Source organism: Mycobacterium sp. NGS62, assembly GCF_059812285.1.
This window is the reverse complement of the sequence record NZ_JCALCK010000012.1, coordinates 1-54,788: the sequence shown is the minus strand read 5'-3', so window position 1 is coordinate 54,788 and position 54,788 is coordinate 1. Positions and strand designations below refer to the sequence as shown.

General features: G+C 65.2%; 60 protein-coding genes, 4 tRNA genes and 2 pseudogenes (1 of these 66 running past the window's edge). 33 read left to right on the top strand and 33 right to left on the bottom strand.

Translation table 11 applies throughout. From position 1 onward, the window contains the following. Positions 1–36, bottom strand: the 5' end (the start) of a protein-coding gene (locus AC5Y49_RS21010; RefSeq protein WP_499890892.1) for a TetR/AcrR family transcriptional regulator. The gene continues 483 nt to the left of window position 1, outside the view; the window shows 36 of its 519 coding nt (coding positions 1–36); its start codon is at positions 34–36; the stop codon falls past the left edge of the window. 162 nt (positions 37–198) lie between these two features. Between AC5Y49_RS21010 and AC5Y49_RS21005 the strand changes: the two genes are divergently transcribed. From AC5Y49_RS21005 to AC5Y49_RS20990, 4 genes are read left to right on the top strand one after another with little or no spacing between them, the layout of a single operon-like run. Continuing rightward, positions 199–942 (top strand): hypothetical protein, encoded by a 744-nt coding sequence (locus AC5Y49_RS21005; RefSeq protein ID WP_499890711.1) that lies wholly within the window; start codon positions 199–201, stop codon positions 940–942. Further along, the gene (locus AC5Y49_RS21000) at positions 939–1,703 is read left to right on the top strand and encodes a hypothetical protein (protein WP_499890710.1); all 765 of its coding nucleotides are present in this window, start codon (positions 939–941) and stop codon (positions 1,701–1,703) included. The genes AC5Y49_RS21005 and AC5Y49_RS21000 overlap by 4 nt, the downstream gene beginning before the upstream one ends. A gap of 10 nt (positions 1,704–1,713) precedes the next feature. Next, complete coding sequence (locus AC5Y49_RS20995; RefSeq protein WP_499890708.1) at positions 1,714–2,298, top strand: cytochrome c oxidase subunit 3 family protein; 585 nt, start codon at positions 1,714–1,716, stop codon at positions 2,296–2,298. Positions 2,299–2,302: 4 nt separating this feature from the next. Then, positions 2,303–2,572, top strand: coding sequence for a cytochrome C oxidase subunit IV family protein (locus AC5Y49_RS20990; protein WP_499890705.1), 270 nt, complete (start codon positions 2,303–2,305; stop codon positions 2,570–2,572). A 63-nt stretch (positions 2,573–2,635) separates the two neighbouring features. Here the strand turns inward: AC5Y49_RS20990 and meaB are convergent, their stop codons facing one another. The 6 genes from meaB to AC5Y49_RS20960 all read right to left on the bottom strand — a co-directional run bounded on the left by meaB (position 2,636) and on the right by AC5Y49_RS20960 (position 8,914). Continuing rightward, positions 2,636–3,493 carry a methylmalonyl Co-A mutase-associated GTPase MeaB gene (gene meaB, locus AC5Y49_RS20985; protein WP_499890702.1) on the bottom strand — a complete coding sequence of 286 codons (858 nt, stop codon included), beginning with the start codon at positions 3,491–3,493 and terminating at the stop codon, positions 2,636–2,638. Between the two features lie 10 nt (positions 3,494–3,503). Continuing rightward, positions 3,504–4,643 (bottom strand): thiolase family protein, encoded by a 1,140-nt coding sequence (locus tag AC5Y49_RS20980; RefSeq protein WP_499890700.1) that lies wholly within the window; start codon positions 4,641–4,643, stop codon positions 3,504–3,506. A gap of 27 nt (positions 4,644–4,670) precedes the next feature. Next, on the bottom strand, positions 4,671–5,438 hold the full coding sequence (locus AC5Y49_RS20975) for an enoyl-CoA hydratase/isomerase family protein (protein WP_499890697.1): 768 nt from the start codon (positions 5,436–5,438) through the stop codon (positions 4,671–4,673). A gap of 120 nt (positions 5,439–5,558) precedes the next feature. Further along, positions 5,559–6,641 carry an acyl-CoA dehydrogenase family protein gene (locus AC5Y49_RS20970; RefSeq protein WP_499890694.1) on the bottom strand — a complete coding sequence of 361 codons (1,083 nt, stop codon included), beginning with the start codon at positions 6,639–6,641 and terminating at the stop codon, positions 5,559–5,561. Continuing rightward, the gene (locus AC5Y49_RS20965) at positions 6,628–7,533 is read right to left on the bottom strand and encodes an acyl-CoA dehydrogenase family protein (protein ID WP_499890691.1); all 906 of its coding nucleotides are present in this window, start codon (positions 7,531–7,533) and stop codon (positions 6,628–6,630) included. The genes AC5Y49_RS20970 and AC5Y49_RS20965 overlap by 14 nt, the downstream gene beginning before the upstream one ends. Beyond that, a complete protein-coding gene (locus AC5Y49_RS20960; RefSeq protein ID WP_499890688.1) occupies positions 7,511–8,914 on the bottom strand; it encodes a class I adenylate-forming enzyme family protein in 1,404 nt (467 codons plus the stop codon). Before AC5Y49_RS20960 ends, AC5Y49_RS20965 begins: the two co-directional genes overlap by 23 nt. A 90-nt stretch (positions 8,915–9,004) precedes the next feature. Here AC5Y49_RS20960 and AC5Y49_RS20955 point away from each other — a divergent pair, with 90 nt between their 5' ends. Further along, positions 9,005–10,012 (top strand): 2Fe-2S iron-sulfur cluster-binding protein, encoded by a 1,008-nt coding sequence (locus AC5Y49_RS20955; RefSeq protein WP_499890686.1) that lies wholly within the window; start codon positions 9,005–9,007, stop codon positions 10,010–10,012. Positions 10,013–10,024: 12 nt separating this feature from the next. After that, positions 10,025–10,459 (top strand): TIGR03618 family F420-dependent PPOX class oxidoreductase, encoded by a 435-nt coding sequence (locus AC5Y49_RS20950; protein ID WP_499890683.1) that lies wholly within the window; start codon positions 10,025–10,027, stop codon positions 10,457–10,459. Between the two features lie 9 nt (positions 10,460–10,468). On the opposite strand, the gene AC5Y49_RS20945 is transcribed toward AC5Y49_RS20950, so the two are convergent. Then, the gene (locus AC5Y49_RS20945) at positions 10,469–11,353 is read right to left on the bottom strand and encodes an SDR family oxidoreductase (RefSeq protein ID WP_499890681.1); all 885 of its coding nucleotides are present in this window, start codon (positions 11,351–11,353) and stop codon (positions 10,469–10,471) included. 164 nt (positions 11,354–11,517) lie between these two features. Here AC5Y49_RS20945 and AC5Y49_RS20940 point away from each other — a divergent pair. Next, positions 11,518–12,405, top strand: a pseudogene (locus tag AC5Y49_RS20940) (LysR family transcriptional regulator); the annotation flags it as partial. Here the strand turns inward: AC5Y49_RS20940 and AC5Y49_RS20935 are convergent. From AC5Y49_RS20935 to AC5Y49_RS20920, 4 genes are read right to left on the bottom strand one after another with little or no spacing between them, the layout of a single operon-like run. Then, positions 12,395–13,441 carry a CaiB/BaiF CoA transferase family protein gene (locus AC5Y49_RS20935; protein WP_499890680.1) on the bottom strand — a complete coding sequence of 349 codons (1,047 nt, stop codon included), beginning with the start codon at positions 13,439–13,441 and terminating at the stop codon, positions 12,395–12,397. The pseudogene AC5Y49_RS20940 and the gene AC5Y49_RS20935 sit on opposite strands and share 11 nt — an antisense overlap. Then, entirely contained in the window at positions 13,438–14,394 is a 957-nt protein-coding gene (locus tag AC5Y49_RS20930) for an LLM class F420-dependent oxidoreductase (protein ID WP_499890678.1), read from the bottom strand. The genes AC5Y49_RS20935 and AC5Y49_RS20930 overlap by 4 nt, the downstream gene beginning before the upstream one ends. Next, on the bottom strand, positions 14,379–14,804 hold the full coding sequence (locus AC5Y49_RS20925) for a cobalamin B12-binding domain-containing protein (RefSeq protein WP_499890676.1): 426 nt from the start codon (positions 14,802–14,804) through the stop codon (positions 14,379–14,381). Before AC5Y49_RS20925 ends, AC5Y49_RS20930 begins: the two co-directional genes overlap by 16 nt. Beyond that, positions 14,805–16,382, bottom strand: coding sequence for a methylmalonyl-CoA mutase family protein (locus AC5Y49_RS20920; protein ID WP_499890674.1), 1,578 nt, complete (start codon positions 16,380–16,382; stop codon positions 14,805–14,807). Positions 16,383–16,451: 69 nt separating this feature from the next. Between AC5Y49_RS20920 and AC5Y49_RS20915 the strand changes: the two genes are divergently transcribed. Continuing rightward, positions 16,452–17,261 carry an SDR family oxidoreductase gene (locus tag AC5Y49_RS20915; RefSeq protein WP_499890673.1) on the top strand — a complete coding sequence of 270 codons (810 nt, stop codon included), beginning with the start codon at positions 16,452–16,454 and terminating at the stop codon, positions 17,259–17,261. A 17-nt stretch (positions 17,262–17,278) separates the two neighbouring features. On the opposite strand, the gene AC5Y49_RS20910 is transcribed toward AC5Y49_RS20915, so the two are convergent. Then, positions 17,279–18,076: a methyltransferase domain-containing protein gene (locus tag AC5Y49_RS20910; RefSeq protein WP_499890672.1), complete on the bottom strand. Its 798-nt coding sequence runs from the start codon at positions 18,074–18,076 to the stop codon at positions 17,279–17,281. A gap of 17 nt (positions 18,077–18,093) precedes the next feature. Next, positions 18,094–18,762 carry a M15 family metallopeptidase gene (locus AC5Y49_RS20905; protein WP_499890671.1) on the bottom strand — a complete coding sequence of 223 codons (669 nt, stop codon included), beginning with the start codon at positions 18,760–18,762 and terminating at the stop codon, positions 18,094–18,096. Between the two features lie 162 nt (positions 18,763–18,924). Here AC5Y49_RS20905 and AC5Y49_RS20900 point away from each other — a divergent pair, with 162 nt between their 5' ends. The 4 genes and pseudogenes from AC5Y49_RS20900 (at position 18,925) to AC5Y49_RS20885 (ending at position 21,383) form a co-directional block, all read left to right on the top strand. Next, complete coding sequence (locus AC5Y49_RS20900) at positions 18,925–19,272, top strand: WXG100 family type VII secretion target (protein WP_499890669.1); 348 nt, start codon at positions 18,925–18,927, stop codon at positions 19,270–19,272. Between the two features lie 174 nt (positions 19,273–19,446). Continuing rightward, a pseudogene (locus AC5Y49_RS20895) lies at positions 19,447–19,824 on the top strand (hypothetical protein); the annotation flags it as partial. 241 nt (positions 19,825–20,065) lie between these two features. Further along, entirely contained in the window at positions 20,066–20,992 is a 927-nt protein-coding gene (locus tag AC5Y49_RS20890; protein ID WP_499890667.1) for a TNT domain-containing protein, read from the top strand. Positions 20,993–21,050: 58 nt separating this feature from the next. Next, entirely contained in the window at positions 21,051–21,383 is a 333-nt protein-coding gene (locus AC5Y49_RS20885; protein ID WP_499890888.1) for an Imm63 family immunity protein, read from the top strand. Between the two features lie 115 nt (positions 21,384–21,498). Here the strand turns inward: AC5Y49_RS20885 and AC5Y49_RS20880 are convergent, their stop codons facing one another. The 4 genes from AC5Y49_RS20880 to AC5Y49_RS20865 all read right to left on the bottom strand — a co-directional run bounded on the left by AC5Y49_RS20880 (position 21,499) and on the right by AC5Y49_RS20865 (position 22,465). Then, positions 21,499–21,936 carry an Imm63 family immunity protein gene (locus AC5Y49_RS20880; RefSeq protein ID WP_499890664.1) on the bottom strand — a complete coding sequence of 146 codons (438 nt, stop codon included), beginning with the start codon at positions 21,934–21,936 and terminating at the stop codon, positions 21,499–21,501. A gap of 242 nt (positions 21,937–22,178) precedes the next feature. Further along, positions 22,179–22,252: transfer RNA gene (locus tag AC5Y49_RS20875), tRNA-Phe, on the bottom strand. 27 nt (positions 22,253–22,279) lie between these two features. Next, positions 22,280–22,356, bottom strand: a tRNA-Asp gene (locus AC5Y49_RS20870). Positions 22,357–22,392: 36 nt separating this feature from the next. Continuing rightward, positions 22,393–22,465, bottom strand: a tRNA-Glu gene (locus AC5Y49_RS20865). A gap of 123 nt (positions 22,466–22,588) precedes the next feature. On the opposite strand from AC5Y49_RS20865, the gene AC5Y49_RS20860 reads away from it, so the two are divergent. Both AC5Y49_RS20860 and AC5Y49_RS20855 read left to right on the top strand, forming a co-directional pair. Next, positions 22,589–22,664: transfer RNA gene (locus tag AC5Y49_RS20860), tRNA-Lys, on the top strand. A 118-nt stretch (positions 22,665–22,782) separates the two neighbouring features. Then, entirely contained in the window at positions 22,783–23,868 is a 1,086-nt protein-coding gene (locus AC5Y49_RS20855; protein ID WP_499890661.1) for a F420-dependent hydroxymycolic acid dehydrogenase, read from the top strand. On the opposite strand, the gene AC5Y49_RS20850 is transcribed toward AC5Y49_RS20855, so the two are convergent. Further along, entirely contained in the window at positions 23,865–24,770 is a 906-nt protein-coding gene (locus tag AC5Y49_RS20850) for a class I SAM-dependent methyltransferase (protein WP_499890658.1), read from the bottom strand. The two genes, AC5Y49_RS20855 and AC5Y49_RS20850, sit on opposite strands and share 4 nt — an antisense overlap. 67 nt (positions 24,771–24,837) lie before the next feature. Continuing rightward, on the bottom strand, positions 24,838–25,734 hold the full coding sequence (locus AC5Y49_RS20845; RefSeq protein ID WP_499890656.1) for an SAM-dependent methyltransferase: 897 nt from the start codon (positions 25,732–25,734) through the stop codon (positions 24,838–24,840). A gap of 76 nt (positions 25,735–25,810) precedes the next feature. On the opposite strand from AC5Y49_RS20845, the gene AC5Y49_RS20840 reads away from it, so the two are divergent. From AC5Y49_RS20840 to AC5Y49_RS20830, 3 genes are read left to right on the top strand one after another with little or no spacing between them, the layout of a single operon-like run. After that, a complete protein-coding gene (locus AC5Y49_RS20840; protein WP_499890653.1) occupies positions 25,811–26,290 on the top strand; it encodes a nucleoside deaminase in 480 nt (159 codons plus the stop codon). Positions 26,291–26,323: 33 nt separating this feature from the next. Further along, positions 26,324–26,713 carry an ArsR/SmtB family transcription factor gene (locus AC5Y49_RS20835; protein ID WP_499890649.1) on the top strand — a complete coding sequence of 130 codons (390 nt, stop codon included), beginning with the start codon at positions 26,324–26,326 and terminating at the stop codon, positions 26,711–26,713. Positions 26,714–26,718: 5 nt separating this feature from the next. Then, positions 26,719–26,922, top strand: coding sequence for a zinc transporter Slc39a7 (locus AC5Y49_RS20830; protein WP_499890645.1), 204 nt, complete (start codon positions 26,719–26,721; stop codon positions 26,920–26,922). A gap of 10 nt (positions 26,923–26,932) precedes the next feature. On the opposite strand, the gene AC5Y49_RS20825 is transcribed toward AC5Y49_RS20830, so the two are convergent. After that, positions 26,933–27,946 (bottom strand): oxygenase MpaB family protein, encoded by a 1,014-nt coding sequence (locus AC5Y49_RS20825; RefSeq protein ID WP_499890642.1) that lies wholly within the window; start codon positions 27,944–27,946, stop codon positions 26,933–26,935. Between the two features lie 69 nt (positions 27,947–28,015). On the opposite strand from AC5Y49_RS20825, the gene AC5Y49_RS20820 reads away from it, so the two are divergent. The 5 genes from AC5Y49_RS20820 (at position 28,016) to phoU (ending at position 33,897) form a co-directional block, all read left to right on the top strand. Then, on the top strand, positions 28,016–28,600 hold the full coding sequence (locus tag AC5Y49_RS20820) for a TetR/AcrR family transcriptional regulator (RefSeq protein WP_499890638.1): 585 nt from the start codon (positions 28,016–28,018) through the stop codon (positions 28,598–28,600). Between the two features lie 84 nt (positions 28,601–28,684). Continuing rightward, positions 28,685–29,707: an acyl-ACP desaturase gene (locus AC5Y49_RS20815; RefSeq protein WP_499890636.1), complete on the top strand. Its 1,023-nt coding sequence runs from the start codon at positions 28,685–28,687 to the stop codon at positions 29,705–29,707. Positions 29,708–29,714: 7 nt separating this feature from the next. Beyond that, positions 29,715–30,848, top strand: coding sequence for a tRNA dihydrouridine synthase DusB (dusB, locus tag AC5Y49_RS20810; RefSeq protein ID WP_499890634.1), 1,134 nt, complete (start codon positions 29,715–29,717; stop codon positions 30,846–30,848). A 239-nt stretch (positions 30,849–31,087) separates the two neighbouring features. Next, positions 31,088–33,157 (top strand): LCP family glycopolymer transferase, encoded by a 2,070-nt coding sequence (locus tag AC5Y49_RS20805; RefSeq protein WP_499890630.1) that lies wholly within the window; start codon positions 31,088–31,090, stop codon positions 33,155–33,157. A gap of 71 nt (positions 33,158–33,228) precedes the next feature. Continuing rightward, the gene (gene phoU / locus AC5Y49_RS20800; RefSeq protein WP_065014525.1) at positions 33,229–33,897 is read left to right on the top strand and encodes a phosphate signaling complex protein PhoU; all 669 of its coding nucleotides are present in this window, start codon (positions 33,229–33,231) and stop codon (positions 33,895–33,897) included. On the opposite strand, the gene pstB is transcribed toward phoU, so the two are convergent. The 4 genes from pstB to AC5Y49_RS20780 all read right to left on the bottom strand — a co-directional run bounded on the left by pstB (position 33,894) and on the right by AC5Y49_RS20780 (position 37,766). After that, positions 33,894–34,670, bottom strand: a complete 777-nt coding sequence (gene pstB / locus AC5Y49_RS20795) for a phosphate ABC transporter ATP-binding protein PstB (protein ID WP_065014524.1) — start codon at positions 34,668–34,670, stop codon at positions 33,894–33,896. The two genes, phoU and pstB, sit on opposite strands and share 4 nt — an antisense overlap. Before the next feature lie 192 nt (positions 34,671–34,862). Beyond that, positions 34,863–35,963 (bottom strand): phosphate ABC transporter substrate-binding protein PstS, encoded by a 1,101-nt coding sequence (pstS, locus tag AC5Y49_RS20790; RefSeq protein ID WP_499890624.1) that lies wholly within the window; start codon positions 35,961–35,963, stop codon positions 34,863–34,865. 127 nt (positions 35,964–36,090) lie between these two features. After that, positions 36,091–36,999 (bottom strand): mycothiol synthase, encoded by a 909-nt coding sequence (gene mshD / locus AC5Y49_RS20785; protein ID WP_499890622.1) that lies wholly within the window; start codon positions 36,997–36,999, stop codon positions 36,091–36,093. Further along, positions 36,996–37,766: a winged helix-turn-helix transcriptional regulator gene (locus AC5Y49_RS20780; protein ID WP_499890621.1), complete on the bottom strand. Its 771-nt coding sequence runs from the start codon at positions 37,764–37,766 to the stop codon at positions 36,996–36,998. Before AC5Y49_RS20780 ends, mshD begins: the two co-directional genes overlap by 4 nt. Positions 37,767–37,885: 119 nt before the next feature. Between AC5Y49_RS20780 and lmeA the strand changes: the two genes are divergently transcribed. From lmeA to AC5Y49_RS20740, 8 genes are all read left to right on the top strand, one after another. Next, a complete protein-coding gene (gene lmeA, locus AC5Y49_RS20775) occupies positions 37,886–38,698 on the top strand; it encodes a mannan chain length control protein LmeA (protein WP_499890619.1) in 813 nt (270 codons plus the stop codon). Beyond that, positions 38,695–39,102 (top strand): thioredoxin family protein, encoded by a 408-nt coding sequence (locus tag AC5Y49_RS20770; RefSeq protein WP_499890618.1) that lies wholly within the window; start codon positions 38,695–38,697, stop codon positions 39,100–39,102. The genes lmeA and AC5Y49_RS20770 overlap by 4 nt, the downstream gene beginning before the upstream one ends. A gap of 29 nt (positions 39,103–39,131) precedes the next feature. Continuing rightward, entirely contained in the window at positions 39,132–39,221 is a 90-nt protein-coding gene (locus AC5Y49_RS20765) for an Ms5788A family Cys-rich leader peptide (protein WP_419866417.1), read from the top strand. Positions 39,222–39,299: 78 nt separating this feature from the next. Then, positions 39,300–39,788 (top strand): DUF4395 domain-containing protein, encoded by a 489-nt coding sequence (locus AC5Y49_RS20760; protein ID WP_499890617.1) that lies wholly within the window; start codon positions 39,300–39,302, stop codon positions 39,786–39,788. After that, on the top strand, positions 39,767–40,600 hold the full coding sequence (locus tag AC5Y49_RS20755; protein WP_499890615.1) for a sulfurtransferase: 834 nt from the start codon (positions 39,767–39,769) through the stop codon (positions 40,598–40,600). Before AC5Y49_RS20760 ends, AC5Y49_RS20755 begins: the two co-directional genes overlap by 22 nt. Before the next feature lies 1 nt (position 40,601). Further along, the gene (locus tag AC5Y49_RS20750; protein WP_499890612.1) at positions 40,602–40,904 is read left to right on the top strand and encodes a DUF1416 domain-containing protein; all 303 of its coding nucleotides are present in this window, start codon (positions 40,602–40,604) and stop codon (positions 40,902–40,904) included. A 61-nt stretch (positions 40,905–40,965) separates the two neighbouring features. Continuing rightward, positions 40,966–41,133 carry a hypothetical protein gene (locus tag AC5Y49_RS20745; RefSeq protein WP_499890913.1) on the top strand — a complete coding sequence of 56 codons (168 nt, stop codon included), beginning with the start codon at positions 40,966–40,968 and terminating at the stop codon, positions 41,131–41,133. Continuing rightward, entirely contained in the window at positions 41,130–41,771 is a 642-nt protein-coding gene (locus AC5Y49_RS20740; protein WP_499890609.1) for a heme-binding beta-barrel domain-containing protein, read from the top strand. Before AC5Y49_RS20745 ends, AC5Y49_RS20740 begins: the two co-directional genes overlap by 4 nt. A gap of 278 nt (positions 41,772–42,049) precedes the next feature. On the opposite strand, the gene AC5Y49_RS20735 is transcribed toward AC5Y49_RS20740, so the two are convergent. Next, positions 42,050–42,901: an aminodeoxychorismate lyase gene (locus AC5Y49_RS20735; RefSeq protein WP_499890886.1), complete on the bottom strand. Its 852-nt coding sequence runs from the start codon at positions 42,899–42,901 to the stop codon at positions 42,050–42,052. 138 nt (positions 42,902–43,039) lie between these two features. Here AC5Y49_RS20735 and ygfZ point away from each other — a divergent pair, with 138 nt between their 5' ends. Together ygfZ and AC5Y49_RS20725 are read left to right on the top strand one after the other, a co-directional pair. Further along, positions 43,040–44,134: a CAF17-like 4Fe-4S cluster assembly/insertion protein YgfZ gene (ygfZ, locus tag AC5Y49_RS20730; protein ID WP_499890606.1), complete on the top strand. Its 1,095-nt coding sequence runs from the start codon at positions 43,040–43,042 to the stop codon at positions 44,132–44,134. Between the two features lie 136 nt (positions 44,135–44,270). After that, on the top strand, positions 44,271–44,462 hold the full coding sequence (locus AC5Y49_RS20725) for a DUF3073 domain-containing protein (RefSeq protein ID WP_499890602.1): 192 nt from the start codon (positions 44,271–44,273) through the stop codon (positions 44,460–44,462). Between the two features lie 3 nt (positions 44,463–44,465). On the opposite strand, the gene purM is transcribed toward AC5Y49_RS20725, so the two are convergent. The 3 genes from purM to AC5Y49_RS20710 all read right to left on the bottom strand — a co-directional run bounded on the left by purM (position 44,466) and on the right by AC5Y49_RS20710 (position 48,912). Continuing rightward, positions 44,466–45,560: a phosphoribosylformylglycinamidine cyclo-ligase gene (purM, locus tag AC5Y49_RS20720; protein WP_499890598.1), complete on the bottom strand. Its 1,095-nt coding sequence runs from the start codon at positions 45,558–45,560 to the stop codon at positions 44,466–44,468. A gap of 36 nt (positions 45,561–45,596) precedes the next feature. Continuing rightward, positions 45,597–47,153, bottom strand: coding sequence for an amidophosphoribosyltransferase (gene purF, locus AC5Y49_RS20715; RefSeq protein ID WP_499890883.1), 1,557 nt, complete (start codon positions 47,151–47,153; stop codon positions 45,597–45,599). Positions 47,154–47,328: 175 nt separating this feature from the next. Continuing rightward, entirely contained in the window at positions 47,329–48,912 is a 1,584-nt protein-coding gene (locus tag AC5Y49_RS20710) for a phytoene desaturase family protein (protein WP_499890594.1), read from the bottom strand. A 104-nt stretch (positions 48,913–49,016) separates the two neighbouring features. Between AC5Y49_RS20710 and AC5Y49_RS20705 the strand changes: the two genes are divergently transcribed. Next, positions 49,017–49,619, top strand: a complete 603-nt coding sequence (locus AC5Y49_RS20705) for a TetR/AcrR family transcriptional regulator (protein WP_499890592.1) — start codon at positions 49,017–49,019, stop codon at positions 49,617–49,619. Here AC5Y49_RS20705 and AC5Y49_RS20700 read toward each other — a convergent pair. Genes AC5Y49_RS20700 through purL form a run of 4 tightly spaced genes read right to left on the bottom strand, consistent with a single transcriptional unit; the run spans position 49,616 to position 54,714 of the window. Further along, positions 49,616–50,008, bottom strand: a complete 393-nt coding sequence (locus tag AC5Y49_RS20700) for a sterol carrier family protein (protein ID WP_499890589.1) — start codon at positions 50,006–50,008, stop codon at positions 49,616–49,618. The genes AC5Y49_RS20705 and AC5Y49_RS20700 overlap by 4 nt on opposite strands. Before the next feature lie 2 nt (positions 50,009–50,010). Next, positions 50,011–50,640, bottom strand: coding sequence for an Rv0804 family intramembrane glutamic endopeptidase (locus tag AC5Y49_RS20695; RefSeq protein WP_499890586.1), 630 nt, complete (start codon positions 50,638–50,640; stop codon positions 50,011–50,013). Beyond that, the gene (locus AC5Y49_RS20690; protein ID WP_499890582.1) at positions 50,640–52,406 is read right to left on the bottom strand and encodes an alpha/beta hydrolase; all 1,767 of its coding nucleotides are present in this window, start codon (positions 52,404–52,406) and stop codon (positions 50,640–50,642) included. Before AC5Y49_RS20690 ends, AC5Y49_RS20695 begins: the two co-directional genes overlap by 1 nt. 4 nt (positions 52,407–52,410) lie before the next feature. Then, a complete protein-coding gene (gene purL / locus AC5Y49_RS20685) occupies positions 52,411–54,714 on the bottom strand; it encodes a phosphoribosylformylglycinamidine synthase subunit PurL (protein WP_499890578.1) in 2,304 nt (767 codons plus the stop codon). Positions 54,715–54,788: the final 74 nt, after the last annotated feature.

The window sequence follows — 54,788 nt, the reverse complement described above, 5'->3', positions numbered from 1 at the left end:
CCCGTTTTCGGCGATCAGGCGCAGCGCGGCATCCAGAATGCGGGTCTGTGCGGCGCTGCGCCGGATGGATCGCAGTCGCGTGTCGGCCTCGGTGGACACCACCCGGCCAGCCTAGCCGATCGGCTATTGACCGTGGCCTAGCCGATCGGCTAGGTTCGGCGAGCAGGCGCAAAGTTCCTTCGGATACCGGAAGGTGTGATGTCGACTCTCGCCGAGGAGCAGGATGTCCGACCGTCGGTCAGTGTGCGCGGACAGTTGATCTGTCTGTGGCTGACGCCGGCCGTCGCCGTGGTTTTGTTGATCGCGTTTTTGGCGTTCCCGGGCTTCTTTCCGCCGATGTCGCCGCGAATGACCGCCGACCAGGTGGCCGACTTCTACGCGCACAACACCACGATGATCCGCTTCAGCATGATCACCTACAACCTGTTCGGCATCATGTTGATTCCGCTGTTCGCGCTGATCGTCGTGCAGATGAAACGGATGGCGACACCTAACCACGTGCTCGCCTACTGCTACTTGACCGCGGCCGTCAGCGGCGCAACGTTATTCGCGCTCGCCGACATCTTCTGGCTGGTGGCCGCCTACCGGCCCGAGCGGAATCCGCAGTTGATCCAATTGCTCAACGATTTGGCCTGGATCACGTTCATTGCACCGGTCGGCATGCTGGTGGTCCAGAATCTCTGCCTTGCGGTGGCGGTCTACCTCGACGCGCGGCCCCGGCCGATTTTCCCGCGCTGGGTCGGCGCATTCAGCCTGGCGACGGCCGCGGCGATGACACCGGCCGCGTGTGCAGCCGTAGTTCGAAGCGGACCGTTGGCCTGGGACGGGGTGGTGTCGTTCTGGCTGCGCATCGGTGCCTTCGCGTTGAATGTCGCGGTGATGTTCGTCGTGCTGCGGACGGCGATCAGGCAACAAGCTGACGACGGAGTCGCAGCGGAATGACCCGCAGCGCAACGGCTTCAGCGGGAGCGATGGCCGCCAGAGATGGCGAGCGCCATCGGCCGAAAACCAAAACCGATCTGCTGATCTGCTATTGGGTTGTCCCGGCCTTTTACAGTCTGTTCGGCCTGATCTTCGTCGTGCTAACCCGGGTGATGCCACCGCCGCGCCCCGATGTCGCCGCCGACCAGATGGTCGATTTCGTCCATCAGCATGCGTTGACCATCCAGATCGGCTTTGCGTTGTTGATGGTCATCATCGGCTTCGCCGGCGTGACCAATGGCATTGTGGTGTACGAAATCAAGCGCATGTCGGTGAGCCCGGTGTTCGCGTATGCGTACCTGGGCGCACTGGCCGTCGGCGCGATACCGGGATGCCTGATGGCCGCAATATCGTTTTTGACGGCTGCGTTTCGACCTGACCGCGACTCGGAGATCGTCGCGCTGATGTATGACCTGACATTCTTGTCTTTCGTCGGATCGCTGGGGTGTTTCTCCACCGGATATCTGGTGTTCGCGATTGCCATCTTGTTGGACAAGAACCAGGTTTTTCCCAAATGGCTGGGTTACATATCGATTTGGCAGATCGTCACCGAGTTGCTCGCCGCCCCGGTGTTCATCTTCAGATCCGGACCACTGGCCTGGAATGGTTCGATCAGTTTCTGGATGGGCACCGCGATCTTCGGGTTCTGGCAGGTGTGCGTGATCGTCCTGCTGAAAGTGGCGGTCGACCGCCAGCCCCTCGGTCAGCAGGTACAGGATTAGGGCTGGGCCGATGACAGAAACGCGATCCGATACCGGCCGCAAACCGCAGGCACATGTACCCGGCGATGGCAGCATGTGGGTGTTCGTGCTGGGCGACCTCATCATCTTCGGCGCCTACTTCGTCATCTTCATGGTCTACCGCGCGCAGCAGCGTGCTCTTTTTCTGGAATCCCAAGAGCATCTGAGTCTCAACATCGGGGTCGTCAATACGTTGGTGCTGATCGCCAGTTCGTGGTTCGTCGCGCGTGGCGTGCAGGCGGCCCGTTCGGCTGATCACACCGCGGCGGTGCGGCTGCTGGTGTGCGGCGGCGGCTGCGGTGTGCTGTTCATGGTCATCAAGGCGTACGAGTGGTCGTCGAAAATCAGTCAGGGACTGACCTTTCCACGTAATGACTTCTTCATGTTCTACTACCTGCTCACCGGCGTGCACCTGTTCCATGTGCTGCTCGGGCTGGTGATACTGGGCGTCGTCGTCGCCGATCAGCGCAATCCCACACTGCGGCGGGTGAGCATGGCCGAAGCGGGCGCCACCTATTGGCACATGGTGGACCTGCTGTGGATTGTCATCTTCGCGCTGCTGTACGTGATGAGGTGATGCGATGACCACGACTGCGCGGCTCACCGGCGTGTGGCTGATTCTGTCGGCGATCACCGTCGGCACCTGGTGGCTCGGACCAGCACACGCCCAGGGAACGCCGACGGCCAGCGTCCCGATCACGATCGCCGTCTTGGCCATGGCATTGGTCAAGGCGCACCTGATCATTCAGAACTTCATGGAAGTGCGCACCGCCCCGTGGTGGCTACGGCTGGGCAGCGATGCGTGGCTGCTCATCCTCTGGGGCGCAATCCTGGCGATCTACCTCTGGTGAACAACTGCCCCGTCGCGACTGCGAGCGTGAACCTAACTTCACGCTGGGGCGGGTGACACCACGTCAGGACAGCAGTCCTTCGGCCGCGGAGTAGGGATCGTTGCGGCCATCGGCAACCGACTCCGCGAGCCGGTCGAGATCCGGATGCATGCGCAGCCGGGTTTGCGCCAGCGACAGGATCTGCGCCCGGGCGCGGGCCAACCGGCGAGCGTGGCTGTCGCTGCGGTGATGGGCGTCGATCGCCTCCATCAGTTCCGTCAGGCCTTCACCCTTCGCGGCGACGAAACTGAGGATCGGCGCCTTGGTCTCGGCGCGCAGATCGCGAACCGTCTGCTCGGCGCCCTCCCGATCGGCCTTGTTGACGACCACGATGTCGGCGACTTCCAACAATCCCGCCTTGGCGGCCTGCACGGCGTCGCCGGCTCCTGGGTTGAGGATGACGATCGTGGGGTCGGCGACCGCAGCGATTTCGATCTCGGACTGCCCCACCCCGACGGTTTCCAGGAGCACCACGTCGTAAGCCAGTGCGCCGAGCAACCGGATGGCCGCGGGAACGGCGGCGGCCAGTCCGCCCAGATGGCCGCGGGTGGCCAGCGAACGAATCAACACCTCGGAGTCGTTGATATGGCGGGTCATTCGAATCCGGTCACCGAGTAATGCACCACCGCTGAATGGCGAGGACGGGTCGACGGCCAGCACCGCCACCCGCAACCCCCGCTCGCGATAGCCGCCGACGAGAACCGCGATCGTCGTCGACTTGCCCGCCCCCGGCGGCCCGGTAATCCCGACGACGTGTACCGCCGACGGGTCGAGGCTATCCAGCACCTCGGTCCGGCGCTCACCCTCGACCAGGCTGAGTAGTCGACCGGCCGCGCGGGGAGATCCATTCCGCGCGGCGGCGATCAGCTCGGCGATGTTCATCTCCAAGATTTTATGGCGCCGGCACCTCGATGACCGTGGCGGAACCCATCCCACCGCCCGCGCACATCGCCGCGACCCCGAAACCGCCGCCGCGCCGCCGCAATTCGTGCACCAGCGTGACGAGCATCCGGGCCCCGGTGGCCGCGACCGGATGCCCTAACGAGCAGCCGCTGCCGCTGACGTTGACCCGGTCGGGGTCCAGATCGAGCAGTTTGATGGTGGCCACGCACATCGACGCGAATGCCTCGTTGATTTCGAACAGGTCCACGTCGGATAGCGAAAGGTGTGCGCGGGCAAGAGCTTTGGGGATGGCTTCAACCGGCGCTAGGCCGGTGGCGGCGGGGTCGACGCCGACCGATGCCCAGGCGCGGACGGTCGCGAGCGCAGGCAAACCCAACCGGTCGCTGGCGATGGTCAGCACCGCAGCGCCGTCGTTGGCACCGCAGGCATTGCCGGCTGTGATCGAGAAGCCCTCGATCTCGGGGTGCAGCGGCTTGAGCGCGGCCAGCTTCTCGATCGTGGTGTCCCGACGGGGATGCTCGTCGACGTCGAACAGCCCGTGCGGTGTCTCGATCGGGACGATTTCGTCTTTGAACCGGCCCTCGTCGATTGCGGCGATCGCATTGCGGTGCGACCGTAGCGCCCAGGCGTCCATCTCCTCGCGGCTCACGCCCGCCGTCACCGCGGCATTCCAGCCGACGGTGATCGACATGTCCATGTTCGGCGCGTCCGGCCGGTTCGGGTGCGTCGGTGGGAACCAGTCGACCCATTCGCCGTCAACCTGCAAGCGCGACCGCGGCGACGTCGAGGCGGAGTTCACCCCGCCCGCGATGATCAGCTGGTCCATTCCGGCTCGCACGCTGGCCGCCGCGCTTTGCACCGCGGCCTGGCCGGCCGCGCAATGGCGGTTCTGGGCCAGTCCCGGCACGGAGGGCAACCCTGCGGTCACGGCCGCGTGGCGGGCCAATACCCCTCCGCCGTAGAGACCTTCGCCCAGGATCACGTCGTCGAGCTGGGCGGTGTCCACGTCCGCCGCGGCTTCGGCAACCACGTGGTGTGCCAGCTCGTATGCGGTGGTGTCGCGCAGGGTGCCCTTGCGGGCGGTACCGATGGGCGTCCGCAGCGCGGACACGATGACAGCTTCATGCACAGCTTTTCTCCAATTCGACAAGCGGGGTCAGTTTTTGCCGGTGGTCAGTTTGGTGACGATCGAGCGGAAATCCTCGGTTTGGAAGGACTCTTTTTCGGCGGTCAGCGCGAAGTCCAGGGTGGCCAGCACCGCACGCTCGAGGTGCACGTTGAGCACCCGTTTGGTGCTTTCGACCGCTTGCTGCGGCAGCTCCATGATCTTTTTGGCGGCGGCCACCGCCTCCGCGACCGGATCGTCGGCAATGTGGTTGGCCAGCCCGAGTTCGACGGCACGCGACGCGGAGATGCGAGCGCCGGTCAGCGCGTACTCCTTGGCCAACAGCAGGCTGATGTGCAGGGGCCAGGTCAGCGGTCCCCCATCGGCGGCCACCAGCCCGACCTGTACGTGTGGATCGGCCAGGTAGGCGTCTTCGGCGATATAGACGATGTCGGACAATGCGACCAGGCTGCAGCCGAGGCCGACGGCCGGCCCATTGACCGCCGCTACCACCGGAATTCGGCAGCGCGCCATCCCCAAGACGATGTCACGTCCGTCCGCGATGGTTTTGGCGCGCAAGTCGGCGTCGCCGGCCAATTCAGCTAGGTAGTGGAAGTCCCCGCCGGCCGAAAACGCCCGTCCGGCACCGGTTATCACCGCGGCCCGTGCCGACACATCTTCGCTCATCCGCTGCCACAACTTAGCCAGCCCGTGGTGCAGGTCGTCGTTGACCGAGTTGAGTGAATCGGGCCGATTCAGCGTGATGATCCGCAGCGGGCCCTCTGCGCGGACGTCGATTTCGGTTGGCATGTCGTACACGTCAAACTCCTTCGATGGTCGTGACCCGCTTCACCCGGGCTTCGCCCGCGTTCGCGATCACTCCTACTTCGATGGTCGTGACCCGCTTCACCCGGGCTTCGCCCGCGTTCGCGATCACTCCTACAATCCCAAGATTCGTGAGGCGATGATGTTCTTCTGTATCTGCGAGGTGCCGCCCATCACGCTTTGCGCGCGGCTGTACAGATAGGCGCTGAGCAGGTCGGCGTCCTCGGTCCCGCCGGCCGCCAGTGCGGCGTGGCCGACCGACTGCTCCACCCAGGTCATCAGCAGCTTGTCCAGCGACCCGTCCGATCCGTGCGACACTCCGTCGAGCTGCTCAGACAGCCGCCGTCGAACGTGATGGGTCAGCATCTCGGTTTGCACTGCCGCCCAGGCAAGTTCGTCGCTGGGTGGACCGTCGCTGCGCGCCGCCAGCTGGCGCACCAGCTTGCCGTAGCGGGCCGCATAGCCGAGCGTGGACGGTTCACGTTCGTGTCCGACCACTGTCATGGCGATTGCCCATCCGTCGCCGGGGGCGCCGACCATCTGGTCGGCGGGCACCGTCGCACCGTCGAAGAACACTTGGCCGAACTCGGTGGTGACGCCGTTCATCATCTGGAGCGGACGTTGTTGCACGCCGGGCTGTTTCATCGAGATCACGAACGCCGACAAGCCGCGGTGGCGTTTGGCGGCCGGATCGGTGCGGGCCAACAGCAGACACCAGTCGGCGACGTCGGAGTAGCTGGTCCAAATCTTGTGCCCGTGTATCACGTAGTTGTCGCCGTCGCGGGTGGCGGTCGTGCTCAGCGACGCGAGGTCCGAGCCGGCGCCGGGCTCGCTGAATCCCTGACACCAGCGTTCGGTGCCGTTGATCATGCCGGGCAGGAAGCGCTGCTGCAGTTCCTCGCTGCCGTGATGTCCAAGTCCGACCACCAGGTAGCCCAGGCTGGGCCGTGGCGGAGCCCCGGCGCGGGCCAGCTCCTCGTCGACGATGACGTCGTACACCGGCGGCAGCTCCTGACCGCCGTGTTGCCGCGGCCACGACAACCCGAAAAAGCCACCTTCGTAGAGCGCACGATGCCATTCCCCCTGCCGGCTCCAATACTCGTCGCCGGAGCTCGTAAATTCCTTGGCATGTACCGCAAGCCAACTTCGCAGCCGACCCCGGAACGCGGCTTCGTCCGGCGAATCACGAAAGTCCAATGTCGACCTCCTCGAGCTTTACGGGCCACAGCCCCGCAGATGTCAGTGCGCGCCGCAAGTAGACGTGCGCCAGGCATTCCCAGGTATTGCCGATGCCGCCGTGTACTTGTACCGAAGTCTCACATACCGTTCGCGCGGCGCGTGCGCAGTAGATCTTTGCCACCCGGGCGGCCCGAATCGCCTCGGCGGGCGGAAGTTCGTCGACCGCCCACGCGGCGTGGCGCAGCACGCTCACCGAACCTTCGATCAGCGCCAGGCTTTCGGCTAACAGATGAGCGACCGCCTGATAGGAGCCGATCGGTTTGCCGTACTGCTCACGGATTTTCGCGTAGTCACAGGCCAGCGTGTGCGCGCCGCGGGCCGTTCCGACCAGGTCCGCCGACGTGGTGGCCAGCGCCAGCGCCAGCCAGCGCGCCGCGACGTCTTCGGCAACCTCGCCAATGACATTTGGCATTCCGGAGAATTCGGCGTTGACTCTGGTCAGGTCCGCGCCCACCCGAGCGCCACCCAGATCGACGGCCGACACCGTCGTATCACGCAGAGTCAACGCGCGCTGGTACCCGCGTGCGTCGGTTGCATACTCTCCGAGGGCTATTGTCGCGCCGCGGCTATCTGAATCGACGTGTCGAGCAAGCTCGTCGGCCAGCACCGGCCCCAGAAACGGCGCATCGACCAGTCCGCGGCCGAATTCCTCTGCGACGACGGCGACTTCGACCGCGGTGGCCCCGTCCGACCGCAGCGCGCGCCACCCCGTCGCCGCGATCTGCTTGTCCAGCCGCGTGATCCGGTCTTGGTCGGTCAGGCTTTGCACCGATCCGGGACCGAGGTCGTCGGCCAGTTTGGCGGCGGCATCCCGCAGTTGTTGTTGTTCAGCTGTCAGACGTACATCCATACCGCTCCTTCAGCGTTCGACGCAGCACCTTGCCCGACGGCAGCCGCGGGATATCGTTCACGAACACCACCTTGCTCAGCCGTTTGTAGGACGCCAGCCGCTCATCGACTCGCGCGCTGAGCTCCGTTGCATCAACGGGGATGTGCGTTGCGACGGCGGCGATCACCGCTTCCCCGTCGCGCCCGTCGGGAACGCCGAACACCGCGCAGTCTTTGACCGCGGGATGACCGTGTAGCACAGCTTCGATTTCGGCGGGTGCGACCTGGAAACCACGCACCTTGATCATCTCTTTGGATCGGTCGGTGATCCGCAGCCAGCCCGCGCTGTCGAGACATCCGACGTCTCCGGTGCGATACCAGCCGTCGCAGCATGCCTCTGCGGTAGCGGCGCGCGGCAGGTAGCCGGCCATCAGCGACGCCGAGCGCGCCTGGATCTCACCGACTTCTTCCGGGCCGAGCGGTTCCCCGGTCTGCATCGAGACCACCCGCACGTCGACGCCGGGTACCGGCTTTCCGACCGAATCGAGCTGGGCGCCCTCAATCGGATTGCAGGCGATGACCGGCAATTCGGTGGTGCCGTAGGCAGGAACCCAGCCAATGCCGGTGCGGCGCGTGAGGCCTTCGGCGACACTCTCGCTGACTGGCGTGGCGCCCCACATGATGAACCGCAGCGACGAGAGGTCATAGGACTCCAAGCGCGGGTGCGTGGCCAGCGACAGCGCGATGGGCGCGACCGCCATCTCGATAGTGATGCGGTCGGCCTCGATGTGGGCCAGCATCGCGTCGATGTCGAACCGGCGATGCAACCGCAGCCAGACGCCGGTCTGCAACGCGGTCACGATGTTGAGCAGACCAAGAATGTGCGACGGCGGTGTGGTGACCTGGATTCGATCACGCGCGGTCATCCCGAGCGCATCGCGCCAGTGCCCGACTGCGGCGCGCAGCGATGCATGGGTATGCCGCACGGCTTTGGGCAGACCGGTGGTGCCCGAACTGAACACCAGTAGTGCATCGGTCTCGGCCCGCGGTGACGCCCGCACCGGCGATCCGGGGGTGATCGGTTCGTCGAGGTGCAGCATTGGCATCAGTTCCGACAGCACCGGCTGATCACCCACAGCGTGCCCAGGGCTCGTCAGAGCTAACGCGTGCTCGACCTCGTCGCGCTTCCAGGCCGGGCTGATCAGCACCGGCGTCGCAGCCAACCGCCAGATGGCATGCACCGCGACGACGAATTCGGGTCGGTTGGACGACATCAGAGCGACCCGGCCGCCGGCGGTGACCCCTTGCTTGCTCAGCGTCGCCGCCAGGCCGTCGGCCAGCGCATCCAGTTGCGGCAAGGTGTACTGCCGCTCCTCGAACGCGAGCGCGGTCGGTCCGGTCACCCTTGCCCCTCGACGGATTGAGAAGAAGCTATCGCTTTGAGAGAATAGTATTCTCTATACTGAAGAACGCAAGTACGGAAGGGGGTGGCTATGGCGGAGCTGCACGCGTTTCATCGGGCGACGGTGACCCGGATCGTGAAGGAGACCGCCGATGCCCGCACCTTCGTGCTGGCGCCGAATGACCAGCCCTTTCGTTACCGTGCGGGGCAATTCTGCACGTTTCGGGTGGCTGTCGACGGCGAGGACCTTTATCGGTCCTACTCGATGTCCAGTGCCCCAGAGACCGATGCCGAGCTGATGACCACGGTCAAACGGGTGCCGGGCGGCAAGGTGTCCAACTGGCTGGTGGATAACGTCTCCGAGGGCGACGAGCTGACCATGACCCGAGCCGCGGGAATCTTCTGTCTGGGTAACAGCTCCGTGCCATTGCTGGCTTTCGCCGGCGGTAGCGGCGTCACCCCAATCCTGTCGCTGGCCAAGAGCGCGCTGGCGACCACGGACCGCCCGGTGCGGGTGCTGTGCGCGGACCGGGACCGGGCGTCGGTGATTTTCGACGCGGCGATGGACGAGCTTGTCGAGCGTTACCCCGGTCGGCTGGCGGTTGTGCGGCATCTCGATAACGAGCAAGGGCTGATCGACGCGACCGCGGTCCGGGATTTCATTGCCGACGCCGTCGACGCCGACAACTATGTCTGTGGCCCCGAGGGCTTCATGACCGTAGTGCGCTCCGCCCTGCCCGGCCCGGGACAGCTGTTCGTCGAGGACTTCGACGCGGCACCAACGGTAAAGCCGCCTGCAGCGCCACCGGTCGACGGCGCGGCGGCCGACGGCACGATCACGATTCACCTCGAACGCAAGAAGGTGACGGTGCCGCGAGTCCCCGGCGAAACCCTGCTGGAAAGCGCCCGCCGGGCCGGCCTGGCACCGCCTTTCAGCTGCGAGGCAGGCAACTGCGGAACCTGCATGGCACGACTGAGCGAAGGCAGTGCGACCATGCTGGTCAACGATGCGCTCGAGCCGGACGAGGTGGCCGACGGCTACGTTCTGACGTGCCAGGGCATACCTGACACCCCGTCGGTGACGGTGCATTACGAGTAGCGTCGCAAGCTCATGGCCGAGCTTTCGAATTTCGCGAATCACCTGTCAGGTGATCAGGGGCTGTGTGTGTTCAGCACCGTGCGCCGGGACGGCAGTATTCAGTCCTCGGTGGTGAATGCCGGTGTGTTGCCGCACCCGCTGACCGGCGTGCCGGTCGTCGGGCTGGTGGCCATCGGGGGCTCCCGCAAGCTCGCCAACCTCCGCGCCGATCCGCGCGCCACGGTCGTCGCCAAATCCGGCTGGCAGTGGGCCGCCGTGGAAGGCTCGGCCGAGCTGATCGGCCCGGACGACCCACACCCGGACCTCGACGAGGAGCGGCTGCGACTATTGCTCCGCGAAATATTCACCGCCGCTGGCGGAACGCACGACGACTGGGACACCTACGACCGGGTGATGCGCGAGGAGCGTCGCACCGCTGTTCTGATTGCACCAACCCGGGCCTACTGACGCGCCGGGTCAGTCGTCGGCGAAGTAGTGGCCCTTGTCCAGGTCTGCGATGAGCCCCGGTTGTACCGGGTGCCAATCCAATTGCTGTTGAGTCAGTGTGCTCGAGGCCGGAATATCCATCGCGAAGATGCCACCGACGAAGCCGGAGTGCTCGAAAATCTGCTCTGCGGCAATGGGATTCACCGGAAGCCGCAGATTCCTGCCGATGGCCTGGGCGATATCGCGAACTGGTATGCCCTCTTCTCCAACTCCATGTAGCCGCGCCCCGGCGGGAGCATCCTCCAGCGCGAGCCGGAACAGATGGGCGGCGTCGAGTCGGTGCACGGCCGGCCAGCGGTTGGATCCGTCGCCGGGGTAGGCCGAGAAACCCTTGGCGCGGGCGGTGTCGATGAGCAGCGGGACAAAGCCATGATCGCCCTTGCCGTGTACCGACGGTGGTAGCCGCACCGCCGAAACCCGCACGCCGCGACCGGCAAACGACAGGGCTTCTTCGGAGGCGCGGGGAAAACTCGGGTCAGCGTCGTCGTCTTCGGTCCCAAAACGGCCTGGCGCGGAAACGGCGATTCCGGACGCGACGACGAACGGGCGATCGGATCCGACGAGCGCCTGGCCCATCGTTTCGATGGCGCGCCGATCCGCCTGCGCGCCACCCGCGTAATCGGAGAAGTCGTGAATGAACGCGGTGTGGATTACGCCGTCGGCCGCAGTGGCGCCGGCTCGCAAACTCTCCAAGTCGTCGAGGGCGCCGCGGTGCACCTCGGCGCCGGCTGCCGTCAATGACGTCGCGGCCGTTTCCGAGCGGGCAAGGCCGACAACCTGGTGGCCCGCCTCGATGAGTTCCCGGACGACGGCAGAGCCGATGAATCCCGTCGCGCCGGTGACAAAGACACGCATGATGCACTCCCCTATGGTCACTTCAACTGGTGAGTCCACCCTGCAGCCGCTCGGATCCGGTGTCTAAGATCTGTCTCGTATCGCTCAATGCAATTCTGGTATCACCACAGCTCACCGATGCCTTGACTACCGATGGCCCGGTAAGGCGACGGTACGCTTTGGGTATGTCCGAGTCGCCGACGGCCGACCTCGACCTGCGCCTGGTGCGGTACTTCGTGGCGGTGGCCGACCATCGGCATTTCGGCCGCGCCGCCGCCGCCCTGCGCGTGGCGCAGCCGTCGTTGAGCCGGCAGATCCGGCGTCTGGAACAGCAGATTGGCGCCCGACTGCTGGACCGCACTCCGCAGGGCAGCCGCCTCACTGAAGCCGGCGAGGCTTTTCTGCCGCGGGCCAAAGCGCTGTTGCGGTCGGCCGGGCAGGCCGCGGCGCAGGCCCGGGCCGCTGCCCAGCCCAGCCGCATCACGATCGGCTATACGCCGGGTCTGATCGTTACGCCGGCGACGCGCGAATTGCGCCGCCAGCATCCCGATGCGGATGTGCGTGCCGTACACCTGGATTGGGATCAGCCGCGTGCGGCGTTGCTCGATCATCGGGTGGACGCGGTGGTGGCCCGGCTGCCGTTCCCTACCGACCGGTTGCACGTGACGATCCTCTACGACGAGCCTCGGGTGCTGATGGTCCCGTTGGATCATCGCTTGGCCGGCAAGGAATCCGTCACTCTCGACGATATCGTCGACGAGCCGATGCCGCGGATGCGCGACTCCGACCCGACGTGGAGTGCATTCTGGCGCGCCGAGCCTCGACCGGATGGGCGACGGGCACCCGACGGACCGTTCATTGATGCGCTGGAGGACAAGTTCGAGTTGATCGCGTCCGGGCAAGCTGTGGTTATCTCGGCGGGCGTGTACGCCAACTCCATTCGCCCAGACATCACCACGATTCCGCTGGAGGGTGTCGAACCCAGCCACGTCGTGTTGGCAAGCCGTGCCGGTGACCGCAGCCGCTTGGTGTCAGCCTTCCGCAAGGCAGCCGAGCTCTACCTCACCGCCCCGCGGACCGACCGGAGTCGTCCAGGTCCGGTGGCGGCCGATAGTCCGGCTGATAGCCGTCAATGTGAACCGGGTTACCAACCAGACGGAAATCGCCTGCGGTGACGATGATCTCGGGTGTCGCCTTCAGCGCGTCGGGCAATGTTCGCACCGCTGCGGCCGGCACGCCGAGTGGCCGCAGCCGCGTTTCCCAATTGGCAGCGGTGTCGATCGCCAGAGCTTCGGTGACGATGGCGCGCACCTCCTCGGCGCGCGTCACCCGCTCGGCCATCGCTTCGAAGCCCTCGATGTTCGCTTCACCGGCGAACGCCTTCCAAAAACCATCGTGGGTGATGAACAATGCAAGATAACCGTCGGCGGTCGGAAACATCTGGGCCGGAACATAATACGAGTGTGCGCCGAAGGCTCGCCGCTGAGGCTCGACACCGTCGTTGAGATAGGCGGACGCGTGGTAGTTGAGCTGAGAGAGCATCACGTCACGCAATGACACGTCGACCTGGCCGCCGCGGCCGGAGATGATGTGCGCGAGCAGCCCTAGCGCAGCACTCATTCCCGTGGAGTTGTCCGCCGAAGAGTAGCCGGGCAGCGTGGGCGGGCCATCCGGGTCGCCGGTCAGCGCCGCGACTCCGGTGGCTGCTTGGACGACGTAGTCGAACGCCGGGTCGTCGCCGCCGTGCAGCCCGAAGCCGGTGATCGCCACACAGACGATTTGTTCGTTGAAACGGCGCAACGATTCATAGGTCAGGCCCAGCCGGCGGATCGCCGATGGCTTCAGATTGACCAGCAGCGCATGGGATTCGGCCACGAGCTCGCCCAGCTTGACTTGGCCCTCGTGCGAGTTCAGGTCCAGACAGATGCTGGCCTTGTTGCGGTTGAGGCTGGCGAAATAGCTGTCACTGACTTGCCGTGAGATCTCTCCGCCCGGCGGCTCGACCTTGGTGACCTGCGCACCGAGATCGGCCAGCAGCATGGTGGCGTACGGGCCGGCCAGCATGGTGCCGACCTCGAGGATTCGGATACCGGCCAGTGGTCCCGTCATCGCAGTTCGGCGCCCAGTGCCGCGATGACTTCGCGGGTGCGCCGTTTGGACGCGACGAGCTCGTCACGGTTGTCACCGATGGGCAGCAACCGCACCGACAGATCCGTCACGCCGGCCTCGGCGAACCGACGGAATCGCGCCAGGATGGCCTCCTCGTCGCCGGCGGCGCAGATGTCACCGACGTCTTTGGCGTCGCCGTAATCCAGCAGCCGCTGATAGTTCGGCGACACCTCGGCCTCTCCGAGGATCCGATTGGCGCGCTCCCGTGCTGCGTCGACTTCGTTTGGCGCACACAGGCACACCGGTATACCGGCGACGATCCGCGGTGCGGGCCGCCCGGCGTTGTCGGCAGCCTTGGTGATACGCGGCACGACATGCTCGGCGACGGCTCGCTCGTCGGCCATCCACAGCACGGTGCCGTCGGTCCGCTCCCCGGCAAGGGTCAACATCACCGGGCCGAGGGCGGCGACCAGCACCGGCAGCGGCGACACCGCGGCCAGATCCAGCGGATTGTGCACGGAGAAACTCTGGTTGTCGACATCGACCGGCCCGGGCCCTCCGAATGCGGCCGCGAGCACCTCCAAGTAGTCGCGGGTGAAGCCGGCCGGCCGCTCGTAGGGCAGGCCGAGCATGTCCCGGATGATCCAGTGATGCGAGGGGCCGACCCCAAGGGCCAACCTTCCGCCGGTGGCGGCGTGCACCGATAACGCCTGGCGCGCCAGAGCAATCGGGTGCTGCGCCTGCAACGGCACGACGGCGGTGCCGAGTTCGATGCGGGTGGTGCGGGTGGCCATCAGCGCCACCGCGGTCAGCGCGTCGAAGTCGTTGGGCACCTGGGGGATCCAGGCGGTATCCATGCCGACGTTCTCGGCCCACTCGATATCGGCGAGCAACTTGGTGACCTTGCGGGCCGAGTCGCCGCGCTCGGCGCCGATCATTACTCCGAGACGCACGGTTCCTCCACGGTCGGTTCGGGGACGCCGGTGAGCTGGCGGATCTCTCGCACCAGCACCTCCAACGCTGTTCCAGTCGGAAAGACCGCCGCGGCACCGGCGGCCAGCAGTTTGGGCACGTCGGCCTCCGGGATCGTCCCGCCGACGACGACGGCAATGTCGGCGGCGTCGGAGGCACGCAACGCTTCGATCGTTCGGGTGGTCAGCGCGACATGCGCACCGGACAGGATGCTCAGCCCGACCACGGCTACGTCTTCCTGCACGGCGATCGACGCGATGTCCTCGATGCGCTGCCGGATCCCGGTGTAGATCACCTCGAAGCCCGCATCGCGCAGGGTGCGGGCGACGATCTTGGCGCCGCGATCGTGTCCGTCCAGGCCGGGTTTGGCCACCAAAACTCGTGCTGCCATTCAGAACACCACCGGTTGCTCGAATTCGCCCCACACCGCTTTGAGCGCGGAAACCATCTCGCCGACGGTGCAGTAGGCATTGGCGCAGTCGATCAGCTTGTGCATGAGATTATCGGTTCCTTCGGCGGCACGAGACAAGGCGGCGAGGCTGGCTTCCACTGTGGCCGAATCTCTTTCGGCCCGCACCTTGGACAACCGCTTGAGCTGAAGATCGCGTCCCTCGGCGTCGAGTTCGTACGTGACGATCTCGGGCGCCGGCTCTTCGGAGACGAACCGGTTGACCCCGACAATCGGGCGAGTGCCCGCCTCGATGTCCTGGTGCATCTGGTAGGCCTCGTCGGCGATCAGGCCTTGCAGGTAGCCGTCTTCGATGGCACGCACCATTCCGCCGTGCTGTTCGAGGTCGTGCATGATTTCGATGATGCGGGCCTCGGTGGCGTCGGTGAGCGCTTCGACGAAGTAGGAGCCGCCCAGCGGATCGGCGACCCGGGCGACACCGGTTTCGTGGGCCAGGATCTGCTGGGTGCGCAGCGCCAGCGTGGTGGACTCCTCGCTGGGCAGCGCAAACGGCTCGTCCCAGGCCGCGGTGAACATCGACTGCACACCGCCGAGCACGGCGGCCATCGCCTCGTAGGCCACCCGCACCAGGTTGTTCTGCGCCTGCGGTGCATACAGCGACGCGCCACCACACACGCAGCCGAACCGGAACATCGACGCCTTGTCGGTGGTGGCGCCGTAGCGTTCTCGCACGATGGTCGCCCAACGACGCCGTCCGGCACGGTATTTGGCGATCTCTTCGAAGAAGTCGCCATGGGTGTAGAAAAAGAACGAGATCTGCGGGGCGAACTGGTCGATGGTCATCCGGCCGCGCTCCACCACGGTGTCGCAATAGGTGACGCCATCGGCCAGCGTGAACGCCATCTCCTGCACCGCGTTGGCTCCGGCGTCGCGGAAATGCGCGCCGGCCACCGAGATCGCGTTGAACTTGGGCACTTCGGACGCGCAAAACTCGATGGTGTCGGCGATCAGCCGCAGCGACGGTTCCGGCGGCCAGATCCACGTTCCGCGGGATGCGTATTCCTTGAGGATGTCGTTCTGGATGGTCCCGGTGAGTTTGGCCCGGGGTACACCCTTGCGCTCGGCGGCCGCCACGTAGAACGCCAGCAGGATCGCAGCGGTGCCGTTGATGGTGAAGCTGGTGCTGATCTTGTCCAGCGGAATGCCGTCGAACAGGATCTCGGCGTCGGCGAGGGTGTCGATCGCCACGCCGACCCGACCGACCTCCTCGCCCACTTCGGGGTCGTCGGAGTCGAAGCCGCATTGGGTGGGCAGATCAAGCGCTACCGACAGGCCGGTTCCGCCTTGGTCCAGCAGGTAGCGGTAGCGGCGGTTGGACGCCTCGACGGTGCCGAACCCGGAGTACTGACGGAAAGTCCACAGCTTGCCGCGGTAACCGCTGGCGAAATTGCCGCGGGTGAATGGATAGGTGCCCGGTGGCGGCGGCTCGACAGGACGGTCCCCCGGCCCGTACACGGGTTCCAGCGGGATGCCGGACGAGGTCTCAGTGTGGTTATCCATCGACTGATAACGTACTTGCCAAAAAAGAGAATGCCAATACCGCATGGTTGACCAGGCCAAAGGAGAGTGATGGGTACTTTTGACGACCGCACGGTGGTGATCTCCGGCGCAAGCCGTGGGATCGGTCTGGCGATCGGTATTGCCGCGGCCAAGCAAGGGGCCAATGTGGTGCTGTTGGCCAAGACCGACCAACCGCATCCCCGCCTGCCCGGCACCGTGCACACCGCAGCCGCTGAAATCGAGGCGGCCGGCGGCAAGGCTTTGGCCGTGGTCGGCGACGTGCGCCGGGAAGAAGACGTGCAGCGCGCGGTCGAGGCCGCGGTCGCCCGGTTCGGCGGGCTGGACGTCTGCGTGAACAACGCCAGCGCCATCGCTACCGAACCGACCGAAGACCTGTCGGCCAAGAAGTTCGACCTGATGCAGGAGGTCAACATTCGCGGCACCTTCCTGCTGACCTGCGCCTGCCTGCCACATCTGCGTGCCGCCACCAACCCGCATGTGCTGACGATCTCGCCGCCGGTGAACATGAACCCGCGCTGGCTGGGCGCACACCCCGCCTACACGCTGTCGAAGTACGGGATGACGTTGTTGTCGCTGGGCTGGGCGGCCGAGTTCGCCGAAGCCGAGATTGCGGTCAATTGTCTGTGGCCGCAGACCTACATCGCGACCGCGGCAGTGGCGAACATGGCTGACGGCGAGCGGCTTGCGGCCTCGTCGCGCAGTCCGGAGATCATGGCCGACGCGGCCGTCGAGATCCTCTCCCGTCCCGCTCAACAGACCACGGGCAACTGCTACATCGACGCCGACGTGCTGCGCGGGCAGGACTTGTCGTGCTACGGCGGCGGCGACCAGCCGATTCCTGACCTGTTTCTGGACTGAGCCGGCGCAGACGATCGTCATGCGCGACAAAGAATCTCGCCGTGCGGGATGGCCAACCAACCATCAGGCGCCCCTGCCCAGGCCCGCCACGCGGAGGCGATCTCGGCGAGCTCTCCGCTCGTGGCCAGCGCCGAGTCCACCAGCTGGTCGGCCAGCGCCGACTGCACAATCCGGTCGGCCCACATGCCGCCCCACCAGTCGCGGTCCTCGGGCGTGGCAAAGCACCAGATCCCGCCGCCGGGTGTGATGTCGTCGAAGCCCGCTTTTCTGGCCCACGACAACAGCCGGCGGCCGGCGTCAGGCTCGCCGCCGTTGGCGCGGGCCGCGCGGTCGTAGAGATCCAGCCACCGATCGAGCGCCGGAACCTGCGGATGCCAGATGAATCCGGCGTAGTCGGCGTCGCGCGCGGCGACATAGCCACCCGGCACGCACACCCTGCGCATCTCTCGCAGTGCCAGAACTGGATCGGCGACGTGTTGCAGCACCTGGTGCGCATGCACGACATCGAAGGTGGCATCAGCGAATTCGAGTGCGTGCACGTCAGCGGTGGCAAAGGAAATGTTCGACAGTCCGCGCGCCTGGGCCGCGGCGCGGGCGGCATCCAACGCGTCGTCGGTGATGTCCACGGCGGTGACCTGGCCCGGTGCGACGCGGGCGGCCAGGTCGACGGTGATCGTTCCTGGTCCGCAGCCAATGTCCAGCATCGACATCCCTGGTTGCAGATGCGGTAAGAGGTAACCTGCCGAATTCTCGGCGGTGCGCTGCCGATGGGAACGCAGCACCGACTCATGATGGCCATGGGTGTAGCGATTCACCGTGCAGCTCCTAGCTTTTAGTTGACGGGGACGTCAAGGATCGGGTGGTCGACGGTCGACCCGGGACCGTCGAAATGCCACCACTCGCCCGAATACACCTGCAGCCCACCGATGCTCATCGCATCACGAAGCCGGGCCCGGTTTGTCTGCGCGGTGGTGCTGACACTGTCGGTGGCGAATGCGTGAGCACGAGGAGTGAAGTCGTCGAAATCGGTGCCCATATCGACCAGGCAGGCTTGTCGGCATTGCGTGCCGGCGAGCGTCACATCGACCGAGCGTCCCGCTTCGTGGCTGTGTGCATACCGGCCGGGCCGCGCCACCCACGCTGGTTTGGGCACCACCTGAAACATCCTGACCTGAACCTCGTGCGGCCGGTAGCAGTCCCAAAAGGCCAGGACGGCGCCTTGCGTACGCAGCGCATTCGCCGCGGCAGCAAGGCCCGGTGCCATGGATTCATGCACCAGGCAGCGCGCGTTGGCGGGATACAACGGCATTCCGGTGAAATTGTTGGGTGTCGCATATCGCAGGTCGATGACCGCGTCCGGAACGACGCTGCGAACGTCGACGAATCCCGCCGCCTGCGCCTTGGCGCTCACCGGGGGCACGTCGGCGCGGGCCGATGCCGGCCAGCAGATGGCGCTCGCCATGACGAGCAGTCCCGCCAGGAACCGGCGAATGGCCCACATGGTCGGAATTGTCCTCGATTATCGAGCGAATAGTGAACGCGGTGTCACCTGCTGCCTGCAGGGACGTGGATTTGATGGAAGCTGGCCAGCCTGAGTTTTTGGCGCATTGGGGCTTGCTCGCGCGGCGGTAAACTTTTGCCCAGACCGGTCGGATGTGGCTGTGTGAAAGATCGGGTGAGCGTGGTGGGCGAGAATTTGCGGGTGGACCCGGTGGATGTGCGTTTTGCGGGTGAGCAGGTTGACGCGAATGCCGGGGATTTCATGACGGGACACGCGGCAGCGCATCAGCGCATCGCTGCTGCCCAGGCCGGGTTTATCGGAGACAGCGCGGCGGCACTGGCAGAGTTGGCCGCGCACTGGCAGGAGGAAAGCACCGGCCAGCACCGTGAACTGTGCGAGCACGCCGAGAATTTGCGGATGGCAGGCGCCGAATATGAAACCACCGACACCGACGAGGCCGCAAACATTGACGCTGCCGCCTCGAGGGTAGCCAAACGAATGGGTATCTGACGGGTGGGTTTGACGCTCGCCGATCTGCAGGAGTGGGACCCCGAACAGATCCACGAGTTGGGCGACGCTGCGGCGGCACGGGCACGGCACAGCCGGGAAGCCGCGCAAAACATCGCTAATCTGCCGGTCTTTGCTACCTGGCATGGTGACGCCGGCGCGACCGCCCAGGATGCGATGACCAAGAGCAGCACCAAAATGGAGCTCTCAGCGCAAAGCGCGTTTCGGGTGTGGGCTGGCGCTGGGCACGCCTATCAGGAAGCCACAGGGGTCAAAAAAGAACTCGCCGACATCTTCGCCGAGGCGGCGGCCGCGCCGGCGGTGCACATCGACACCACAAACAGCACCGTGACCCCGCCGGACACCAGCGGGTGGGCCGACGCCGATATCCAGAAGGTCAAAGCCAAAGTCGAAGAACTGCAACGCAAGATCGCCGCGCTGCTGGCCACCGCTGAGAAAACCAATAGCGATTTGGCGGCTGTGCTGAGGGCAGCCACCGGGATGCAGGCTCCTGATACCGCCGCAGATCCGCCAGGAGGCAAGCCACGGACATGGCAAGACATGGCTGTTACCCCCCGGCGCCGGGCCGGGCGGTGCCACACCTGCAGGCCCGACTGCCGACCCCACGGGCAAGCCGCCGACGCTGGAAGACCTCATGTTGGGAAGGGGTCAGCCTGCCAACCAACAACCGCCCGCTGGCAGCCTGCCCGACCTGCTGAGCCGGCTTCACCAACCTGGGGCTTCTGGCGCGCCGGCGCCTCAGCTCACACCCGCCGACGCGGAGAGATTCAAGGCCATGGCTCGCCAAAGCATGGCCCGCGACGGTGTGCCACCCGATCAGATCGAGGCACGCCTGGACGCGATTGTGGCGCGAACCCAGCAGTGGATCGACAACGGCATGCCCAACTACGTTGCCCCCGAGCCGCAACGCCCGCCGCCGCCTGGATTCGGCGAAGGATTCGGTGACCGATGGCGGGCGACCGAGCAAGGCATCAAAAACCTCATCGGGCAAGGAGGACCCGGCGCACCGGGCGTCCTCGAGTCATGGGAGCAGATGCTTAAAGGCACTGCCGAGACAGTCCGAAACCCGATTGGTGCGGCGGCCGAGGAATTCAAAAGCGCGTTGGACTCACCGAGTCCCGCCTACTATTTGGGCGCCAAAGCCTCCGACGGTGCCTTCGCCCTGCCCGGCTTGCTGTTCGGTGGCGAGGGCGCAGCTGTTGAAGCAGGACTTCCGGCAGAAACGGTCACAGAGGGCGGTGCACCCTTAGCCGTCGTGCGGGGCTGGGAGCCTACGGGTGGAATGCCGTGGGACGACTTTGCGTCCCACTTCGGCACCTCGGAAATGCGCAGTTACCCTTTGAATGATGGGTTTCCGCCAGGGTATGTCCCTCAGCCCGCCCAGTTGCCTGAGGGTGCCATCATCGACCGGTTCGGGTCCGAGTACGGCCGCTATCTTGCACCCGATGGCACCCCTTTCGCGGATCGCTCCTTAGCGCCAGAGTCGGTTGGGGGGGACTACAACCGGTACATGGTGACTGGAAAGCCATTGCCTCCGGGCTGGCAAATCGTGGAGGGACCGGTGGAGCCCTTCTACGGGCAGACGCCATCACCCGGAGCCACGCAATACATGATCACTGCGCCCGACGGCACCCAACCAACTGTGTGGGAATTAGTAAGACTAGGAGTACTTGATGAGTATGGACCGCCCCTTGGACGATAAAACCCGGGAACTTCAAATCCAGGTCGACCGGCTGTCGGAGAAGCTGGGAGTACGCCCTATGCCTGTCGGATTGCGGACGAATGACGGCCTCAATATTTTCGTCGCCGACGACGGCTACCACTTTACTTTCTACGAGAGAGGGAAAATCGGATTCGACAGAGCGGGCAGCCTCGATGATCTTCTTTACTGGTACTGTGAAAGCATCGTAACACGTCAAGCCGCCAAGCAAATAGGTGACCGCGCAGAACGTTTTATATATGAGTATCAAGTGCTGAGCCATTTGAGCATCGATTGGGCAAAGAGAAATGTCCGAGAGACTGCGGCCATGTTCCGCAAATACAGCCAAGCGGAGGACATTGCCTTACTTCCCGACATTGGCGAAGCGCTGTGATATTCGCACACACGGGCCCGCGGTAGCGTGTCCCCAAGCCGACCCGTGTGCATATGAATCTTCGAAATGCCGCTTGTAGCTTTTTGATTTTACACATTGACACGGAAGGACACCGTTAGCTGTTGCGTTCAGGGATATCTGGCAGCAATCCTACATCTTCGCTTTTGCCCCAACCTCGTAGCTTGGCAGCCATTTCACGCACGCAGCGCTTAGCCCAGCGCGGTTCAAGTTGATTGAGCAGTTCATATTGTTTGGCCCACATCAGGACGCGGAATTCCTCGTTTTGGGCGCTGTACTGGGCAGAGTATGAACAGCCGATGTTAAAAGTGATGCCCTCAGCGAACCAGTAGAGAACGTCGTCGATCTCGCCGACTCGGTCGAAGTTCGGCTTGCCACGCTCCCAGTAGCTGTAGTGATACCTTCCGTCATCGTCGATGAAAATGTTCAAGTCGTCATTCTTCAAAAGAACGCCGACCTCGACTGGTTCAGCGTTCAGCGCCCCCGCGAGGCGATTGATTTCTGATTGCAGGCGGGCCGTCTTGTCATCAACCAAAGGCGCTTGACCTCACTTTCTCGGTTTGCGCTGAGTTGCTCTCTTCACACACTTTCCTGCCGTCTCTACGGCTCCAATTGGATGCTGTCGCGGATGCAGTTGACTCGCTATTGCGAGTCACCGGCGAGACGGCTGGGCCGACCAAAGACGATTGGCCATAGTAGGCCCACTGCGTAGGCAATCCACGATCGAAGACGAGCTGACACGACACGAAAAGACCAACTTGCGTACGTTTCCTAAAGTGGCCAGGGCCGGGATCGAACCGGCGACCTTCCGCTTTTCAGGCGGACGCTCGTACCGACTGAGCTACCTGGCCGGAAGGCACCGTGTGCCTCGCCGTGAATGGCGACCCTGACGGGACTCGAACCCGCGACCTCCGCCGTGACAGGGCGGCGCGCTAACCAACTGCGCCACAGGGCCTTGTTGCACTGCCTGCTCCGCGTCGCCGCGTCGCGGTACCCCCTACGGGATTCGAACCCGCGCTACCGCCTTGAAAGGGCGGCGTCCTAGGCCGCTAGACGAAGGGGGCCAGAACCGAATCTCTCCGGGGTACTCGCAACATGGTTCCGTTGTGAGCCAAGCCAGCTTAGGCCACCGCAGACCCAATCCTCAAACGAGCCCCGCCGACGGACGCAGTATCCTGTCCGTCGCAGCCCCTATAGCTCAGTTGGTAGAGCTACGGACTTTTAATCCGCAGGTCCTAGGTTCGAGTCCTAGTGGGGGCACCACGGTCTCGGATGACCTCGGCTGATGCCGGGGGATGTTTCGGCTGATCCTTGACAGCGGTTTCGGTTGATCTTTGACACACGCACTGCGACCTCATGCATTCCGGGTACTCCCCGCCCCATGAGAGGAATGTCACGGCGCACCTTCGGACTGCTCGCGGCAGGCATCAGTGCCACCGGTATGGCAGCCGCCTGTGGCTCGAAGCCCGCCACCACACCGGCCAGCCCACCGCCGCCGGCCTCCGGACCAGGGGTGGGCTTCGTCTTGTCGCACGAGCAGTTCACCACCGCCCAGCTCGTCGACCAGGCGCAAGCGGCCGAGCAGGCCGGGTTCCGTTACCTGTGGGCCAGCGACCACATCCAGCCGTGGCAGGACAACGAGGGCCACGCCATGTTCCCGTGGATCACGCTGGCGTTGGTAGGCCAGCAGACACAGCATGTGCCGTTCGGCACCGGCGTGACGTGTCCGATCTATCGCTTTCACCCGACGACGGTGGCGCACGCCTTCGCCTCGCTAGCGGTGCTCTACCCCGGCCGAGTCTTTCTCGGCCTCGGCACGGGTGAACGCCTCAACGAGCAAGCCGCCACCACACAGTTCGGCTCCTATCGTGAGCGCCACGACCGATTGATCGAGGCTATCCAGCTCATCCGCCAGCTATGGAGCGGCGAACGAATCTCGTTTCAGGGCCGTTACTTTCAGACCAATCAGCTCAAGATTTACGACCTGCCGCCGTCGCCGCCGCCCATCTTTGTCGCTGCAGGCGGCCCGAAAAGCGCGCGCCTGGCCGGTCAGTACGGCGACGGCTGGATCGCGCAAGCCGACAGCATGACAGAACCGAAGCTGGTGGCCGCGTTCAATCAGGGAGCCAAAGACTCCGGCCGCGATCCCGCCACCCTGACCAAGCGGGGTGAGATGTTCGCCGTGGTCGGCGGTCAGGACGAAATTAACCGCGCCGCCGAGCTCTGGCGGTTCACCGGCGGCGCCGTCGACCAGCCCAACCCCGTCGACATCCAACAGGCGGCCCAAGCCAATCCGCTGGACAAAGTGATCGACGGCTGGACCACCGGCACCGACCCAGCCGCCCACATCAAAGCGGTGCAGGCGGTTCTTGACACCGGCACGACACCGTTCATGCACTTTCCTCAGCAGGACCCGAAAACGGCGATCGACTTCTACCGCACCCAGGTCCTGCCTCGGCTGCACTAATTCAGTGCCGCGCGGATGTAGCCGACATCGCCGAATGGCATTTCGCCGTCGCCCAGCGGCTGTAACCCGTACTCGACGAAGAGATCGGGGTTACTGCTGCCGACCGTCTGCCAGCCGCGGTGAGTCAAGTAGGCGGCTGTCTCATTACGGTCGCCGAAGTACAGAAGGTCCGTCATCTCTAGGTCGTAGCCGTAATGGCGCCACCGTTCAGCCAGTTCCGTGGTGCGTTCCCGCTGTGCGTCGGTGAGGTTGTCGACGGTCTCGGTACCCAGCCGGCTGCCGCGAGCACTGAGCCGCGTGATGTTGTCCAGGAGTCGATCCTGCGCCTCCGGCGGCAGGTAACCCAAAAGCCCCTCGGTGAGCCATGCGGTGGGCCGATCCGGGCGAAAGCCCGCGCCCTGCAGCGCGGTTGGCCAGTCGTCGCGCAAGTCGATGGCCACCGGACGACGATCCGACGACGGACGTACACCCAACTCGGCAAGTGTCCGAGTCTTGAACTCGATCACTTGCGGCTGGTCGACCTCGAACACTGTTGTGCCGTCAGGCCACGGCAACCGGTAGGCGCGCGCGTCAAGGCCCGATGCCAAGATCACCACCTGCCGGATCCCTGCGGCCGTCGCGTCGGCGAAGAAGTCGTCGAAGTACTTGGTGCGCACCGCCAGGTTTTCGGACAGGCGATCGAAGTCCAGAGCTGGATCCTCGATGTCGGTGCTGGCCAGTTCTCCGCGCGCGAATTTAGTGAAGAACTCCACGCCCACCGCCTCGACCAATGACTCGGCGAATGGGTCATTGATCAGCGGGTCAGGTCGTTTGCTGGCCACTGCCCGCTGCGCAGCGACAGCCGTGGCCGTCGCTCCCACACTGGATGCCAGATCCCAAGAGTCACCATCGGTACGTGCCATATCATCCTCCGCACTATCAGAATACTTAGTTAGTATAACAAGTATTCTGGCGAAGCGATCCCAGCCGTTAACGCACAGCGCTGAGGTAAGTCACGTCGGCGAATGCCGCAGCGACCTCGTCGTCGGGGTAGACGAAGCCGTTGTCTGCGTGCAGTTGTGCGACGCTGCGATGCGTCACCTGCCAATCGTGTCGCGTCAGGTGGTCGATGATGTGGCTGCGCTCGAAGTGGTAGACCAAGTCGTTAAAGTCGATGTCAAAGCCGAGCTCACTCATCCGCTCGTGATGACTACGCCACCGTTCGTCGCTGAAAATGCGGGTGTCCGGGACGAATTCACAGGCCAGCCGGCTACCGCCAGAACTCAGCGCGGTGATGTTGTCGAACAGCGCATCCTGGGCGTCGGGCGGCAGGTACACCACGAGCCCCTCGGCGCTCCACGCCGAGGGCGAATCGACGTCGAACCCGGCCGCGCGTAGCGCCGCCGGCCAGTCGTCGCGCAGGTCGATGGCAACAGTGCGCCGCTCGGCGGTCGGCTCGGCGCCGAGGCCGCTCAGTGTTGCGGTCTTGAACTCGATCACCTCGGGCAGATCGACCTCGTAGACCACCGTGCCGGCTGGCCAGGGCAAGCGATAAGCCCGAGCATCCAAACCGGCCGCCAGGATGACCGCTTGGCGGACACCAGTTTTCGCCGCGTCGAGAAAGAACTGGTCGTAGAACCGAGTCCGGACCCCCATCCCCCGAGCCATCCGGTCCGGATCGAATTCGGAGTCCGCCTCGACGGGAATCTCGTTGTTGACCAGCCGGGTGTAGACATCGATGCCGACAGCCCGCACCAGCGGCGCGGCGAACGGGTCATCGATCAGCGGCTCCGGCCCAGCAGCGGCCAGCGCGCGCTGAGCGGCGACCATCGTCGCTGTCGCCCCGACGCTCGACGCCAGACCCCAGCTGTCGCTATCGGAACGCATCGGCATGCTCCTATCTCGTTTTTCATTAATATAGATCAGCTAGTTATTCGCGGAGGCGCCGGAGCTAGGCTGGGCCATGGACTTTGCCCAACGGACCATCGAGCTGGCTCGCCAGAACGTCGCCGAAGGTGGCCGACCATTCGCGACGGTCATCGTCAAAGACGGCGAGATCCTCGCCGAGAGCGCCAACCAGGTGGCCCAGACTCACGACCCGACCGCCCACGCGGAGGTCCTCGCCATCCGGCAGGCATGTATGCGACTGGGCACCGAGAACCTCGTCGGTACCACCATCTACGTGCTGGCCCACCCGTGCCCGATGTGCCTCGGCGCGTTGTATTACTGCTCACCCGATCAGGTGGTCTTCCTGACGTCGCGCGACGAATACGAGCCGTACTACGTCGACGACCGCAAGTACTTCGAGCTCGCCACCTTCTACGACGAGTTCGCCAAGCCCTGGGAGCAACGCCGTCTGCCGACGCGCCACCAGCCCAGTGACGCTGCGGTGGACGTCTATCGGTTCTGGCGCGAACGCAACGGAGACAAGCACGCTTCTTGACAGCCACGCATCCGGCTGCGCTATTATTTGCGTATGCATGCAGATAGCAAGGCACCTCGATTGCCGGACGATCAGGCCAGTCTGGTGGTCGAGGTGTTTCGGATGTTGGCTGACGCCACCCGGGTCCAGGTGCTTTGGGCACTTACCGAACGCGAGATGTCGGTCAATGAGCTCGCCGAGCATGTCGGCAAACCGGCGCCTTCGGTCTCCCAGCACCTCGCGAAGTTGCGGATGGCGCGACTGGTGCGCACCCGCCGCGAAGGGACCACGATTTTCTACAGCATGGAAAACGAACACATCTGCCAGTTGGTCACTGACGCCGTCTTCAACGCCGAGCACGCCGGCCCAGGGGTTCCACCGCACCACCGCTCCGATGCGGGGCTGCAGGTGGTTGCCAAAGCGACAGCACAACAAAGGAGATGAGGATCATGTCGCACCACACCCACCCACACGAAACGCCGCACGCCCACGAGCACGAACACGACGGCGTCGCTCACACGCACGAGCACACCAGCCACGAGCATGAGCATGTCGAGCACGACCACGCTCATAGCCACGACGACGGCACCGAGCACTCTCACCAGCACGTGCATCAGTCCGGCCTAGAGGAAGCACACAGCCACACCCACTAAAGGGCGCGCGTCACACGTTGGGGCAGTAGTGCTTTGGGTTGCCGCGCTCGTCCAGCGGGGGCAGGTTACGCGCGGGCGTGTGCACCAGCGGTGTCTCGGCCGGGATGCGACCGGTGGCGCGGTCCCACCCGGCGCGAGCCCGTGGATGCTTGCGGTAACGCGGGGGCACCACGGCGAAGACCAATCGCACGACGTCGCCGAGCCGGCGATGTAGCCATTCGTCGCGGCGCGTCCAGTTGTAGCCCATCAGCTCGCGCACCGGCGGATCGTAGAGGCCGACCGTCAACCAGACGAAGAACGGCGCCATCAGTTTTCGTTGTAACCGCCACAACCAATTTGGAATCCACTGCGCAAAGGGCGGTTTGGGCAGCACCGTGAGATCGAGAACTTGGCGCGCCGCCCAATTGTTCTCCAGCACCTCGCGGCACATGTGGTCCCAGTAGGCCTGAAACTCCTCCCAGCTCTTCGGCACTGGGCGCATGCTCATGCCGTACATCCGGTACCACTCGACGTGCTCGTCGAATAGCTGGCGCTTCTGCGCCTCGGTGATGCCGCCGCAGAACCGCTCGGCCACGTGCAATGTGCCGACGAAGAAGGTGGAGTGCGCCCAGTAGAAGACGTCGGGATTCAGCGCGTGATAGCGGCGGCCCTGCGCGTCGGTGCCCTTGATGTCGGTGTGGTAGTCGCGGACCTCGGCGCCGGTCGTCGGGGCGCGGTCGCCGTCGAACACGACGCCGCCGATCGGGTAGAGCGACCGCAGCAGCCGCGGCCAGCGCTCCCGGAAGAACGTCGAGTGGTCTTCGACGGCGGCGCCCAGCTGTGGGTGCATGTTTTGCATGGAACCGGCCCACGGGCCCTGCAGCATGCCGCGCCAATCGCCGAAGTATTTCCACGTCAGCGAGTCGGGTCCGAGGGGCATCGGCGGCGCGTCGTATCCCAATGGCGACACCGGGCAGCCGCTGGCCACTTCATCGGACCCGCCTTCGCTGGTCAGCGGGTGCGCCTCAGAAGTATCTTGAGTCACTGGTGAGGTTCCTGTCGGTCGTCAGTCAACCTGACTACATGCGTTGTCACTATCCAGTTTAGGAGTGCTGTGTCGTCGGGTCAACGACGGGGCCGCTGGTCCGGTGTCCCTCTAGAGGATCGGCAGGCGCTGCGCCGCGACAACCTCGTCGGCGCCGGCGTGCAGCTGCTCGGCGAAGAAGGCGGTCCCGCCCTGACCGTGCGGGCGGTATGCCGCGAAGCCGGGCTCACCGAACGCTACTTCTACGAAAGTTTCGCCGACCGTGACGAGTTCGTACGCGCGGTTTACGACGACGTCTGCACGCGCGCGATGTCGACACTGATGTCAGCGGGCACACCGCGGGAGGCGGTTGAGAGATTTGTTGCACTGATGGTCGACGACCCGGTGCGCGGGCGGGTCCTGCTGTTGGCGCCCGGAGTCGAGCCCGTGCTGACCCGCTCCGGCGCGGAATGGATGCCCAGCTTCATCGACTTGCTGCAGCGCAAGCTGACCCAAATCGGCGATCCCATCCGCCAGCACATGGTGGCCACCAGCTTGATCGGCGGCCTGACCGCACTGTTCACCGCCTACCTGGACGGGCGCCTGGCGGCCAGCCGCGAGCAGTTCATTGACTACTGCGTCGACATGCTGCTCAGCAGGGCCGCGACGTACTAGCGCCACGCCGGGCACAAACTTGCTGCTACTGGCATACACAGATATATTGACTGCAACCAACAGACACAGATAACTGGAGGGTCCATGTCGGCAGACTTGACCGACCTACAGCTGTTGCAGGAACTCGAGCCGGTCGTCGAGAAGAACATCAACCGGCATTTGAGCATGCACAAGAACTGGAACCCCCACGACTACATCCCGTGGTCGGACGGCAAGAATTTCTATGCGCTCGGTGGGCAGGATTGGGATCCAGCGCAGTCCCAGCTTTCCGACGTCGCCCAGGTGGCGATGGTGCAAAACCTCATGACCGAGGACAACCTGCCGTCGTATCACCGCGAGATCGCGATGAACTTCGGCATGGACGGCGCCTGGGGACAGTGGGTCAACCGCTGGACCGCCGAGGAGAACCGCCACGGCATCGCGCTGCGTGACTATCTGGTGGTAACCAGGGCAGTCGACCCAGTCGAGCTGGAGAAACTGCGCCTCGAGGTGGTCAACCGCGGCTTCAGCCCGGGCCAAAACCACCAGGTTCGAGAAGACCTGTTCGCCGAGAGTCTGTTCGACTCGGTCATCTACGTCACCTTCCAGGAGCTGGCCACCAGGATTTCGCACCGCAACACCGGCAAGGCGTGCAACGAGACGATCGCCGACAAGCTGTTGGCCAAGATCTCGGCCGACGAGAACCTGCACATGATCTTCTACCGCGACGTCACCGAGGCCGGTTTTGAAATCGCGGCCAACCAGGCGATGAAGTCACTGCACAAAGTGCTGCGCAACTTCCAGATGCCCGGCTACCAGGTGCCGGAGTTCCGGCGCAAGGCCGTGATGATCGCCGTTGGCGGGGTCTACGACCCGCGCATCCACCTCGACGACGTCGTGATGCCGGTGCTGAAGAAATGGCGCATCTTCGAGCGTGAAGACTTCACCGGCGAAGCCGCCGCAATGCGTGACGATCTGGCGGTGCTGATCAAAGAGCTCGAGCAGACTTGCGACAAGTTCGAGGTGTCCAAGCAGCGCCAACTCGACCGGGAAGCCCGCACGGGCAAGAAGACCACCGCAGCAGAACTGCATCAGACTGCAGGCACGCTGACGATGAGCCGGCGGTAGCCCGCCGTTGCGCATCGGCCCCATCACGCTCGCCAGCCCGGTGGTGCTGGCACCCATGGCGGGCGTGACCAACGTCGCGTTCCGCACGCTGTGCCGTGAGCTGGAACAAGCCAAGGTCGGCACCGTCAGCGGTCTCTACGTCTGTGAGATGGTGACGGCGCGCGCGCTGGTCGAGCGGCATCCGGCCACCATGCACATGACGACGTTCTCCGCCGACGAGTCCCCGCGATCGCTGCAGCTGTACACCGTCGATCCGGCCACCACATATGAGGCCGTCCAGATGGTCGCCGACGAGGGCTTGGCCGATCACATCGACATGAACTTCGGCTGCCCGGTGCCGAAGGTGACCCGGCGCGGCGGTGGCGCCGCACTGCCGTTCAAGCGGCGGCTGTTCGGGCAAATCGTCGCGGCGGCGGTGAGAGGAACCGCCAGCTCCGGTATTCCAGTCACCGTGAAGTTCCGCGTCGGTATCGACGACGCCCACCACACCCACTTGGATGCCGGTCGCATCGCGGAGACCGAAGGAGCGGCCGCTGTCGCATTGCACGCCCGTACCGCGGCGCAGCGCTACTCCGGCGCCGCGGACTGGGATCAGATCGCCGCGCTCAAGCAACACGTACGAACGATCCCGGTGCTGGGCAACGGGGACATCTTCGACGCCAGCGACGCGTTGACCATGATGGCCGCCACCGGATGCGACGGCGTCGTCATCGGCCGCGGCTGCCTGGGCCGCCCCTGGCTGTTCGCCGAACTGTCAGCCGCCTTCACCGGCAGTCCACCGCCGACCCCGCCAACCCTGGGTGAGGTGGCCGACATCGTCCGCCGCCACGGTCAACTGTTGGCCGCGCATTTCGGCGAAGACAAGGGCATGCGTGATATGCGCAAACACATCGCCTGGTATCTGCATGGGTTCCCGGCCGGATCCGAGCTGCGACGCGCATTGGCGCTGGTCAAGACATTGGCCGAGCTCGACGTTTTGCTCGACCAGCTGGACGCGGATGTTCGGTTTCCGGATGCGGCCACCGGCCCGCGCGGCCGGCAGGGGTCACCGGCTCGGGTGGCTCTGCCCGACGGCTGGCTGACCGACCGCGACGATTGCACAGTGCCGGCGGGTGCCGACATCATGCACTCGGGTGGCTGAATCGACACCTTCTCGGCATCGCGTTTCTGCCGACGGCTGGTTACGATGTGGAACTTGTTGCAATGTGCCCCGTGGCGGAACCCGCCGCGGCGCCGCTGTACGAGAGCGAGAACAACGGGCGCGACCACACCGGTCGCGTGGAACCGCAGTGCTGCCACCGCCAGCACTGCCCTGATGTATGCGCACGAACACCCAGATGTTTACGGGCATCTCATCGGAGCTTCGGAGGCCGGTAGGACATGAGTGACGGCGACTTTGGCGCCGATGAAGCCACTCCCGGCCGTCCGCACGCCCCGGGCGCCCCGCCGTGGGAACGATTCGGTTCACCGGCCCACGACGCCGACCCCATCAGTCGATGGTCGCCACCGCCAACCGAGCCCGCTGACCCCGACGACAGCGAGCCGACTGGATGCCACACGGGAGGCGGGCTCAGCGTCGCCGAACTGATCGCCAAGGTCGGCGGTCCGACGACAGTCCGGCCCAGCCATCGGCGCGCGGCCAAGGAAAAAGAGCCGCCCGAACCGGTCCCCTCCACACCCGACGCCCAGCCGGAGTACCGATACGACGCCTACGCCGTGTCGACGTCATCGGCCTACGCATCTGAGCTGCCGGACCTCGAAGTAGCTCACCGCCCACGGCGCGACGCCCAGTCCCAAGAGACCACCGTGCTGCCGACGGTGTCAGAAAAGGTGCCGCCGGCGCGGATCGCCGGAACGGCTACAGCTGCCGATGCCTCGACGCCCGAACCGAAACGCAAGCGCCGCCCGCTGTTGGCGGCCGGGCGCTCGCTGGCGGCCCTGATCGCCGTGTTGTCGCTGGCGCTGACTGGCGGGGCGTGGCAGTGGAGCGCCTCGAAAAACAACCGGCTCAACACCATCAGCGCGCTGGACCCGCATTCGCGCGACATCGTCGACCCCAATGGGCAATACGGCGACGAGAACTTCCTGATCGTCGGGGTCGACTCGCGTGCCGGAGAGAACAGCGAAATGGGTGCCGGTGACACCGAAGACGCCGGCGGCGCCCGATCGGACACCATCATGCTGGTCAACATCCCGGCCAACCGCAAACGTGTGGTCGCGGTGTCGTTTCCGCGCGACCTGGCGATTACGCCGATGAAATGCGAGGCCTGGAATCCCGACACCGGCGCCTACGGCCCGCTCTACGACGAGGACACCGGGACCTACGGGTCGCGGTACGTCTATACCGAGACGAAACTGAACTCCGCGTTCGCGTTCGGCGGCCCCAAATGCCTGGTGAAGGTCATCCAGAAGTTGTCCGGCCTGAGTATCAACCGGTTCATGGCCATCGACTTCTCCGGTTTCGCCAAGATGGTCGACGCGCTCGGCGGCGTCGAGGTTTGCAGCACTACCGCACTGAAGGACTACGAGTTGGGCACGGTGCTCGACCACGCCGGCCGCCAGGTCATCGACGGCACGACAGCGCTCAACTATGTGCGGGCGCGCAACGTCACTACCGAGAACAACGGCGACTACGGGCGCATCAAACGTCAGCAGCTGTTTTTGTCGTCGCTGCTGCGTTCACTGATTTCCAGGGACACGTTCTTCTCGCTGAGCAAGCTCAACAACGTCGTCAACATGTTCATCGGCGACAGCTACGTCGACAACGTCAAAACCAAAGACCTCGTCGACCTCGGCCAATCGGTACAGGGCGTCTCGGCCGGGCACATCACCTTCGTGACGGTACCGACCGGCGAAACCGACGAGAACGGCGACGAGCCGCCCCGCAGCTCCGACATGCGGGCGCTCTTCGACGCCATCATCAACGACGACCCGCTGCCCGGTGAAAACGACAAGAACGCGACGGCGAGCCTGTCCACCCAGTCGACCACCAGCACAGCGCCACAGCCCAGCCTCGCCGCTGAGGGGCATGCCGAGCATGTCCAAGCCGTCACGACGGCCCCCGAGGACGTCACCGTTCAGGTCTTGAACTCGACCGGCAAGACCGGTCTGGCCGCCACCGCCACCGACGAACTGCAACAACAGGGTTTCAACGTCATGGAGCCGTCCGACTACCCGAGCTCGCTGAAATCCACCACGGTCTTCTTCTCACCGGGCAACGAGCAGGCCGCCGCCACAGTGGCATCGACGCTGGCCAATTCAAAGGTTGAGCGGGTCAGCGGAATTCACGGGGTACAGGTGGTACTCGGGTCCGACTTCTCCAAAGTGAGTGCGCCCCCACCCACCGGCTCGTCGGTGAGCGTGCAAATCGACCGCAACGCACACAGCACACCCACCAAACTTCCCGAAGACCTGACGGTCACCAACGCGGCCGATACCACCTGCGAGTAGCCACAGGAGTTTTCGCGTGCATGAGGGGCGCTTCATGCCATTTCCGCGGCTGAGAACGTAGTCTTGGCGATATGCGGACCGCCTACCATGAACAACTTTCGGGGCTCTCCGAACGACTCGGCGAGATGTGTGGGTTGGCCGGAGTCGCCATGGAACGTGCAACACAGGCGCTGCTGCAGGCAGATTTGGTGCTGGCCGAGCAGGTTATCTCCGACCACGAAAAAATCGCGACGCTGAGCGCCCGTGCGGAGGAAAGCGCTTTCGTGTTGTTGGCCTTGCAGGCTCCTGTCGCCGGTGATTTGCGCGCGATTGTCAGCGCAATCCAGATGGTCGCAGATATCGACCGGATGGGCGCGCTGGCTCTGCATGTCGCCAAGATCGCGCGCCGGCGCCATCCCCAGCACGCGCTACCCGAAGAGGTCAACGGTTATTTTGCCGAAATGGGCAGGGTAGCAGTCGAATTAGGCAACAGCGCACAGGAAGTGCTGTTATCACGGGACCCGGAGAAGGCGGCGCGGATCCGGGAAGAAGACGATGCCATGGACGACCTGCATCGGCACTTGTTCACCGTGCTGATGGACCGGGAGTGGAAGCACGGAGTGGCCGCCGCCGTCGACGTCACGTTGCTGGGCCGATTTTACGAGCGCTTCGCCGATCACGCCGTCGAGGTGGCGCGTCGGGTCATCTTCCAGGCGACCGGCAAGTTCCCCGAAGACGACGCGGTGCCCACGTCCGGCTAGCCGAAACGGCCGGATATGTAATCTTCGGTGGCCTTCTGGGTCGGGTTGGAAAAGATCTTCTCGGTATCGTCGATCTCGACCAGCCGACCGGGTTTGCCGACGGCCTCCAGGTTGAAAAATGCGGTTTGGTTGCTGACCCGCGCGGCCTGCTGCATGTTGTGAGTGACGATAACGATGGTGTAGTCCTGCTTGAGCTCGGCGATCAAATCTTCGATCGCCATCGTCGAGATCGGGTCCAACGCCGAACATGGCTCGTCCATCAGCAACACATCGGGCTGCACCGCAATAGCTCGCGCGATGCACAATCGCTGCTGCTGGCCGCCGGACAACCCGCCGCCGGGCCTGTCCAACCGGTCCTTGACCTCGTCCCACAGGTTGGCGCCGCGTAGTGAGTATTCAGCGGTGTCGTCGAGTGTTTTGCGGTTGCGCACGCCCTGAAGCTTCAATCCGGCCACCACGTTGTCGCGTATCGACATGGTGGGAAATGGGTTTGGCCGCTGAAACACCATCCCGATCGCCCTGCGCACACCGACTGGATCGATGCCCGAGCCGTAGATGTCGTCGTCGTCGAGCAGCACCGTGCCCTCGACGCGGGCTCCCGGGAGAACTTCGTGCATGCGGTTGAGCGTGCGCAGCACCGTCGTCTTGCCGCAGCCGGACGGGCCGATGAACGCGGTTACACTGCGAGGAAGAACCGACAGCGATACATCGGCAACCGCGTGGAACGACCCGTAATAGATGTTGAGGTCTTTGAGGTCCAACCTCTTAGCCAACGCACGCTCCTGCCTAGAATTTCTTAGGCTCAACGACTTTCGCGACCACCCTGGCCCCGACACCGACGCACGCACACCGGCCGGCGGTCTGGTGACACATCATACCGGCCAGTGTGTCGGAGATGCCGAAGTGCTGGTCCCATAGCTTCCTGATCTGCCATCTATCTTTCGCCGCGGCAGCCGCCGGATCAATCAATCGATCGCGTTGATCGCGGCGACCAGGCGCGTCTTGAACTTGTCGGGCAGTGGCACGTAGCCGGCCGAGGAGAGACCGCTTTGACCGTCGTGGGTGGCCACGTTCAAAAATGACTTCACTGCCCCCGAGGTAGCCACGTCGTACCCCCTGGAACACACGATCTCGTATACCGCCAACAGCAACGGGTAGGCACCAGGCTCTCTGGTGCTGTAGAGCGACTGCAGATCCAACTTGAGGTCGTTACCGCTGCCGATGAACTTGGCGTCGTCGATAGCGGCGGCGGCGGTGTGGTCGGTGAGGGCGACGGCTCCGCTGCCGGTGTCGATCTGGGCATACGCGACCCGGGCCTGATCTGCGAAGCTTTTCTCGACGTAGCCGATGGCGCCCGGAGTGGATTGCACGGCCTGCGCCACGCCGCCCGACGTTTGGGCGCCGTCGCCCACGCCACCCTGAAAATCGGTGCCGGTGCCCTTGGTCCAGGTTTGCGGGGCGGCCGCGACCAGGTATTTCTGGAAATTGTCAGTGGTGCCCGACGGGTCCGAGCGGTAAATCGGTGTGATCTCGATGTCGGGTAGCGCAACGCCGGGGTTCAGCGCGGCGATCATCGGATCACGCCAGTTGGTGATGCCGCCGCTGAAGATTCGGGCCAACGCATCGGCGTTGACGATCAGCGGATTGACTCCATCGAGGTGATAGGCCACCGCGACCGGTCCGAACACCAACGGCAGGTGCCATACCGGATGCCCGTGACAGCGTTTGGCAGCCGGATTGATTTGGTCGGATTTCAACGGCGAGTCCGAGCCGGCGAAGTCGACGTGCCCCGCGACGAACTGCTCACGTCCGGCGGCCGAGCCGGTCGCGTCGTAGGAAACATTGTTGCCCGCGCACAACCGGCCCCAAGCCTGGTTGAACAGCGCGATCGCATTCTGTTGAGCGGTCGACCCTTCACCGGCCAGCTCGTCCTTGCCGCCACATTTAACCGATCCCTTCGATGTCCGGGTGGAGGAGCCGATGTTGTCGTCGCTGCCGCACCCGGCTAAAACCACACTGGTGATCACCGCCGCAACCAACGCTTTACCCACCGTGTTGCGCTTCACTGAACTCGCTTTCTCACCGATGAAGTTCGCAGCTCAATCTCTACGCTAGTGAGGTCACCCGGTCATCCGAAACCGGTTCGCCGGTATTGGACGGCGCCGCTGTCACCGGCAGGCCGCGCTACCTACGTCAGGGATCGTTTGCGGCATAGGCGGTGTCGACGCTGGCGACGGTGAAGCCCAGCTGTTGGTAGGTGCGCAGCGCGGCCGTGTTGTCGGATTCCACGTAGAGCATCACCGTGGGGTCGGTGGCGTCGACCAGCCGCCGTGCCAGGTATGCGATGCCGACGGCGGTCAGTGCACGACCGAGGCCGCGACCTTGCGCCGACGGATCAACCCCGACGACGTAGACCTCGCCGAGGCCCGCCGCGTCGGGATGCACTTTGGTCCAGTGGAAGCCCAGCAGCTCGTCGGTCGTCTCGTCGAACGCCAAAAACAGCCCGTCCGGATCGAACCAGGGTTCGCCGCGGCGTTCGGCCAGGTCGGCCGACGTCCAGCCACTCTGTTCCGGATGTCCGGCGAATGCGGCGTTGTTGACGCGAAGCAGCTCGGCATCGTCGCTGCTTCCGGTGTAGGTTCGCATTCGCACCCTGTCCGGCGTCGCGGGCGCGGCGGCGTTGTTCAACGAACGGCGCATCTGGATGAGCTCGCGCACCGGTGCCAGATTCAACGCCGCGGCCGTCGCCCGGGCCGCGTCCAATGTGCCGTGTGCCCAGAAACGATTGCGCGCACCAGTTTTCGTCAATGCCGCCTTGATCATGGCGGCGCCGATACCGCGCCGACGGGCTTGCGGATGAACCACAAGCTCGGCCATGCCGAAGAAATCGTCGTGCGGTGGGCTCAGGTTGAGGTAGCCGACCACCGTGTCCCGGTCGTGGCCGGTGGCCAAGAGGTGCTCGGTGCGAGCGTGGCCCAACTCCCGCAGAACTTGATCGCCGACGGGCGCTACGCCGTCGAATTCGCTTGCCACCGTGACAAGTTCACGCACCTGCTGCTGCTCGGCCGCAGTCAGCTCCGAGCGCCAGTCCGGCGGAGTCACTGGCTGTGCAGCGGGTCGACCAGCGGGTCCTGGCTTGTGTCCAGTTCTGGCTCGTTGTCTGCGGGGGTGTCCGAGTCCTCCCCCGATGATCGGCCGCGGGCGGGTCGGACCGCCTTGTAGCCCACGTTGCGTACCGTGCCGATCAACGATTCATATTCCGGCCCGAGCTTGGCCCGCAGCCGTCGCACGTGCACGTCGACGGTCCGGGTGCCGCCGAAGAAGTCGTAGCCCCACACTTCATGCAGAAGTTGCGCCCGGGTGAACACCCGACCGGCGTGCTGCGCAAGGTACTTCAGCAGTTCGAATTCTTTGTAGGTGAGATCCAGTGGACGGCCGCGTAGTCGAGCGGTGTAGGTGCCTTCGTCGATGACCAATTCCCCGAGGCTGATTTTGCCGGCGGACTCCTGGTCGGCCAGGCCACCGCGCCTGCCGACCAGCAGACGCAGCCGGGCATCGATCTCACCGGGTCCGGTACCGGGCAGCAGAATCTCGTCAAGGCCCCAATCGGCGTTGATCGCTACCAGCCCGCCTTCGCTGACCACCGCCACCACCGGGATCGACCGGCCCGTGGTGCCCAGCAGGCGGCACAGGCCGCGCGCCGCCGGCAGGTCATTACGCGCGTCGACGAGCACGATGTCGGCGCTACCCGCTTCCAGCAGCGAGGAGACGTCCGCCGCGGCCGCACGCACAGTGTGGGCGAGCAGAGACAACGACGGCAGGACCGAGTCGGGGTGCGGCTCCGCGGTCAGCAGCAGTAGGTCCAACAAGCCCCTCCAGCGTCGTGGGAAAGGCGTTCCCCAGATTCAACGGCCAGGTCATCTAACGATAACGTGCCACCTGGTGTTTCGCCTGGCGACGAGGCATTGGCGTCGAGGTAGGCCACAATATGCGGATGCGCAAGGTGGTGGTCGCCGCGACAGGGGTGGCGTTGGCCGTCGTACTCGTGCTCATCGGAGCTGTCGGGATCGATTTCGGAATCACCGTCTACGCCGAGTACCGGTTGTCCCGGACGCTGCGCGACACCGCGCATCTTGGGTCAGACCCATTCGTCGCGATCCTCGGGTTTCCGGTCATCCCGCAGGCGATGCGCCGCCAATACGACGAACTAGAGGTCAAAGCCAATGCCGTCGACCAGCCTCGGGTTGGCAAGGCCACGCTGGAAGCGACCATGCACTCCATCGGTCTGACCGACGCGTCGTGGCTGATCCGGCCTGACGCCAAGATTCCGGTCGGCAAGCTGGAAAGCCGCATCATCATCGACTCGACCCATCTCGGGCGATACCTGGGCATCACCGACCTGATGGTCGAGGCGCCACCGCAGGAGACCAACGACGCTACCGGCGGCACCACCGAATCCGGGATCTCCGGCAGCCGCGGGCTGGTGTTCACCGGGACCCCGAAATCGGCACACTTCGACAAGCGGGTCAGTGTTTCGGTGGACCTGTCGATCACCGGCAAGGACCGGACCACGTTGGCGTTCACCCCGACCGGCGTGCTGACCGGCCCGGATACCGCCAACCAGAAGGTGCCTGACGATAAACGGGATGCGGTGCTGGCCGCCTTCCGCCAGCAACTACCCGACCAGAAGCTTCCGTTCGGGGTGGCGCCGACGAGTCAGGGGGCGCGCGGCTCCGATGTGATCATTGAAGGCATCACCGAGGGAGTAACGATCACCCTCGACGGGTTCAACCAATCATGACTGCACTCGTCGCGATCGTGGCCGCGCTGGTGCTGGCCACCGTGACAGGGTGGCTGCTGACCCGCCGAGCCGGCCAGGTCCGGTCGATCGATCCCCGCACCACGCTGGACACCAGCGATCTCGGCCTGTCCGGCGACGGGCCGACCGTCGTGCATTTCAGCGCTCCCTGGTGCGGACCATGCGACCGGGTGCGACGGGTGGTCGACCAGGTGTGCGCCGACCTTGGCGACGTGGCGCACGTGGAAATCGACATGGACGCTAACCCTGCTGCGGCGCGCAGGCTTTCGGTCCTGTCGCTACCCACCACGTTCATCTTCGATGCCGACGGTCAGCAGCGCTATCGCACCGCCGGCGTCCCCAGGGCCGAGGAGCTGCGTTCGGCGTTGACCCCGCTAGTGGCTTGATTGTCGGGCCATTGGGTAAGCTGTGCGTCGTGTCCGCCCGCCTCGAGCTCGTGCTCACCAAGCGCCGCGCAGTGGATCTGTGCCGCACCGCGGGTTGTTGCTGTTGTTGTAGCTGCTGAGTAGCGCAGTTCGCGCCGCTCTCGGAGCAGCCATTCTGGCGTGCCTCCAGCCCTTCCGTTGTCAACAGGAGCAGCTCTTTGTCGTCGAAATCCCACACCACCGCCCAGGTAGACGTTCGCGGCCCCCGGTTCGTCGCCTGGGTCACCACTGCAGCGCTGGTGGCCACGCTGATTGTCGCCGGATCCAGCGCGCCGGCGGCCGCCGTCATATTGGCCGGCCAGGCCGTCGTCTTCGCGATCGGCGCTTGGGCCGGGCCGCGCAGACACCCCTACGGCTTGGTGTTCGCCAACCTGGTGGCGCCGCGGCTGGGCCCGGTCCGCGAGCGTGAACCGGTGCCCCCGCTGAAATTCGCTCAGCTGGTCGGCTTTGTTTTCGCCGTCGTCGGCGTTTCCGGGTTCGCTGCCGGCGTTCCTCTGCTCGGAATCGTCGCCACCGCGGCCGCTCTGGTGGCGGCCTTCCTCAACGCCGCCTTCGGCATCTGCCTGGGCTGCCAGCTCTACCCGCTCGTGACGCACCTGCGTAACCAACCGAAAGGATCCACGCCATGGCACGCTCCGACGTCCTAGTCTCGACTGACTGGGCCGAGAGCAATCTCGACGCCGCTAACACCGTCTTCGTCGAAGTCGACGAGGACACCAGCGCCTACGACACCGGCCATATCGCCGGCGCGGTCAAGCTGGACTGGCGCGACGATTTGCAAGACCCGGTCCGGCGCGACTTCGTCGACGCCCAGCAGTTCTCCAAGCTGCTGAGTGACCGCGGTATCTCCAACGACGACACCGTGATCCTGTACGGCGGCAACAACAACTGGTTCGCCGCCTACGCCTACTGGTACTTCAAGCTGTACGGCCACGAGAAGGTCAAGCTGCTTGACGGGGGCCGCAAGAAATGGGAGCTCGACGGTCGTCCGCTGTCCACCGATGCCGTGAAGCGTCCCGCAACGTCCTACACCGCCAAGGCCCCCGACAACTCGATTCGGGCGTTCCGCGACGAGGTCATCGCCGCCATCAACGCCAAGAACTTGGTCGACGTCCGTTCCCCCGACGAGTTCTCCGGCAAGATCCTGGCGCCGGCCCACCTGCCACAGGAACAAAGCCAGCGGCCCGGGCACATCCCGAGTGCGATCAACGTGCCGTGGAGCAAGGCGGCTAACGAGGACGGCACCTTCAAGTCCGACGAGGACTTGGCCAAGCTCTACGCCGACGCCGGCTTGGACGGGTCGAAGGAGACCATCGCCTACTGCCGGATCGGTGAGCGCTCATCGCACACCTGGTTCGTGCTGCAGGAATTGCTCGGACATCAAAACGTCAAGAACTACGACGGCAGTTGGACAGAATACGGCTCCCTGGTTGGGGCCCCGATCGAGTTGGGAAGCTGATATGTGCTCTGCACCGAAGCAAGGACAGACGTTGCCGGCCAGCGTCGACCTGGAGAAGGAGACGGTGATCACCGGTCGCGTCGTGGACGGCTCCGGACAAGCGGTAGGCGGCGCGTTCGTGCGTCTGCTGGACTCCTCTGACGAGTTCACCGCCGAGGTTGTCGCGTCTGCCACCGGTGACTTCCGGTTCTTCGCCGCACCCGGATCGTGGACGCTGCGTGCACTCTCGGCTGCCGGCAACGGTGACGCGGTGGTGACGCCGTCGGGCGCGGGCATCCACGAGGTCGACGTCAAGATCGCCTGACGCTTGATTTTTCGGGCGAGCGTGCGTGTCCCCGATCGACACGCCGATGCACTGACCGGGTTTGCGCACGCTCGCCGCGGGGGCGGACACCCCGCCAGTCGGCGTGACCGGACGAACTAAACTCGTCGCCGTGGTGCTGTTCTTCGAGATCATGTTGGTCACGGCCGTCGTGGTCATCACCTGGTTCGCGCTCTATGCGCTGTATCGGCTGATCACCGACGAGTCGTGAGCGATCGGGCCGGCTCGGGTGACCGTGCGGTAGCCGCGGCCGCCGAACGCGCCAAGGTGACCGCGTCGCGCAACATTCCCGTCTTCGACGACCTGCCGGCGCCGGCCGACACCGCCAACTTGCGCGAAGGCGCCAATCTGCACGATGCGTTGCTGGCGCTGCTGCCGCTGGTTGGCGTGTGGCGTGGCGAAGGTGAGGGTCGCGGAACCCAGGGTGACTACCGCTTCGGCCAACAAATCGTGGTGTCCCACGACGGGGGCGACTATCTGAACTGGGAGGCCCGGTCCTGGCGGTTGACCGACTCGGGTGACTACGCCGGACATGACCTGCGAGAGACCGGTTTTTGGCGCTTCGTCGACGACCCCAGCGATCCCAGCGAATCGCAGGCCATCGAGTTGCTGTTGGCCCACTCCGCGGGCTATGTCGAGTTGTTCTACGGGCGGCCGCGCACCCAGTCGTCGTGGGAGTTAGTCACCGATGCGCTGGCACGCAGTAAGTCGGGCATGCTGGTCGGCGGCGCTAAGCGGCTTTACGGCATCGTCGAGGGCGGTGACCTGGCCTACGTCGAAGAACGGGTCGATGCCGACGGCGGATTGGTGCCGCATTTGTCCGCCCGGCTCTCCCGGTTCGCGGGCTAGCGAAAGCGAATCTGACGCCCAGCGTCACGCTGGAGTGACAGTCGCCACGAGTCCAGACATGGGACGGCCCCCGAGCCGTAGTTCCAGGTTGGACTGACCGGAGGCTCGGGGGCCGGGTGACTGCGGGGAATTCGCCAGCGCGCGCCGAAGATTCCTCGCCTGTGCGCTGCTTAGCGCGCAGCCACCTCACATGTCCATGACGCTATCAATTCGCGGACCACCTCCTTCCTTGTGTACGGCCGACGCTACCTGTTAATCGGCCGGGGAGACAACCGAATTCACCGGTCGCTGACGATGGCGGCGTCGACCAGCCCGGTGAATTCCGCGGCCATCGGCGAACGCGGTAAGGCTTTGCCGTCCAGCGTGTGAACGCGCGCGGCCAATGTCATGCTCGACACGAGCCAAACCCCCTGCGCGGCAAGCAGGTCCGACATCCGCAGGGCGCGGTAGTCGCAGTCGTAACCCTTGGCTCGCGCGACCTCGAAAAGAGCCTGCTGGGTGGTGCCGCGCAGGATCGGATACCACGGCGGCGGCGTCAGCAGGCACCGATCGTCGGTGGCGATCACCACGGTCGAGCGCGGCCCCTCCAGGATGTAGTCATCGGAGCTGACGAAGATGACGTCGCCGGCACCTTGCCGGGCGGCATGCCGCAGCGCGGCCATGTTGATCGCATACGACAGCGTCTTGGCGCCGGCCAGCAGCCACGGCATCGCATCCACGCCGGCGGCGGGCAGCCCGCGGGGCAGCGTCACCGCGGCCACCCCGTCGCGGCGGGCGTGGGCCACCCGGTCGGCAACCGCGTTGACGGTCACATACGCCGTCGGCGCCGAGCCGCTTTCCCGGCCGCGGCTGTAGACCAGTCGCAACGCGCCCTCGCCGGTGGTATCGGCCGTCCACTGCCGTGCCGCGATATCGATTGCGCGTCGCCAGGCGGGCAGATCGGGCTGCGCCAGGTCCATCAATAGCGCCGAGTGGGTCAATCGGCCCAGATGCGCCTCGACCAGGCAAGCCCTGCCATCGCGAACCAGCAACGTCTCGAAGACTCCGTCGCCGCGCACCGCGGCGAGGTCATCGGCGAACAGCAGCCGTGCCTCTGACGCATGAATCTCGCCGTCGAGCGTGACGACCACACCCGGGTGGCGTGCCATGGACGAAGAGCCTAGCTAATCTCCCGAGTGTGAAGCCAGGTTCACCCTCGGCGGCGAGCGTGAACCTGGCTTCACTTTGGGCGAGGTAGCTGGCCTCGGAACCGGACGTAGAGTTGACACGTGACTGCAGTTCCCGCACCCGCGCCGGGCCCTGATGCCGGCGCGATCTGGCATTACGGCGACCCCCTGGGCGAGCAGCGCGCAGCAGAAACCGAGGCCGTGGTGGTGGACCGGTCGCACCGCGCGGTACTGACCCTGACGGGTGCCGATCGACAAACCTGGCTGCACACCGTCTCGACTCAACATGTCAGCGAGTTGCCTGAAGCCGCATGCACCGAAAACCTCGTCCTGGACGGGCAGGGTCGCGTCGAGGATCACTGGATCCAGACCGAGCTGGGCGCAGTCACATATCTGGACACCGAGCCGTGGCGCGGCGAAGCGCTACTGGACTACCTGCGCAAGATGGTGTTCTGGTCGCAGGTCAGCCCCGCTGCCACGGATTTGGCCGTGCTGTCGCTGCTGGGCCCACGGCTGGCCGAACAACCAGTGCTCGACGTGATCGGCGTCGACGAGTTGCCCGCCGACATGACGGCGATGCCGGTGCCCGGCGGCGGCTTCATCCGCCGGATGACCGGCGCACCGGAGGACCCGATCGAGCTCGACCTGCTCGTCCCGCGCGATCAGGCCGCCGACTGGCAGCGCCGGTTGACCCAAACCGGAATTCGTCCGGCGGGAGTGTGGACCTACGAAGCCCACCGGGTGGCCGTCGTACGGCCGCGGCTCGGTGTCGACACCGACGAGCGCACGATTCCGCACGAAGTGGGCTGGATCGGCGGTCCGGGATCCGGCGCCGTGCACCTGGACAAAGGCTGCTACCGCGGGCAGGAGACCGTCGCGCGGGTGCACAACCTGGGTAAACCGCCCAGGATGCTGGTGTTACTCCAGCTGGACGGCTCCGTCGATCGGCCCTCGACAGGTGATGCGGTGCTGGCCAACGGTCGCTCGGTGGGCCGACTGGGAACCGTCGTCGACCATGTCGATCTGGGCGCGGTGGCCCTGGCACTGCTCAAGCGCGGGTTGCCGACTGACACCGCCTTGGTTACCGGCGGGAACGCCGACGTCGCCGCCGTCATCGACGCCGATTCGGTACCGCCTCCCGACGCGGTTGGGGCCGGCCGGGCAGCAGTGGAACGGCTACGCGGCACCACCCGATGACCACGCTCACAGCGGACAGGCCAGGCCGACATGCCATGACCGGGCACGGTAAACTGTCGGCAGGACAATAAATTCACTGACAGATCGGAGCCGCCTACTCATAGGCCGCTCCGTTATTGCGCGAGGGGGTTCCCCCATGGGCCGCGGCCGGGCTAAGGCGAAGCAGACCAAGGTTGCTCGAGAACTGAAGTACAGCTCCCCTCAAACCGATTTCGAGCGGCTTCAGCGCGAGTTGTCCGGGTCGAGCGCTGACGACTCCGACCAGCTGGACGACGACGACCAGCTTCCCGACGACACTTGGGGCGACGAAGGCGCGTGGCGTCGCTGACGTTCAGAACCGGGGGTGCTGCCCGACCAGCTTGGCTCGAGGGCTTTCTTTTCCGCCCTTGCTGACGGTGCCCAACACCCAGCAGTCCAAGTGCCGCGCGGTCAGGATGGCCAAGGCGCGATCGGTGTCCTCCGGAGCGACGACGGCGACCATCCCGACACCCATGTTGAAGGTTTTCTCCATCTCGACCCGCGTTACCCGGCCACGCTGCGCGATCATCGCAAAGATCGGCGCGGGGGTCCAGGTTCCGCGGTCGACCTCGGCCACCAGTCCCTGCGGAATGACGCGTTCCAAATTGCCGGCCAACCCACCACCGGTGATGTGGCAAAACGTACGGACATGGGTTTCGGCGGCCAGCGCCAAACAGTCTTTGGCATAGATGCGGGTCGGCTCTAGTAGCTCCTCGCCCAAGGTGCGGCCGAACTCCTCGACATAGCCGGCCAGGTTCATCCGGTCGATTTCCAGCAGGACGGCGCGGACCAGAGAATATCCGTTGGAATGCAGGCCGGAGGAGCCCATCGCAATGATGACGTCGCCGGGCTTCACCCGTTCGGGCCCGAGCACATCGTCGGCCTCGATGACGCCGACGGCCGTGGCCGAGATGTCGTAGTGGTCCGGCTCGATCAGACCGGGGTGTTCGGCGGTCTCGCCGCCGAGCAGTGCACAGCCCGCCCGCATGCACCCGTCGGCAATGCCGGCGACGATCGCGCTGAGCCGTTCGGGCACGATTCGGCCCAACGCGATGTAATCGAGGAGAAACAGCGGCTCCGCACCGCAGACCACCAGGTCGTCGACCACCATCGCGACCAGATCCAGTCCGACGGTGTCGTGCTTGTCCATTGCCTGGGCGACGGCCAGCTTGGTGCCCACCCCGTCGCTGGACGCGGCCAGCAGCGGCTCGCGGTAGTCGCCGCGCAGAGCGAACAGTCCGGCGAATCCACCGAGCTTGCTGCGGACCTCGGGTCTGGTGGCCTTGGATGCCAACGGCTTGAACAGCTCTACGGCTCGGTCACCGGCTTCGATGTCCACTCCGGCCGATGCATATGTGACACCCTGATTGCCCGGGTCTTTTCCGGAGTCTTTCCCGCGCTCGGTCATCGCGATAAAGGCTACCGGTCGATGCCGAGCCCCGGGCTAGGGATGCCGCAGAACGGAGGCCTGCTCCTCCTCCGCAGACACCTCCGGGGCCGAAAGCTCGGTTGGCACACCGGCGCCGCGCGCGGCATTGGCCAGCATGTGCTCGATGACGTTCTTACCCAGCGCGGTCTCGCTGGGCAGCTCGATCGGATACTTGCCGTCAAAGCAGGCAGCACACAGCCGGGAGGCGGGCTGCTCGGTGGCCGCGATCAGACCCCGCAGCGAGATGTAGCCCAACGTGTCGGCGTTGATGGCATGGCGCACCGCTTCGAGCATTTCGCCCTCGTCCTCGACGGCGTTGGCGATCAACTCGGCCGGGGACGGGAAGTCGATGCCGTAGAAGCAGGGCCACTTCACCGGTGGCGACGCGATGCGCACGTGCACCTCGACGGCGCCGGCCTCCCGCAGCATCCGGACCAGGGCACGCTGGGTATTGCCGCGGACGATCGAGTCGTCGACGACGATGAGCCGCTTGCCCCGGATGACTTCTTTGAGCGGGTTGAGCTTGAGTCGAATGCCCAGCTGGCGGATGGTCTGTGAGGGCTGGATGAAGGTACGTCCGACGTAAGCGTTCTTCATCAGGCCCTGCCCGTAGGGAATGCCGGATTCCTGGGCATAACCGACTGCGGCCGGAGTCCCAGATTCGGGGACCCCGATCACCAGGTCGGCGTCGATCGGGCATTCGCGGGCCAGCCGACGACCAATCTCCACCCGGGCGCCGTGCACGGACCGGCCGGCGATCGTGCTATCCGGGCGGGCCAGGTAGACGTACTCGAAGATGCAGCCCTTCGGGGTCGGGTTGGCGAAGCGGGTCGACCGCACGCCGTCGGCGTCGATCGCCAGGAGTTCGCCCGGCTCGATGTCACGCACAAACGAGGCGCCGACGATGTCCAGCGCGGCGGTTTCCGAGGCCACCACCCAACCGCGGTCCAACCGGCCCAATGACAGCGGCCGCACCCCGTGCGGGTCGCGGCATGCGTAGAGGGTGTTCTCGTCCATGAAGGTCAGGCAGAACGCTCCCCGCACCGTCGGCAGCAGCTCCAGCGCGGCCTGCTCGAGGCTGGAATCGGCGGCGCCGTGAGCCAGTAATGCGCCCAGGATGTCGGAATCGGTGGTGGCTGCGCCGGGCAGCCTGGGATTGATCAGCCCCGCCTCGCGGGCCCGCGCGACCAGTGCGGCGCTGTTGACCAGGTTGCCGTTGTGGCCCAATGCGACACCTGTACCGGCGGCGGTGGTGCGGAAAACGGGTTGGGCATTTTCCCAGGTGGTATTGCCGGTGGTCGAATAGCGGCAGTGCCCGATGGCAACGTGACCCTCCATGGCCGCCAGCGTCTGCTCGTCGAACACCTGGCTGACCAGACCGAGATCTTTGAACACCAGCACCTGCGAACCATCGGCGACAGCGATGCCGGCAGCTTCCTGGCCGCGGTGCTGCAATGCGTAAAGGCCGTAGTAGCTGAGCTTGGCAACGTCCTCGCCGGGAGCCCAGACGCCGAACACCCCGCATTCTTCGCGGGGCGGGTTTTCCTGAACCTCAATGGGTTGGGGCTGCACGGTCACGATGGGGCGGCTCCCTGTGGGCGCGAGTGGTGACAGTAACGGAGTCTACGGAAACGACCATCAAGACACCGAATCGGGCGAGCGTGTTGCGTACCTGGGCAACGGTTTTTGGTCCGCGATCATTCCCACTGGGGTTCAGCATTCACGCAGGTCGCAGCGGTCACTCCAGTCACGCCATTCGGGTACCGGTCGCCGCCAGGTCGTCGAGGACCTGGTACCCAGCGTTGTACCCGGGCGTGAAGGTGATGCCGGGCCCGCCGTGACATCCCGCGCCAGCGAGGTAGAGCCCGTCAATGGGGATGGGTAGGTCGACGAACCCTTTCGGTCCGGGGCGGTTCGGCCCCATCAGATCCGGGTGTAGCAGCCCGTGACAGAAATCACCGCCGGGCGCACCGAACATGGTTTGCATGTGGTACGGCGCAAAGGTGATGTTTCGCATCACGATGTCTTTGAAGTTCGGGGCGTAGCGGGTGATCTTGTCGATAACTCGCTGTGCCATCTCGTTTTTGAGGTGGCCGTGCTGTTCGCGGCTGGCTTCGACCGGGAAGGCGTACGCGAATGCGCTGGCGGCGTGCTTGCCCGGCGGCGCCAGGCCGGCGTCCAGGCAGGACGGGATTTGCATTCCCAACGAGGGATTGTCCGGGATGATCCCCTGCCGGCAGAGCTCCCATTGGCGTTGCTGCTCTTCGGGTGAGCCGAAAATCCCGATGGACTGCTGCATGCCGGGCTCGTTGAGCAGTTCGTAGGGCGGTGCAAACTCGGGCAGACCATCGAGGGCGAAGTGGATTTGCACGAATGACGCGCGGTGGTCGCGGCCGGCCAGCCGCGAGGCGAGTTCCGCCGGGAGGTGCTCGGGTGCCACCAGTTCGGTGAGGGTGACGTCGGGAGAAAGGTTGGACACCACCACCGGCGCGGTGATCGTCGCTCCGTCACGCAACCGCACCCCGGTCACCCGGCCGTCGTCGACGAGGATGTGCTCGACCTTGGTGCGCACGCGGATCTCCCCGCCGTCCGCGACGAAGAGTTCGCGCAGATGCGCGGTGAGTGCGCCGATGCCGCCCTCGAGTTTGGTCATCATCGCGGCGCCCTCGTCGGGCACTGCCAACGCGAAGGCCAGGCAGGTAGCACTACCCGGCGTGTAGGGGCCGCGGTAGGTCGAGTTCACCGCGAGGAAGGCGAGCATTCCACGCATCACCGCGTGCTTGTCTTTGTCGGGAAGGTAGCGGTCGATCACGTCCATCGCCGAGCCGAACAACATTTCGTGGATGGCGCGCCGTTCGGCTTCGCTTGTGGCGCAGGCATACATCTCGTCGAGCGTCCTCGGCGGTGTCCGCACCTCGAAGCGGCCCAGCGCACGAGCCGGCCCCTGGCTCCAGGCAATCAACTCGGCCATGCCTGCAATGGCTTCGGCACCGTGCTTCTCCCCCAGGTGGGTCATCAGCTGGATGGGATCGCGATAGAAGACCATCGCCTCTTCATCGGCCTCGCCGATGTTGATCGACATCACGTCGGGATCGACGGTGGGCAGCGTATCGAGGCCCAGGTCCTTGGTGATCTCGCTCGCAGTCGGAAACTGCACCGAACCCGCTATCTCATACCGGAATCCGTCGATCAACTCGACGGTGGCCGCCATCCCGCCGCAGTAGGTGTTGGCCTCCAGACACACGGTGTTCAACCCGGCGCGTTGCAGGATCGCCGCGGCGGTCAGGCCGTTGTGTCCAGCGCCCACGATGATTGCGTCGTAGTCAGTCATGGTGCGGTCTCCTTCCCGAGAACCCAAGATATGTCAGTACTGACATAATTGGAAGATGTCAGTACTGACGAAATTTGTGGGCGGCGGACTACGCTCGCGGTGAGATGACAGGCACGACGAACCTTCACGAGCTGCGCCGCCGCTCCACTCGCGAGACGCTGCGGCGAGTTGCGCTGGCCAGCTTCGCCGAGAAGGGGTTCGCCAATGTGACGGTGACGGAGTTGGCGCGCCAGGCCGGCGTCACCGAGCGCACATTCTTCCGGCATTTCCCAACCAAGGAAGCGGTGCTGTTCCAGGACTATGAGACGCAGCTGGAATGGCTGGCCGAGGCGTTGGCGCAGCGTCCCACTGCCGAGCCGTTGTTCGACGCGGTCCTGGCCAGCGTGCAGACCTTTCCGCATGATCTGGAAGTAGTCCACCAGGCCGCGACGGCACGGGTCGAGTTGATCAGCGCCGAACGTATCGCCGCGCACCTTCGGGTGGTGCAGTCGTCATTCGCCGCGGTGCTGACCGACTTCGTCCGCAAGCGATACTCGCACGTGCCGGATCTCGACCTGGTCGCCGAGGTGGCTGGCTGCACACTGGCCGCTGCACTCGTTGCGGCGGTGGAGAATTGGGGTCGCGCCGGGTGCACCGGCGACCTGGGCGAAACCGTTGCCCGCAGTCTGGATCTGATTCGGTCGGGGCTGGCTCCGCTGTCGCGCTAACCGGTCAAGCTCACCAGCGGGAGCCACATCTCGATCTCGCCTGCCCGCGAGCCCGAAAGCTGCAGCGCTCCAACGGATATGGCGTCAGCGAGCTGCATCAGTCCGGTAGCCAACAACAGCCAGGTGCGCGGATCGGTTTCGACGACGTTGGGCGGGGTGCCCCTGGTGTGCCGCGGCCCCGAAACACATTGGACGGCAACAAATGGTGGAATGCGGACTTCGACACTGGAACCGGGCGCTTGCCCGGCCAACGTGCGAGCGGTGAGCCGGACTGCGGCCGCCAATTCGGCGCGGCCGGGCGGAGGACAGGTCTCGTCGCGCAGCCATTCCTCGACGGCCAGCACCGCCGCGCGGGTCTGAGCCGGATCAGCGCTCTGCCGGGCGGCCATGCTTAGCCGAACCGCCGCTTGATCGTCAGCGCAGCCACCGCGCCGGTCTCGTTGATCGCCAGGTGCGCCAGCATCGGCGCCGCCAGGCTGCCGGATTGTTCAGCCAGCCAACGGAATACCCAGCCGGCGACACCCGTGGCCAACACAGTCGGCACCACCGGCTCGCCGGTGGCCCGGGCGTCAGCGATGTGGGAGAGACCGAAGGCGGCGGCTTGCAGCAGTCGACCGCCGGAGTCGCCGAACGCGGAGGTGGCGACGGTGGCCAATGCCGCACGGTACGCCGCTTCCTCGCTCCATACCGTGCCCAGCGGTATCCGCCACAACAACCAGACCGGCGCGGGCGCAGGCAATTCACGGATCGACATCGAGAATCGCACCATGGGCACCGCTGTCGTCGCCGCGACGGCCACTGCCACGGCGACACCCGCCGCCAGTCCGAGCCGCAACCCCGCCCACAACCGCGGCGGACGCAGACCCAACTGTGCCCCGGTCAGCAGCACCAGCAGCCGGGCCATTCCGGCCTGCGCCGGCGCCCGCCACGGCATCGGGATACCAGGGCTGACAAAGCTCCAGCCGACCAACGATGCGGCCAGTGCAACCGCCCGCACCTGTCGAAACATCCTGTGGCGCATCAATGCTCAGGTCCGTCAGCGCCCTCGGTGTGTTTCAGCGCAACCCGTATGCGCTCAGTGTCGTCGGCTGTCCACCCGTCGGGTGGAGCGACGGCGGCCCAGCCGTCCAGCACCATGTCGCCGTAGTTGTGGCCATGTCCGCCCGGCATGCCCTCGGCATTGGTCAGGTCAGCGCTGACCTGCCAGAACGTGACGATTGGATACCAGCGCATCGAGGCGCTGCGATCCTGGCCGGGCGGTTCAACCAGCCAGTCCGGGCGGCTGAACAACAAGTCTGGTGACCACCAGACCACCGGGTCGGACGGATGCTGCAGAAACAGCACCCGGGCCCCGTCCCACGGCGGCGCGGCAATGCGAGAGATGTCGGCCGGCGTCACCGCTTCGGAGAACCGAACGGTTCGTCCGTTGTCGTAGCGCGGCTGCACCGCGGGGGTGCCCGGATCACGCCGCACCAGCAGCGCATGCCATAGCGAGCTGTCCTGCGGCGGGCCGACCCACAGCACGCCGCTGAAGCCCAGCCGGGAAATGTCGGGCAGATAGTCGAAGGCGCTTTGCCCGGCCATCGAGCCCAGGCTCTCGCCGTAGAGCACCAGCTTCGGCCGTTGGCCGGGTTCCAGCTGCTGCCAACGGTCGTGGATTGTGTCGATCAGCAACCGCCCGGAGTCCATCGACTTCTGCTTGTCGGCCAGAAAGGAGATCCAGCTGGGCAGATAGGAGTACTGCACGCCGACCATTGCGGTGTCGCCGTTGTACATCATCTCGATCGCACGCGCCGCCACTGGGTTGATCCAGCCGGTGCCGGTGGTGGGGACGATGATCAACACCTTGCGACTGAATGCCTCGGTGCGCTCGAGTTCATGGATCAGCACCTTCATCCGCCCCTGGTCGTCGTCGGCGGTATGCAGTCCGGCGTATACCCGAATGGGCTCCCTGGCGAGCCGGCCGTTGACCCGGGTCAGCTCAGCGGCGTGCGGGCCGGTGGCGACGAAGTTGCGGCCCTGGTAACCCAGGGTGTCCCACGGCGCGAATGACATTGGACTGCCGGATCTTTCCGGAAGTGTGGGTGGTGTGATGCCAGCTCGAGTTTCGCTGTTCTGCGGTTGGAAGGCGGCGTTTGCCCCGGCGAAGAATCCGCGGATCAGCACGCCGTTGATCAAGGTGACCAACACCACCACCACGATCGCGGTGCCGATGAACAGCGCCGTCTCGCTGTGCAGGTGCCACCGCCTGATCAGCATCCGAGCCAGCAGCTTGATGGCGTCGATGAGCACCCGGAAGACCGATACCACCAGCGCGCTGACCGCGACCGCGACAAGCAGCGTGCGCAGGTAGGACCCTGTGCTCGGCCCGTCGATACCCATCAGTGCCGAAACTTGCCGCTGCCAGGAGGCGGCCGGGATGAGCATCAACACACACGCCGTCGGAGCGGTAGCCACCACGGCTGCTTTCACCCAGAACAACGCCGGTGCCGGCGGGGGCCACCAGGCGGCGTTGCGAAGGACGAAGCGGTGCACCGCCTTTCCGATCACCACACCAAGGCCGTAACCGAACGCGGCGTTGACACCGCCGATCAAGCCCTGAAACAGCCAGTCATGCGGCAACAGCGAGGGCGTCAGCGACAGACAGAAGAACAAAGCACCGAACGCAGTCCCGACGAAGTTCAGTCGCAGCAAGCTCCATGCCCAAATCAGCAGCGGGTGGCGGCCACGGGTTGCGGTCTGTGGCGGGGCCGACTCACCGGTGACGTCGTCGACGGGGGTGCTCATGTCCTTATCCGAAGAGCCGCGGCAACACACCCTCAAAGGTGCTGCGCAGTTCGTCCAGGGACACCGTGAACAAACCCTGTACCTCCACCGAATCCGAACCTTGGTCGACGACACCGATGCGGATGGCAGGCAGCCCCCGCGCTTCACACATCGAGACGAACCGGCTCTCCTCGGTGCGCGGTATCGCCACCAATACTCGGCCCGCCGATTCGGAGAACAACATGACAAATGGGTCAGCGTCGTCGGGAAGCACTATGCGGCAACCTGTCTCGCCGGTCAGCGCCGATTCCACCACGGCCTGAGCCAGGCCGCCTTCGGACAGGTCGTGGGCCGCGGATACCAGACCGTCTCGCGTGGCAGCGCTCAACACATCGGCCAGTAGCGTTTCGCGGGCCAGGTCCACCGCGGGGGGTAATCCGCCCAAGTGGTCGGCGGTCACCTGCGCCCAGATGGAGCCGTCGAATTCGTCCCGGGTGTCACCGAGCAGCAGCAGCGTCTCCCCCGGCTCGGTGCCCATGCCGGTGGGCAGACGCCGACCCACGTCGTCTATGACGCCCAAAACACCGACGACCGGGGTGGGCAGGATGGCCGTCGACCCGGTCTGGTTGTAGAAGCTGACATTGCCGCCGGTCACTGGAATGCCCAGTGCTGCGCAGCCATCCGCGAGCCCGCGGACCGCCTGCGCGAATTGCCACATCACGCCCGGGTCTTCCGGTGACCCGAAGTTCAGACAGTTGGTGACCGCGACCGGGGTGGCCCCGGTGGCCGCGACGTTGCGGTACGCCTCGGCCAGCGCGAGTTGGGCACCCGTGTAAGGATCCAGCAGGGTGTAGCGCCCCGACGCATCGGTCGATACCGCGATGCCGCGACCGGTGGCCTCGTCGACGCGCAGCATGCCGCCGTCGGCGTACTCGGCCAGCACGGTGTTGCCGCGCACGTAGCGGTCGTACTGCTCGGTGATGAAGGCGCGGCTGCACAGGTGCGGACTGCCCAGCATCGCGAGCAACGTCGCGCGCAACTCGTCGCCGGTGGCCGGCCGGAGCAGCGTGCTGGACCGGTCGGCGTTGAGCCCATCCTGCGAGTCCGGCCGGGCGACTGGACGCTGGTACACCGGACCTTCGTGGGCCACCGTGCGGGGTGGCACATCGACGACGGTCTCGCCGTGCCAGGTGATTTTCAGCCGGTCGCCGTCGGTGACTTCGCCGATCACGGTGGCCAGCACCTCCCATTTACGGCACACCGCCAAAAATGCGTCGACGTTCTCCGGCGCGACCACCGCGCACATCCGCTCCTGCGACTCGCTGCAGAGCACCTCGGCAGGGGTCATGTTCTTGGCCCGAAGTGGCACTGAGTCCAGCTCAACAGCCATGCCGCCATCACCTGCGGATGCTAATTCTGATGTGGCACAAGCTAATCCGGCTCCACCGAGGTCCTGGATGCCGACCACCAGGCCGGCGGCGTACAGCTCCAGGCAGCACTCGATGAGCACCTTCTCCATGAACGGATCGCCGACTTGCACCGAGGGCAGTTTCTTTCTGTTCTTGCTGCCGTTGCCCGACTCGTCGCCGCCGAAGGTCTCGGAGGCCAGCACCGACACCCCGCCGATACCGTCGAGCCCGGTCCGCGCACCGAACAGGATGATCTTGTTCCCGGTGCCCGAGGCAAACGCCAGATGCAGGTCCTCTTGCCGCAGCACACCCACACACATCGCGTTCACCAGCGGGTTACCTGCATAGGAGGCATCGAAGACGGTTTCGCCGCCGATATTCGGCAAGCCCAGCGAGTTGCCGTAGCCGCCGATACCGCGCACCACGCCGTCGACAACGCGGCGGGTGTCCGGGGCGTCGGCGGCGCCGAAGCGCAACTGGTCCATCACCGCGACCGGTCGAGCACCCATCGCCATGATGTCGCGCACGATGCCGCCGACCCCGGTGGCCGCGCCCTGGTAGGGCTCGACATAAGACGGGTGATTGTGTGACTCAACCTTGAATGTGACCGCCCAGCCATCGCCGATGTCAACGACGCCGGCGTTCTCCCCGATGCCGGCCAACATGCCGGCCCGCATCTGCTCGGTGGTCGTCTCACCGAAGTAGCGCAGATGGACTTTGGACGACTTGTAGGAGCAGTGCTCACTCCACATCACCGAGTACATGGCCAGCTCCGCGTCGGTGGGCCGACGCCCGAGAATGTCGCGGATCCGCTGGTATTCGTCGTCTTTGAGACCCAGCTCGCGGAACGGTTGAGGCAGATCAGGGGTGGCTGCGGCCTGCTCGACGGTATCCACCGCTTGGGTGAGCCCGGATGTCACGCCGTCAGTCTAGGCAGCTCCGTATCGAGCCTGCGGTCATGGCAGCGAGACTGCGCCCAGATCGTTGACCGGCA

Bases quoted from the DNA above. Each gene is read 5' to 3' on its own strand.
- AC5Y49_RS21005 (WP_499890711.1), top strand. From the start codon at position 199: ATGTCGACTCTCGCCGAGGAGCAGGATGTCCGACCGTCGGTCAGTGTG.
- AC5Y49_RS21000 (WP_499890710.1), top strand. From the start codon at position 939: ATGACCCGCAGCGCAACGGCTTCAGCGGGAGCGATGGCCGCCAGAGAT.
- AC5Y49_RS20995 (WP_499890708.1), top strand. From the start codon at position 1,714: ATGACAGAAACGCGATCCGATACCGGCCGCAAACCGCAGGCACATGTA.
- AC5Y49_RS20990 (WP_499890705.1), top strand. From the start codon at position 2,303: ATGACCACGACTGCGCGGCTCACCGGCGTGTGGCTGATTCTGTCGGCG.
- meaB (WP_499890702.1), bottom strand. From the start codon at position 3,493: ATGAACATCGCCGAGCTGATCGCCGCCGCGCGGAATGGATCTCCCCGC.
- AC5Y49_RS20965 (WP_499890691.1), bottom strand. From the start codon at position 7,533: ATGGATGTACGTCTGACAGCTGAACAACAACAACTGCGGGATGCCGCC.
- AC5Y49_RS20955 (WP_499890686.1), top strand. From the start codon at position 9,005: ATGGCGGAGCTGCACGCGTTTCATCGGGCGACGGTGACCCGGATCGTG.
- AC5Y49_RS20950 (WP_499890683.1), top strand. From the start codon at position 10,025: ATGGCCGAGCTTTCGAATTTCGCGAATCACCTGTCAGGTGATCAGGGG.
- AC5Y49_RS20945 (WP_499890681.1), bottom strand. From the start codon at position 11,353: ATGCGTGTCTTTGTCACCGGCGCGACGGGATTCATCGGCTCTGCCGTC.
- AC5Y49_RS20935 (WP_499890680.1), bottom strand. From the start codon at position 13,441: ATGACGGGACCACTGGCCGGTATCCGAATCCTCGAGGTCGGCACCATG.
- AC5Y49_RS20925 (WP_499890676.1), bottom strand. From the start codon at position 14,804: ATGGCAGCACGAGTTTTGGTGGCCAAACCCGGCCTGGACGGACACGAT.
- AC5Y49_RS20920 (WP_499890674.1), bottom strand. From the start codon at position 16,382: ATGGATAACCACACTGAGACCTCGTCCGGCATCCCGCTGGAACCCGTG.
- AC5Y49_RS20915 (WP_499890673.1), top strand. From the start codon at position 16,452: ATGGGTACTTTTGACGACCGCACGGTGGTGATCTCCGGCGCAAGCCGT.
- AC5Y49_RS20905 (WP_499890671.1), bottom strand. From the start codon at position 18,762: ATGTGGGCCATTCGCCGGTTCCTGGCGGGACTGCTCGTCATGGCGAGC.
- AC5Y49_RS20890 (WP_499890667.1), top strand. From the start codon at position 20,066: ATGGCTCGCCAAAGCATGGCCCGCGACGGTGTGCCACCCGATCAGATC.
- AC5Y49_RS20885 (WP_499890888.1), top strand. From the start codon at position 21,051: ATGCCTGTCGGATTGCGGACGAATGACGGCCTCAATATTTTCGTCGCC.
- AC5Y49_RS20855 (WP_499890661.1), top strand. From the start codon at position 22,783: ATGAGAGGAATGTCACGGCGCACCTTCGGACTGCTCGCGGCAGGCATC.
- AC5Y49_RS20850 (WP_499890658.1), bottom strand. From the start codon at position 24,770: ATGGCACGTACCGATGGTGACTCTTGGGATCTGGCATCCAGTGTGGGA.
- AC5Y49_RS20845 (WP_499890656.1), bottom strand. From the start codon at position 25,734: ATGCGTTCCGATAGCGACAGCTGGGGTCTGGCGTCGAGCGTCGGGGCG.
- AC5Y49_RS20840 (WP_499890653.1), top strand. From the start codon at position 25,811: ATGGACTTTGCCCAACGGACCATCGAGCTGGCTCGCCAGAACGTCGCC.
- AC5Y49_RS20835 (WP_499890649.1), top strand. From the start codon at position 26,324: ATGCATGCAGATAGCAAGGCACCTCGATTGCCGGACGATCAGGCCAGT.
- AC5Y49_RS20830 (WP_499890645.1), top strand. From the start codon at position 26,719: ATGTCGCACCACACCCACCCACACGAAACGCCGCACGCCCACGAGCAC.
- AC5Y49_RS20815 (WP_499890636.1), top strand. From the start codon at position 28,685: ATGTCGGCAGACTTGACCGACCTACAGCTGTTGCAGGAACTCGAGCCG.
- AC5Y49_RS20805 (WP_499890630.1), top strand. From the start codon at position 31,088: ATGAGTGACGGCGACTTTGGCGCCGATGAAGCCACTCCCGGCCGTCCG.
- phoU (WP_065014525.1), top strand. From the start codon at position 33,229: ATGCGGACCGCCTACCATGAACAACTTTCGGGGCTCTCCGAACGACTC.
- lmeA (WP_499890619.1), top strand. From the start codon at position 37,886: ATGCGGATGCGCAAGGTGGTGGTCGCCGCGACAGGGGTGGCGTTGGCC.
- AC5Y49_RS20770 (WP_499890618.1), top strand. From the start codon at position 38,695: ATGACTGCACTCGTCGCGATCGTGGCCGCGCTGGTGCTGGCCACCGTG.
- AC5Y49_RS20755 (WP_499890615.1), top strand. From the start codon at position 39,767: ATGGCACGCTCCGACGTCCTAGTCTCGACTGACTGGGCCGAGAGCAAT.
- AC5Y49_RS20750 (WP_499890612.1), top strand. From the start codon at position 40,602: ATGTGCTCTGCACCGAAGCAAGGACAGACGTTGCCGGCCAGCGTCGAC.
- AC5Y49_RS20725 (WP_499890602.1), top strand. From the start codon at position 44,271: ATGGGCCGCGGCCGGGCTAAGGCGAAGCAGACCAAGGTTGCTCGAGAA.
- purM (WP_499890598.1), bottom strand. From the start codon at position 45,560: ATGACCGAGCGCGGGAAAGACTCCGGAAAAGACCCGGGCAATCAGGGT.
- AC5Y49_RS20710 (WP_499890594.1), bottom strand. From the start codon at position 48,912: ATGACTGACTACGACGCAATCATCGTGGGCGCTGGACACAACGGCCTG.
- AC5Y49_RS20705 (WP_499890592.1), top strand. From the start codon at position 49,017: ATGACAGGCACGACGAACCTTCACGAGCTGCGCCGCCGCTCCACTCGC.
- AC5Y49_RS20700 (WP_499890589.1), bottom strand. From the start codon at position 50,008: ATGGCCGCCCGGCAGAGCGCTGATCCGGCTCAGACCCGCGCGGCGGTG.
- AC5Y49_RS20695 (WP_499890586.1), bottom strand. From the start codon at position 50,640: ATGCGCCACAGGATGTTTCGACAGGTGCGGGCGGTTGCACTGGCCGCA.
- AC5Y49_RS20690 (WP_499890582.1), bottom strand. From the start codon at position 52,406: ATGAGCACCCCCGTCGACGACGTCACCGGTGAGTCGGCCCCGCCACAG.